Consider the following 57,671-nt stretch of genomic DNA (forward strand, 5'->3'; position numbering starts at 1 on the left):
GTCGCCGTAATACGTCCAGCACCCACAGTAGCCGTTACTTTTAACGTAATTGACGCTTTACCCTCAGTATTTGTAAGCACAGACCCTGAGCTGGGTTCCATGGTTGCAAATTCGTCGCTCTCAAAAACGACTCGACTATTTGCCAGAGGGCTACCATCTTTTGTTAATGTGGCAGTGATTACTAGAGGAGATGAAGATGAAAGTGTATTCGTTGAATTACCACTAGTATCCGCTCCTGAAAGCGTAATGGCATAAGTACCATCGCTACCATCATCACCATTACCATTATCTGTATCTTTTTGGATACTGCCGCCGCCACCGCACGCGGTCAGTAAGAATGCTAGCATCAGTATGCTATAATAGCGCATCAAGGGCATTCACCTATCTCCCTAGCTAAGTTAATTTTATTATTGTTCAATAGTAACTCAATTTTAGCGATAAAATCACAATTTTTTATTAGATTAGGTAGATTTTCTGTCGTGAAATGCTGTTCATCTGCGCCAAGCCTGTTAAGCTTTAGCAGTTTTAAGATACATAGTGTTAGGACAATGTCAGAAAATCAAAAAATGGGCCTAACGGCGCGCATTATGATAGGCATGGTGTTGGGTGTTGTATTAGGCCTCACTCTTCAAGCCATCCTAGGTAAGAATAAAGAAATACTCATTCCTTTAGGTCTCTTTGACCTCCCCATTAAAGGTTTTTTCGTTGACGGTTTATTCCACATAGGTGGGCAAATCTTCATTGCAAGCTTAAAAATGCTTGTTGTTCCTTTAGTGTTTATCTCCCTTGTATGTGGCACATGTAGCCTTAGTGACCCAAAGAAATTAGGTCGCTTGGGTGGTAAATCCATTGGTTTGTATCTCATTACAACAGCAATCGCAATCACGGTTGCAATCACGCTCGCACTACTCATTGCACCGGGCGGTGGCGTTGAAATTCCAAGCAGCGCGTCATTTGATGCAAAGCAAGCGCCGACACTTGTGCAAGTTATAATCAACATGTTCCCGACTAACCCAATTGACGCGATGGCCAACGGTAACATGCTTCAAATCATCGTCTTTGCGCTGCTATTTGGTATTGCTATGGCACTAAGCGGAGATGCCGGTGCTCGCCTAGCATCTGTATTTGAAGATCTCAATACAATAGTGCTTAAGTTAGTGACTTTATTGATGAATGTCGCACCATATGGCGTATTTTGTTTGATGGCTAAGCTGTTTACAACCATCGACATGGGGTTAATCGCCGAGCTCGGCAAATACTTTATGGTGGTGCTGGCAGCACTGCTAATTCATGCATTCATTAACTATTCAATCTTATTTAAGCTGTTAACAGGTTTGAGTCCAATCATCTTCCTGAAGAAGATGAAAGACGCATGTATGTTTGCCTTTAGTACCTCGAGTTCAAGTGCGACTATGCCTGTAACATTAGAGACTGCGACTAAGAAGCTAGGTGCACATAACTCAGTCGCTTCTTTCACAATCCCTCTGGGTGCAACCATTAATATGGATGGCACAGCTATCATGCAAGGTGTTGCAACAGTCTTCATCGCTCAGGTATTTGGCGTAGACCTCACGATCAACGACTATCTCATGGTTATCTTGACTGCTACTCTTGCCTCAGTTGGTACGGCAGGTGTGCCTGGCGTTGGTTTGATCATGCTTGCAATGGTGCTTAACCAAGTTGGATTGCCAGTTGAAGGTATCGCGCTTATCATTGGTGTAGACAGACTACTAGACATGACAAGAACAGCAGTTAATGTCACTGGTGACTGTATGGTAACTTGTGCTGTCGCTAAATCTGAAAACGAATTTGATATTGATGTTTTCAACGACCCTGATGCAGCAAGAGAACTGGAAGAAACCACTTCTAAAGCAAAAGCGTAAATATCAATAACGCAGCTAGTTATAATAGCTGCGTTATTCTCCTCAATAAGCCAACTCAATACCCTTCTATCGACATATCTGCTATCCATACATTTTCTTCATTGCCACTTTTTCCTAGGTACAGAATAAGATTAAGCAGAAGATTCTCCGTGCCTATGCATAGTTATTGCAGGATTTGGACATGGAGTTACCGATAAGCCTCTCCACCTCAAAGCTAGACCACTTAATTAAGCGAATTGGTATAAAAAAAACCGCGCTATAAAGCGCGGCTTTCATCTTAATAAACGTTAACGTATTAGAATTGGTATGCAAACTTCACGTATACTTGACGACCAAGGATACTGTGCGTTTTATTGTCAATTCCCATAGACTCTGAAGGAGCAAGCGGCGCTTCCTCATTAAACAAGTTAGACGCACCCAGTGTTACTGTCAGCTTTTCTACGCCAATATAACTGACGCTTGTATCAACGGTAGTCCATGAATCAATCTCATATTTATTGCCATCACTATCGGCAAGGTCTTTATACGAATCGACATAGTTTACGCTGATATTTGCAAGCCAATCGTTCTTGGCCCAGTCCATGCCTGCGGTCCAACGGAACTGTGGATGCTGGTATTCTCCATTGAGATCTTCTGCAACATTGAATGTGTTACCTTGATCGTCACTTTCAAATGACTGCTCTTCAAAGTTAAGTGCGTAAGTTAAGTTGTAATTGAACTTAAACTCACCCATTTCACGTGTAGTTAATGCGTAGGCTAAGTTGACATCGAAACCGTCAGTTTCACGACCACCAATGTTAACAAAGGTGTCGTTAATAGTCAGAATACGACCAAGTGTGCTACCTTGATTAGGCGCACGTACCACCAAATTAGGATCAGTGCCACAACAATCAACTAACTTTTGTGCACCAATCTTCTTGATAAGATCTTCTTGATCATAGTTCCAGTAATCCACACCGATACTAAAGTCATCAGTCGCTTGCCACACAACACCTAAGTTGTAGTTTTCTGACTCTTCTGGTTGTAGGTTTTTGTTACCAGACACAATCGCGGTGTATTCATATGGGCTACAATCATCATCAGCGCCAGTTTGGCGACAACGCTCGCGGTCTATCACACTGGGGGATTCGTCAGTTCTACCTAGATGTAACTGCACAAGAGAAGGTGCTCTAAATGCAGTTCCCCAAGAGCCTCGAACTACAACACTGTCAATTGGTGTCCAGCGAAATGCCACTTTTGGATCGGTTGTTGTTCCAAAGTCACTATAGTCTTCATAACGTAGCGCTAGTTGTAGCTCTAAATTATCCAGTACTGGCACACTAAACTCAGCGAATAGCGCAGTATTGTCTCTATCACCATTAGCTTGTGTTGCTTCTGTACCAAAGATTTCGCCTCTGATGTATTGACTATCTGGGTTATCTTCGATTTTCTCGTAGCGATGTTCGAAACCAAACGCTGCAGCAACGTAGCCTGCACCCAATTCAAACAGTTCGCCTGAAATGGTACCGTCTAATGATTGCATGGTTGATGCACCATAACGCGTAGTCGTGGTCTCAAAAAACGCCAGACCGGCTTCTGTGTTCGTGCTTGGTTCAAATGGGTTCCAAAGACCCTCATCAATCGCTTGCTGCGCTCTTAGCTTGTTAGGGAAACCATCAAAACCCTTTTCAACTGCACTTGAACGAATAGCAGAATATGCAACTTCCCAAGACCACGCATTCCACTCACCACGAGCACCAAGGACGGCGCGGTAGTATTCAGAATCAACATCTTTTTTACGGTTACCGATATCAACCGTACGACGACGCATTGAAATATCTACACCATGTAAGAAATGGTCTGGATCGTTAAACAATGGGTGATTTGGGTTATCACCATCCATAAATAGCTCTGTAAAGCTTGGACTACCTGCACCTTGAATGAAAGTTGTAGAGTGCTGTGCCGAAATTTCTGCAAAACCTTCAATACCGTCGGTGATTTCTTGTACACCGTTATAGTTAAAGCTAATACGCTCTGTCGATGGAATTGCGGTCATGTGTGGCGCGTAGTCGTAGCGACAAATATCACCAATATCTAAAGCAGGATCGCATTTATCATTACCCCATACGTCCGTAAAGATAGTCTGTCTTACCTGAGTGCCATCGTCTTCAACACGAACTACAGGTAATCTCGCCCACTGCTCGTCTGTTAACATGCTTCTCATCACTTCAACACTACCAGGAACACCAGCAGAACTTAATGAGTTATTACCACCACGAAAACGCTGATCAGCAGATGCCGTATAGTCACGATCTGCATACGTTAAGTGACCACGTTTGAAATAATCGAGTGAGAAATTATGGTGGCCATTTTGTGTTGACGACCCCCAAAGAAGAGTAAAGTTTTGTTCTTCGGCACCACCATCTGCGGTGTCTGAGATTTTACCTGCAACTTCAAAACCGTCGATATCATCACGAAGAATGATGTTAATAACACCCGCTACCGCATCAGAACCATAAGTTGCAGAGGCGCCATCTTTTAGAATATCTATACGTTTAACCGATGACACCGGAATGGTATTTAAGTCCACAAATGATGTTTCGATATCTTTTGCAAATGGGCTAACCGCAACGCGGCGGCCATTGATTAATACAAGCGTCGATGATGCCCCTAACCCTCTTAGAGCAACACTAGAGCCACCATTTGCTGTGTCATCGCTGGAGTTACCTTGCGTACTAAAAGTACCAGTACCCGATACCGGCAGCTTTTGCAACGCGCCAATAAGGTCCGTTGATCCCGTTGAAGCTAGATCAGCAGCTGATAAACTTTGGATTGGTGACGGGCCTTCTAAATCTGTTCTTTTAATGTGAGAACCGGTCACTTCAATACGTTCAACTTGCTTCGTTTCTTCAGCCTTAACTTGTTGATTCATGCCGATTAAAACGGCAATAGAGAGCGCACTGAGTGGTAATTTATAGGTCATCCTGTTTCCCCTTAAGTTGATAATTACACTGTAGTTTTTTTAATAATCCAGCCATTATTAGCATACCGAAGCAACTTTAACAATGCATTTATTTAACATTAAGTTTCCATTTTGGGGGTCTAATGGCAGAAATTCACGACGAATAGATATCGCTGTTTGCCGGTATGAATTATTGTCAAAAGAAGGATTAATAGTGATGAGAGAGGGTTTTATCTGTAAGAAATGCAAGGGTGAAGTAACGTCTAACGAATTTCGTTAGTCTGAATAGCTCCGACTAAAGTCTATAGACGTTACTTTATATAATGATGGGCTAATTATAGTGCCAGCCAAGGTTGCACTGATTTTATATTCACAGAGTCTGCAAAATGTGTATTGTCGTTTGACCACGTCTTCGGGACGCTGATTTGACAGACTTGCGACTCACACTTCATTGTAGCGTCGGTGACGGTTTGACTTCTGCCAAAGGTCACAATAACCCCTTGTTGCTCAGGCAGCAAAAATGACAGCAAGTTTTTAATAAAAAAGCCAGAGAGATCAGCCAGTAGCTCTTCAAATTCCTGTTGCATTTTATAAAGGTCAGCTTTGCTCAAAGATGTCGTGTTAAATAACTCAGCTTCAATCTGCATTTTTAGCTGGCAGTCCGAGTTTGTGCCCTTCGTTTCAATCACTACTTTTGCTTTGTTTTTGTCCAACTCTTTATCAAATGGCAGCAATAGCTGCGCTTCATCAGTGTACGACAATGGAAAACTCGCTTCCTCGGTCACAATATTACCCGTCGTGATTTTACAGGCTTGCATACTTACTGTATCAACAAGGTAAAAACCCACACGTGCAAACTCAAACTCGCCTTTACTTACCACTTTTAGCCTGTCGTAAAAGCTGTCATATGCAAAGGTGACTGCTTTAGCTGAGGCTATCGCACTCCAAAGTGCCATTATCAGGACAAGTACAATCTTACTCTTCATCAAAATACGCTCGGTTATGCCTTATCATATCGTTAAGTTCGTTCACGTAGTCCTCACCACGCTCTGAATAACTCAAAAGACCACTTGTTAATACTGTCGCGTCAATCGGCGCTTTTTGAGCTCGCAGCTCTGCTCGTACCGAACGCAACTCCCTGTATGCATCATTGGTGTTAATATTTCTAAAGTATGACTTGACCGCGGCTCTTACCGACTGAAATGCTCTAACTTCATGATCGGCCGCATCTTCTCGCCGCTTAGGCACCATACCGCAGCCTTTGGTGTAACACCATTGACCAAAAAAATTTAACCCAATTCGTGCAAACCGTGACGTACCCCAGGCTGATTCATTAGCAGCTTGCATCAGCGCCAGCTCTTTAGGAATAATATCCACTCGGCGCAATGCTCTTTTGAGCGAAGATTCATTAATGGCTTCGCCTTTTAAATCATACTTTGTGAAAATCATCGCAATCTTTTCTATTTGTTTGCGTGTTAGCGTTTCATCAAATTGCACCATCATCAGAGCGATTTCAAGCGTTGCCCGTTGCTCTAAGATCTGTTTATTTTCGGCTTCTACGTGCGGTTTAATAAAGTCGAAAAACGCCGTTTTCTTTTCCTTAATGTCACGAATGGCTGAAAAATTGGGTAGCTTTACACTATGGAGTGGCTTTTCCGGCACCTTAGGTACAACCTCAGCACTCGTATCCTCTTGATCTAAAGTAGAATCTTGAGGACTTTTATCTTGGATAAAAGGATAAATTAACGCCCAAATGGTCACTAGGGCAACAATGAGTTTAATCAGTTTAGCTTGCATACTTCTCCTCGCAGTGGCGTTGTTCTGGAAACGGAGTCTCTTTCCCTAAGTCTCTAAGAACTTTTCTCAAGCCCGCTCAATAACAGTTTTATTCTGTTACTATAGTTTGATAGAGCGTTGATAAATTGCGCCAAAATAACAGTATTCAAAAATAGCGGCTGATAATATCAAAAGCCGCAATTAAACGCGAATTTTCGTTCAGTTATCGTACATAGTTTAGACGAGTTTGAGATATAAAGAAAAAGGAACAGAAGTATGACGTCTAACGCTTGGCAGCAGCGTCTGCTATCGCAGCAAAAAAACCGCCCTAACGACAATCGCTCAGCATGGCAAATAGATCGTTCTAGGATCATACATGCCGCGGCTTTTAGGCGCTTGCAAGCCAAAACCCAAATTATGGCAATCGGCGTCAACGACTTTTACCGGACTCGTCTAACACACTCTTTGGAAGTATCGCAAATAGGCAGCGGTCTACTACGCCATTTAAGAAAACAACACCCTGAATTTGAACACTTTCCTTCAACAAGTCTTATTGAAACTTTGTGCCTAGCGCATGATATCGGCCACCCGCCTTTTGGCCATGGTGGAGAAATCGCGCTTAATTACCTTATGCGCGATCACGGAGGGTTTGAAGGAAACGCTCAAACCTTGCGCATTGTCACCAAACTGGAACCATACACTAAAGGTTATGGCATGAACTTAACGCGCCGCACCTTATTAGGTTTTATTAAATACCCTGCATTAATCGACACACTTTGGTATCACCAACCAACGCAAACACAAAGTCGAAAATACATATTGTCCAGTGATTGGCTGCCTGCAAAAGGCATTTATCAATGCGACCAATCGGTATTTGATTGGATCCTCTCGCCATTTTCTCAAAACGACCAAATAAAGCTGCAAGAAACCGAGGTAAAAGACACCTTCCGTCGCAAGACTAAGTTTAAATCGTTAGATTGCGCCATTATGGAATATGCCGATGATATCGCCTATGCAGTTCATGATTTAGAAGATGCGATAGCAACCGAGACCCTTAACGAGGCAGCATGGCATGATTTTGCTCTGCCTGAATTGCAAAAGTTAGACTCACCTTGGTTAAAGCAAAACTTACCGCGCGTGAGCGAGAGTTTATTTTCAGAAGATGAATCTAATCGAAAAGATACCATAGGTGAACTCGTCAACCTGTTTATTGTGCATTGTAAACTCACCGTTCAAGACTCAGATTTTGACTCCGCCCTACTTCATTTTACCGTTGAGATGGCACCCGAATTTCAGGAGATCCTACAAGTATTAAAAGTGTTCGTATATCAAAGATTAATTCGTGAACCTAAAATGCAGCAAATTGAGTTTAGTGGTCAAAACCTGCTTATTGATTTATTTGAAGTTTTTGCTAGTGACCCGATGCGATTATTGCCGTATACAACCCAAACATTATACCAGCATGCAACCGACGAAACGCAGCAAATGCGTGTGTTAGCGGACTATCTTGGTGGCATGTCTGATGAGTATGCAAGAAAAACGCATCGACGCTTATTTACCGGGGAACTGTAAACTCTGTTCGTAAAGGCAAAACTCAATCATGAAAAATTCACATACATTGGCGATTAATTCATTCTTTAATTTTTCTTAAGCCTTTCTTAAGTATTGGCATATATGTTTTCAACGTAGCTTGATATTTTTCAGTTGGAGCATATATGCCAGCCAAAACCGTTGCGGTATTCGTGTTAGTCACTTCAATCACTCCTGCGTTTGCTGGTGACCCATTTAGCATCGACGCCCTTTGCAATAATAAAGCTGAACATAGTAATAAAATGGCTCGACAGACAGATAAAGCGAGCCAAGAGAAAAACATCAAGATTGAGTCTATCGAAATAAACTCAAACCCTATTTTTAATCCGGACGACCCAGAAACGACCTCTTTCCATGACTTAGTAAACTGGCTGCATATAGAAACCCGAGATGCGACTATCGCTTCTCAACTCCCTTTTCAGGCTGGTGACCTAGTCAGCGAGGCCGATATTTTAGAGGCTGAGCGGATCTTGCGCGCTAAAAAATACATCAGAGAGGCGAAAATCAACTACGCCAAGCCATGCAGCAGTGGCGAGCCACAGAAAATATCAGTGCAAACGTGGGACACCTGGAGTTTGCTGCCCAGTGTCAACTTTGGCCGAAGTAGTGGAAACAATAAGTTAAGTTTGGGGTTTAAAGAAGAAAACTTGTTAGGGTATGGCGTTAGGGCATCCGTAAAATACAAATCTGACCATGAACGTTCCGGTTACCATACCGTGTTGCAAATGCCTGCGCCATGGCAACCACATGCCATGATAACAGTGCAAGCAGATGATTATGATGACGGTCAAATATTTATGACTGACATTTATCAACCTTTCTATCAGCGCTCCAGCTCTTTGTTATATAGAGCTTATATTAATGCACAAGACCAAACGACTTCTATCTATCATAACGGTCAAACAGAAAGTCAGTTTCGATATAATGGTACATCTGCGCAGTTTGCTTATGGCCGTTTATGGCAGCAAACCAACACCACCACACTTAGGTGGATAGCTGGTGTCGATTACCAAGATGTCAGCTATGACGAGCCAAACTTAGCCATAAGGGATAACCTTTATGACTTCAAATTGTTAGCGCCTTGGATAAGTCTTCAATATATCGAAGATAATTATATCGTGCTGCAGGACGTAGACTTAATCAATCACAGTGAAGATTTCAACCTCGGATGGTCACTTGCGGCCAAAACAGGTATTGATACCGAAGCGGATGGAGTTGGCTCAATTTGGGAGTTTTCAGCCAATAAAGCATGGCTATTTAATGATGATGTCTTATACCGATTTAAAGCATCAACCAATGCCCAAATCGGTACGCAGCAAGGTGATAGAGTATGGTCTACTCTCGCTGCAAAGGTAAATTATCGCTGGAGCGATAGTTTTGCTTTTTATGCTGATGTCATTGCTGCGTGGCAAAACAAGGAATTTGCCGAGCGTCCTCTTGCACTCGGTGGAGAAGAAGGGATCCGTGGCTTCCCACAAAGCTATCAACAAGGTACGCAAACGGTCAAATCTTCATTCGAGCTCCGTATGTACCCTAACATTAATATTTATCAGCTTGTTGATTTAGGATTCGTTGGCTTTGTTGATATGGGAAAAGCATCCGGGAATATACAACATCCTAATATAAGCAATAAAATGCTAGGTAGTGTAGGGCTCGGAGTTCGTTTATATTCCGCCCGTTCAAGTAATGAAAACGTAGTGCATATAGACTTTACTAAACCATTAAGTAACTACCCTGAAGTTGACAGCTGGGAACTTGGTTTATCAGTGGAAACTCACTTTTAAATAGCGCTTCAAAGGGTCAATGTAAAGGTGATGGTGCTCGCTTCCAACGCAACAGTGAGTTCCGCGTCAATGGCTTCAGCAAAGGCCCTAGCAATAGGCAAGCCCAAGCCAAAGCAATCATTCGCGCTTCTCGATTGGTCGCTTTGCCATAGTGGTTCAAATAATTGTGCTAAATTCACGTTTTCGAGCTCGCCGGAAACCTGATTGCTCACTCGAACATTTATCCCATTTGTCGCCCCCTTTTCAACAACGATAAGTGCTTCAGAACCCAGTACTCGGTGGCGCTTGGCATTTTTCAGTAAGTTACCAATGATGCTCTCGACTGCCATTAAGTTGGTCTGAATTGGACATTCGGAGCAAGTTGTCTGAATCTCAACATTATCAAATGCTATCTCACCAATCGAACGGTTGATGACTTGCAATACATCAACAACATCGTCTTTAGGTAGCTTTATCTGCTCGTATTTATGTAACAACATGACGTTGGTGACGATGTTTTTCATCCGCTGACTTATTCTTAATACTTCTGGCACAAAGTCATCCGCCAGTTCATTGTCTTCCGGGAAGCGTGAAATAACTTCCGCCAAATTAATAAGCTCCGTAATGGGCGTTTTTAATTCATGCGAAATATCTGAGGTTAGGCGCTTTTCTCGCAAGTACAATTGTCTGTTTTCAACAATAAAACGGTTTAGGCTTTGCTCAACGGGTAATAGCTCAGAGACAGGCTTTTCTAATATTATGGTGTCTGAATCTTTAGAGAAATTTAGTTTGGCTATCTGAGCGTTCATGCTATTCAACGGCGCGAGACCAACATCGACCGTTTTGCGCACAAAGACACGAATAAACACCACAACACATACAATAGTCACGATAAAAACGATATCAATGAGCCAAAGAATAAAGTCCAATCCCTCCGACGAGGCCGCATAGGCAATAACAAGTTCGTCGTCAAAAGATTTTTTTTCCCCTTTTAGGGTATGGATCTGCGGAATAAAACGGGTATATATGATCCGTCCCGCACGACCATCTGGCAGGGTTTCATTTACCACTTTACTTTCGCCAAGTGATAACGACAAATAAGGTAACTCGTGTTGCGAAAAAAGATCTAAGCTGTCAGAGCGTGCAAAAACTCGGTCGTTCAACCAGATTTGATAATATTCGGGCTCGATATTGCCAGTAAATTCAGGTAAAAACTCACCGGAAAAGTGCAGTTCAAGATGATCTTCATCTTCAGAGACTAACGTCATCAGCATGCCAACTTTTGTATGCATCGCTTTGTCGAATTGTGAGTCAATCCAAGAGTCAACAGCCAAATCTGTAGCGAGTAAAATGGCGACTACAACACCTGTGATGGTAATTGATAATGTGCTAACTAAGTTCCCTCGGATCGACTTCATAGTAGTTGCTCAACATAATATCCAAACCCGCGTTTAGTTTTAACTGGCAAGCATTGACCCAACGCTTTAACCTTTTTACGTAGCGAAGAAAGGTGAGCTTCGATGGCATTTTTCGATACGCTATCGAAATTGCCGGTAATATAAGTGCTCAATTTTTCTGGTGTAATAATCTTATTTTGATTAGTAAACAAACATTCCAAAATTTTATACTCATTGGGTGTTAAGTCTATTTGCTGCCCTGCAATTAACGCCGACTTTAGCTGCAAGTCAATGGTCAAAAAGCCATGCACGATTTCATCACCATCTTGTTTAAATGCCCCTCTTCTCATTAGCGTTAATAGCCGTGCATGCAGCTCATCAAACGAAAAGGGCTTGGCGAGATAGTCGTCTGCACCACTTAATAAACCCAGCACTCGGTCTTCAGGTTGTGACTTTGCTGACAACACCAACACTCGAGTGTCATTCTTCTGCTGTCTTAGCGCTTTAAGCACACTTATGCCATCCAAACTGGGCAACATAATATCTAAAATAATTACATCATAGTGATCCATCAGCGCCATACTCAAACCGCTAGAACCATCCGCCGTATCATCTACCGTAAAACCCAGTTTAGAGAGCCCTAAGGTTAAGCTGCGACGCAGGGATTCAGAATCTTCAATCAGTAACACATTCATAAATAGACCTTTGGCTAGTGCTTAATATCACATAGCTTAGTTGCTCAAACTTAAGATTCGCTAAAGAGAACTTCAACTTTCACCAATTCCGAAGGATTTCCTAAGCTTTTCTTAAGTTTCGTCGGATAGTCTTGTGATAAATGCAACTATTCTTAACATTCTATGAACAAAGTACACTTTTCAACTCCTTATGCACAACCTTTCATGGTGTTTTTCTTGTCCTTGTTGGTGATTTTGACGCTTAGCCGTTTAGGACTATCAGCTTGGATGTTAGAGAGAATGGCAGGCTCTGATCCTTTAACCTTTGTGATATCAGGCCTACGAGTTGATTTGAGTACTATCGCATATCTCGCGATACCTCTCTTATTGTTAATGGTCACGCACTATTTTATGCCTAAACCATTGAAGCCTTTACTTACTGCACTAGTAACGGTGTATATTGCATTGGGTATTGCATTTGTCCTACTACTCGAAGCTGCAACTCCTGCATTTATTTTGCAATACGACATCAGACCGAACCGTTTATTTATTGAGTATCTAATTTACCCCAAAGAAGTTATTTCAATGTTGTTGAGTGGTCACTTGGGCACAGTGATATTCACCCTACTTTTATGTACTTTGGCTTTAATAACCACCTTGAGATATTTTCCTCGCATTGGCAACGATGTGCCATTAAAGCGGAATATGGCTATCTCTACTTTTTGTAGTCTTATCTGTTTAGCGCTGTTAGCAAGAGGCACTCTGGGTCATAGACCACTTAACCCTGCTACCGTCTATTTCTCACAAGATGCATTGGTTAATTCGCTGACCATCAACTCAGCTTATAGTGTTGCGTTCGCAGCAAAAAATATGGGCAGCGAAAAAAGTGCCAGTGCGCTTTATGGTTCGCTATCCAAAGAAAAGGTTTTTGATACAGTAAGAAAAGCAAGTTACAAACAAGGTTTTATCTCAAATACACTTCCTACCCTAGCCACTAATCCGGCATATCATCAGGGCAAAAAGAAAAACTTAGTAATTATCTTAGAGGAAAGCTTAGGCGCGCGTTTTGTCAGCTCGCTAGGGGGAGCAAATCTAGCCCCAGAGTTAGATAAACTGTATCAAGAAGGCTGGGGACTGGAGAACCTCTACGCAACGGGCACCCGATCGGTTCGCGGAATTGAAGCCGTGATCACCGGCTTTGTACCTTCACCGTCACGCTCCGTCGTTAAGCTTTCAAAGTCTCAGCAACAGTTTTGTACGTTGGCAGATATTTTAGCCAAAGAAAACTATACCACACAGTTTATTTACGGTGGCGAAAGCCACTTCGATAACATGAAAAGCTTCTTCTTAGGAAACGGCTTTCAACGTATCGTTGACTTTGATGATATTGAAAGCCCGGAATTTGTTGCGTCTTGGGGCGCCAGCGACGAAGATCTGTTTAATCAAGCGGATAAAGAATTAACTCAGCTGAGTGAAGAAGAAAAGCCATTTTTTAGTTTGATCTTTACATCTAGCAATCACGACCCGTTTGAAATTCCTGACGGAAAAGTAATGTTACCAACAAATCATAAAAGTGATAAACCTGCGCGAGATCTCGCTATCAAGTACGCCGACTATGCACTCGGAAAGTTTATTGATAAGGCCAAGCAAAGCCGTTATTGGCAAGATACTATCTTTTTAGTCGTTGCAGATCATGATGTCAGGGTGTATGGATCCGAGCCCGTCCCTATTAAGTCTTTTCATATTCCAGCCGTTATTTTGAATTCAGACTTTAATCAGAAACAAGATAAAAGATTGGTCAGTCAAATTGATTTACCTGTCACTTTGCTTTCTTTAATAGGGGTTGAACGCCCAACGCCTATGCTTGGTTTTGACTTAACCAAACAATATCCAGTGCAAAGAGCGATGATGCAATATTACGATAATTTTGCCTACATTGAAGATGACAAAGCCGCCATTTTGATGCCAGGCAACAAAGTGAGTTATTGGCAATATGACACGGCGACTAAGATGCAAAAACCATTGCTGAATACAACGCACACCATTGATTTGAAAGAAAAAGCACTATCTCATGTATTATTTAGTAATTTGGCCTATCAGGAGCAAATTTATCGATTAAAAGAGTAAAGCATAAGGTTCTCTTAAGTATTTCTATAGAAAATAAAGATAACTTAGCTTTTATTTTCTCGTCAGGAGTTGGATATGTTTAAATTTTTAAAACATATCTCCCCATCAGGCTATACCAGCCTGATGGTTCTCGCCACACTTTATTGTACCATTGCTTTTAATAGCCTATTTATTATCAAAGTCTTTAATGTTGCTACAATACAGGAGTGGTCCGATTGGCTATTTTTAGCGTCTGTCCCTATTCTTTTGTTTTTCCTGACACTGTTACTATTTAGTTGGTTTTCTTTAATCACCTTTGTACGGCCTTTTTTATTTATCACCATTGTGCTATCCAGTGTGTTGCTATACGCATCAATAAACTACGGCGTCATATTTGATAAAAGCATGATGCAAAATATTATTGAAACAGACACGGGGGAAGCATTTTCATATTTAAATATAAATCTAGTTCTTTTCGTACTAACTTTGGGTTTAATTCCTGCTTATTTAATGACAAAAAACAAAATCAGGCAGCCACTAAAGCAAAGGCTAAAATCCTTTACACTCATTAATTTTGTTTCAATTACCTTCATCTCTTTGATAGCCTTTAGCTTTTATCAAAACTATGCCTCCGTTGGTAGAAACAATAAAGAAGTCGCAAGCTATATCACGCCATTTTCATTTTATATTGCAGGATATAAATACCTGAGAGATAACTATTTTTATCCTCCATTACCATTTCGATTACTAGATAAAACACCTGCTTTAGCTTCCAAGTCAGGTGCTAATATTACCGTTGTCGTCGTTGGTGAAACTGCACGTGCAAGCAACTTTTCACACGGAGGCTATAAAATAGATACTAACGAATACACTAAACAGGACGGCATCAAATATTTTAGTAAAATGTCATCTTGTGGCACAGCGACAGCAATTTCAGTACCCTGTATGTTTTCACGGCTAGATAGAGCACATTACAATAGCCGTCTTGCTCAGAGCCAAGATAACGTGCTTGATGTGATCCACAGGGCTGGCGCCGATGTGTTTTGGATAGACAATAATAGTAGTTGTAAAGGTGTATGTAATCGGGTTGAGAATTATCGGATTGATACTAACAAGGATAACCCGCTGTGCGACGGTAAGTATTGCTTTGATGAGGTACTAATCCCATCACTTATGAATACCATAAACAACGCGCAAACAAGCAATATTGTTGTTGTCTTACATATGATTGGCTCGCATGGCCCAACTTATTACCGCCGTTACCCTAAAACACAGCAAAAATTCCTCCCAGATTGCCAACGTAGCGATATCCAAAATTGTACGCCTCAAGAATTAGTGAACACCTATGACAATACCATCGCTTACACAGATTTAGTGTTGCACAAAATCATTACACAACTGTCTTCGTTAGACGCAGAAACTGTCAACATGCTCTATGTTTCCGATCATGGCGAATCACTTGGTGAAACCGGATTATATTTACATGGCTTTCCATATCGTCTAGCACCTAAAGAGCAAACTCAGATCCCGATGATTTACTGGAGTAATCGCCTAACAAATAAAAGCTACAGTGATTGCATTGACGCTGTAAAACAGCAACCCCTTTCTCATGACAATATCTACGATACGTTACTTGGCTTAACCCAAGTTAATTCGAAAACCTATCAGTCCAAAAATGACATATTCGCAACCTGTCGAACTCAATTATTCGCAACTAATGGAGAAACTAATGCATTTTGATAACACCAATAAGCCAACTGGAGCAAAACGACTATTGCTGGCGCTTGGACACTCATTTAGAGCGTTTAATTGGCTCACAAAAAATGAATCCGCCTTTCGGCAAGAGCTTATTCTACTGCTGGTTACTATCATTTTGCTGTTTACACTTGAACTTTCACTCTATGAGCGCGTTATGCTGTTTTGTGCAACGCTGTTTGTGATGTTTGCAGAGATAGTAAATACCGCTATTGAAGCAACAATTGATAGAGTCGGTTTAGAAATCCATCCACTGTCGGGGCTTGCCAAGGACTTGGGCTCTGCAGGCGTATTGATCGCACTTATCGTTTTTATCTGCATCTGGGGCAGCTGTTTATATCAAAACCTCTACTAGCAATTAATGGCCCATGATGCTTATGTTTGGATGAGAGAAGCCAAACATAAGCTTTAGCGCTAAGCCATTACTTCCTTTTACGCTTGGTTCTTGTTCCCAAAATACGCTTTTTGTCTCTTTGCTTCTTAGATTTGCCAGAATTACGGCGAGTGTCTTTAGGCTCTTTGGTTAAATCAGGTTCATAGCCTGGCAGCCATTGCGGCGCAAATCGCTCATCTAAGAAAATTTCTATTTCTTCTAGTAGCCACTGTTCATCAATACTCACAAGCGAAATGGCTTGGCCGTTTTGTCCAGCACGACCACTACGGCCGATACGGTGCACATAGTCTTCAGCAACATAGGGTAACTCAGCATTGAAGACATAGTTTAGCGAGTCAATGTCAATGCCACGAGCTGCTACATCCGTTGCGACCAAGACGCGAATTTCACCTGATTTGAATTGAGATAGCGCTTTGTCACGCGCGCCTTGAGACTTATCACCGTGGATCGCTGCGGTTTTAAGGCCATCCTTATTCAATTCTTTTGCGTAGCTATCAGCACTATTTTTTGTGCGAGTAAACACCAGTACCTGATGCCAATTATTTTTGCCAATCAAGTGGGCGATCAATTCACGTTTGCGATCTTCGTCTACCGAATAGAAAGCTTGCGTAACTGTACTTGCGGTGCTGTTCTGGGATTCAACACCTACTCGCTTAGGGTCGTTCAACCAAGGCTTTACTTGGGATAACACAGCATCGTCAACCGTAGCTGAAAATAGCAACGTTTGACGCTTAAGCGGCATAGTGCGCATGATCCGCTTAATTTCCCCCATAAACCCCATATCTAACATGCGATCTGCTTCATCGAAGACCAAGTGTTGAATATTTTTGAGTGTTAATGTGCCTTTGATTAGGTGGTCAAGTAAACGCCCTGGTGTCGCAACCACTACGTCTACACCCGCTCTTAAGCGCTTTTCTTGCGGGCCAATATTTGCACCGCCATATAAGCACACGACATTTAAGTTAGTGTTCACCACTAACTTTTCAGTATGTTCTGCAACCTGCTGTGCCAGCTCACGAGTCGGCGTTAGTATCAATGCCCTAACCGATTTCTCACCTTGCGTGGCGCCTATCAGCATGGAGTGCAAAATCGGCAGCATGAAGGCGGCAGTCTTACCGGTTCCAGTTTGGGCACTTGCAATTAAATCACAACCACTGAGCAGAAGTGGAATACTCTTTTCTTGAATTGGTGTGGGTGACTCAAACCCAAGCTCAGTAATTGCGCTTAGTAGTTTAGGGTGAAGTTGTAACTCGCTAAATGTCATTGGAGATCAGTATCTATTACCAAAATTGCGCGGATTATAGCAAAGAATTATCTAAGCACTGTAATGTTCAATCTAGTTAACCTGAGGTTTGGATAAGAAACGTTCCAACTCATTGTTTCTAAAGAACAACTTAGTTTTTTCCTTGTCTAGCCAGAGAGTTTTAGGGAAAACACCGCTTCCGCGTCCTGCTCTCGCTAAGGTACCTACATCCTGTAGGCAAAGCGAATTTACGCACCAATAGCTGGCTATTGGAAGTGAATTCAACGCAGTTAGCGCTAAAACTGGCTGCTAGAAAGGCATTAATTATCCGCAGCTCAGGTTAGTTACTTTCCACTGATTTTTATTTAGCCAGAACAACTTCTCAGATAAGATTAATCACGCTAACGCACAATGCCCAAAAGTAATAAATAAGGAGATGCACATGTCACAAAAGCAATTGAAACTTTTAGCGGTAAGCCTAGCATTTCTCGCCATTGCGCCTTTATTTGGTTTACTCATTGCTGAGCTTAGTGTTGCAGTACTAGATTGTCGGGTTTCAGAAAGTGGTCATTCTGATTGTGTTATCGGCGGTATTGATATTGGAATGCTACTGGCCATTTTATATACAGGTGGTTGGGTAAGTATGATTTCTATTCCTGTGGCAGGCTTGGCGGCTTTGGTCTGTTACGCCAAATACCGTGATGCAAACCTAAATAACAACCAATAAAAAAGGGGCTAACTGCCCCTCTTCTCTTCACATCAATTTGATTAAATTGCTGCGTTTCTGAATTCTTTAACAAATTGCTTAACTGGCATATCGTTACAACGTAAGTTGCGAACCTGTTGGTTATTCAAACGTAGGTGATTAACGCCGTGACGTACTGCATCTAAGCATAGCTCAGTTGCGGTATCTGTTTTTTCAGCAATTAGCTCAACTTTCTTTTCTTGCTTTTGCGAGCGCTTTGCCGCTTTTGCAAACTCACGGATATCTTCACCATTACAGTGGATGCTTGGTGAGAAGCGAGAAATAAATAGGCCTAGTGATGCAGCTTCTTTACGTGCTGCACTGAAACCTTGCTCTGCTGCAACAGCACATACTTTCGTCGCTGGTGATGCGTCAGCTTGAGTGAACTCAACCTGTGAAGCGAAAGCCGTTGTAGAAACCAAAGAAACAAGACCAAAGAAAGAGAGAGATTTAAGCATAATATACCCCAATTGAACGATTCGGCGCGGATTATAATTACAACGACGAATAAGTAAACAGCTAAATCATGCAATTTTGGTTATTTAATGATCTATTTACACTAAGCTAAAATCCTCGTTATCCTCTCGCTAAACTTGTGCAAAATTTAACAACTGCCAACATGCTTATCAGCTGACTAAAGAAGTAATTTCACCCAAGCGCTGACCCTCTCGTTTTTAAGTGATAAACTTTGCCAAATAACAGCAAGAATCTAAAGAGAGCGCTATGAAAATTGTTTCGTTTAATATAAACGGCCTCAGAGCTAGACTGCATCAATTACAGGCATTGATTGAAAAACACCAACCTGATGTCATTGGACTGCAAGAGATTAAAGTCCATGACGAAGCTTTTCCTATCGACGATGTAGAAGCACTTGGCTACCATGTTTATTTCCATGGTCAAAAGGCGCATTACGGTGTGGCACTACTCTCCAAGAAACCTGCAAAAGCTATCCAAAAAGGCTTCGCAACGGATACTGAAGAATCACAACGCCGCATGATCAGCGGTACGTTTGAAAGTGATTCAGGTAACGAAGTTACCGTTATGAATGGTTACTTCCCTCAAGGTGATAACATCAGCCATGAAACTAAATTTCCGTATAAAAGACAATTTTATGCAGATCTCATGACCCACTTGAATGATTTTGCCGATCCTCACTCTAACCTTGTTGTCATGGGCGATATTAATATTTCTCCACTGGATGCGGATATTGGTATTGGTGAGCAAAACCGCAAGCGTTGGTTAAAGACGGGTAAGTGCTCGTTCCAACCAGAAGAGCGCGAGTGGTTAAAAACACTGCTAGATTGGGGCTTTAAAGATACATTTAGAGTACTGACACCTGATGCAACCGAAAAATATTCGTGGTTTGACTACCGCTCAAAAGGGTTTGATGATAACCGAGGTCTTCGCATAGATGTGGTTTTAGCAACCGCTCCATTAACTGCGAAATGTATCGAAAGTGACATAGATTACGAATTGAGAGGAATTGATAAGCCCTCGGATCACGCACCAATTTGGGCAACTTTCGACATTTAATCGCCCGTTTTTTCCGCCGAGACTGTGAATACAGTGCTCGGCATAGAGCAAAATAACCAAATTTAAAAACTGGATAGAAACGTGACGTTTATCGCTGCCCTTGGGTTATTTTTACTCAGTTTTCATCGCAAAGAATATCAGCAATTACTACAAGTACCAGCTAGACAAACTGGCGTATTAAGTTGTGCGGTTGTCCTCACGTTACTGTGGCAAATAAAAGCAGGCATTTTACCTGAGCTGAACATTCATATTCTTGGAATAACAGCAGTAACGTTAATTTTAGGCTGGCGACTGGGTGCGTTAAGTGCAACTTTGGCATGCCTCGTCCATAGTTACTTTAGTGCTTTTACCTTGGTGGAGTTTGGTAATTTTTGGCTGTTTACTGCACTGATACCTGTCTACTTAAGCTATGGACTCTTTGCCCTTTGCTATCATCATTTACCGCGGCACTTTTTCGTTTATATTTTTGTTTGTGCATTTATTTTCGCAGGTACGGTGGGCTGTTTAAAGATACTTCTAAGCGCATTCTATTATTATGCAATCGATGCCTATACTTGGTATCAGTTGGCAGACAATTATCTCCATTTTGCCGTAATAATGTGGTTCCCTGAAGCCATGTTAAATGGCATGGCCATCACCTTACTCATTACATATCGCCCACATTGGGTAAAAACTTTTTTTGATAGGGAATACTTAGACAAATGATCTCCCACTACCGCTGTCCACTGTGTAAACTGCCTTTATATCAAGGCGGTGCAAGCTACAGCTGCAATAATAATCATCAATTTGATATTGCCAAAGAAGGCTATGTCAACTTACTCCCCGTGCAAAATAAAAAATCAAAACAGCCGGGCGACAACCAAGAAATGGTTGCAGCGCGTCGGGCATTCTTCGAAACCGATCATTATCACTTTCTACGTGATAGGCTTGCACAAATCGTCTCTGAAAAAGTGCCGGCTACCCTGCTGGACTTAGGATGTGGTGAGGGCTTTTACACCCATGAAATCGCAAATCGCTGCGAGAATGCCAAAGTCTACGGGGTCGATATCGCAAAGCCTGCTGTCCGCTATGCCGCTAAACGCTATCCTCAAGTAGAATTTAGCGTAGCCTCCATCAAAGAGGCCCCTTTTGAAAATGAATTTGCAGATGTGATTGTGAGTATTTTTGCGCCAGTGTTCGCCGAAGAACTCGCCCGTCTATGCAAACCATCAGGCAGTTTGTATGTCGTCTCACCCGGTGAACACCATCTATTCGAACTCAAGTCTCTGATTTATGACAATGTAAAGCTACACAAGGCACCAGAAACACCACAAGGGTTTGAGTTGGTTGAACGGACTAAATTACAACAAACACACAGAATGGAATTTGAGTGTGTTGAACACTTAATCATGATGACGCCATTTGCATGGAAATTTAAGCAACAACACATGGACAGATTACAAAAGATGGACCATATCGAAATCACGCTCTCGTTTTTGATAAACGAATATCAGCGCAAGTAACCCAACATCAGATCACTAATTATGAGCAAATCGCTGCCTACTTGCTTGGTAGGCAGGAAAACAGAAACTACAGATTTTCTTGCGTAAACGCTTTGTCCATTTTATCGAACATATCTTTTAGCAACCGCGCTAAATCTCTGTATCTAGGCTTTCTTGAAGACATCGGCGAATCATAGCCATTAGCAACCATCTTTTGATGTAGTTCTGTATACCAAGAATACAAAGCCGGATTTAACGGCGTTTCAGCTCTTTTACCAAGCCATAATAACCCTTGGACAGGAAGCGATAAAAAGAACAAAGCAATCGCAATGGCTTGCGGCAGATATTGAAAACCCAATTGGCTGGTCTGCAAAAACAGGGTAAACACCGCCAGCATAGGCATTGTATTTAAAGCAAGTTCTGTCGCCTTGATCACCCTAAATTCGGGGAACAACGGTGCTAATTCCTTGCGCATAGGCCACTCTTTCGAGTATTGACGTCCAAGTTGCACTTGCGAAATAAGACTTTTTTGCATCATAACTCCTAGGTGCTAACTTTTATATAAAAAATGAGGTAAAATCGACGTCTTTACTGTCAACTATACCTTAGTCTAAATGCGTAGCTTATATGCGCTATAGCTTTAAGCTTAATACGCAATAACTGTTATTGTCAAAACGGAAAGTCATTATGTCATCTCAGCATGTTTTGGTTCTTAATTGTGGAAGCTCCAGTCTTAAGTTTGCAATCATCGATAACGCAACGGGAGAGGAGATATTATCAGGTCTGGCTGAACGCCTAGCTGAACAATCACCACAAATTAAATATAAGTTCCAAGGCAACAAGGAAATCGTGCCCCTAAATAGTGGTGATGCGCACCAAGTTGCGATCACAACGCTTGTAAAACTCATCAAAGATCTCGCGTTAGACGCAAATCTTGTCGCTGTCGGCCACCGCGTTGTACACGGCGGTGAGCGCTTTACACAATCTGTCATTATCGATGACTCCGTTATAAATGCTATCCAAGAAACGGCTAGTCTGGCGCCTTTACATAATCCAGCTAACCTACTTGGGATCCGCGCAGCTCAAGCCGAATTTGCGCATCTACCGCAAATTGCTGTCTTTGATACGGCTTTCCATCAAAGTATGGATCAAACAGCGTACCTTTATGCCCTACCTTATTCACTATATCGTGAACATGGTGTTAGACGTTACGGTTTCCACGGCACCAGCCATGCTTATGTATCGGCGCAGGCCATCGAGATTTTAGGCCTAAAAGGTAAACCATCGCGTATTATTACCGCACACTTAGGCAATGGTTGTTCCGTTACCGCGATTAAAGACGGTAAATCGGTGGACACCAGCATGGGCTTAACACCATTAGAGGGTCTAGTGATGGGCACCCGAAGTGGTGATATTGATCCGGGCTTGTTCTCGTTTTTAGTTAACCACCTGAACTATTCAACACAGCAAATTGACACTTTGTTGAATAAACAAAGTGGCCTTCTAGGTATTAGTGAGCTTTCTAACGATTGCCGAACGATTGAAGAAGCTGCACAGGAAAACCACCCTCAAGCAACACTGGCGCTTGATATTTTCTGTTATCGTTTAGCCAAACAAATTGCTAGCTTCTTGGTACCACTAAACGGTTTAGATGCACTTGTATTTACCGGTGGAATTGGCGAAAACTCTGATGTTATCCGTGAAAAAGTAGTAAACCAGCTTAACTTCCTTGGCATGCATATCAATAAAGAGCGTAACCTCAACGCACGCTTTGGAAATCAAGGTGTGATCACTGATGAGTCTCACTCTCCTGTCGCTATGGTCATCCCAACCAATGAAGAATGGGTGATTGCCAACGACGCAGCTACGCTTGCTAAAGGAGTGTAATGATGGGTCGTCGTATTATGCTTATTCCTATTTCAACGGGCGTTGGTTTGACGTCGGTGTCTGTAGGAATAGTCCGAGCACTGGAACAAAAAGCGGTAAAAGTAAACTTCTTCAAGCCAATCGCACAACCTCGTAAAGATGAAGTCGGCCCTGAGAAGTCAACACTCATCGTTCAGCAAGGTTCAACCATTGCCCCACCCACGCCCTTTGAGCTGAGCTACGCTGAGCAGATGATAGGTGATGGTAAAGGCGATGATTTGTTGGAAGAAATTGTGGAGCGCTTTGAAGGCACAGTACAAGACGATGAAGTTGCCATCATTGAAGGAATGGTACCCACCCGTCGTCAACCTTACGCTGGCCGTGTAAACCGCGAGATTGCGCAAACATTAGGTGCAGATATCGTGTTTGTCTTAACGCCGGGTAATGACTCTATCGACGAGCTTGAAGACCGCTTAGAGATTGCCGCTGGTAATTATGGCGGTGTAAACCACCCTCGCGTATTGGGTTGTATTTTCAATAAAGTGAATGCACCGCTGGATGAAGATGGCAGAGCGCGCGCCGATCTGGTTGATCAATACAAACCAGAAGAGCTTGAAAATGAAATGAATCGTTTAGCATCGCTACCTATTTTCAGAAAACACCCATTTCAACTTTTAGGTGCCATACCATGGGACTTTGACTTAGTAGCGCCGCGAGTTATCGACTTAAGCAATTATTTAAAAGCCGAAATCATCAATGCGGGTGATATGGAGCACCGTCGTCTGCGCCGTGTTACTTTCTGTGCAAGAACAGTATCGAACATTCTTAACCACTTTACGCCAGGTGCCCTGTTGGTTACTCCAGGCGATCGTTCAGATATCCTAGTTGCTGCGTGTTTATCGGCCATGAATGGCACCAAGATTGGCGCTATCTTGTTAACTGGTGGATTCAAACCAGAAGAGAAGATCATGACCTTATGTGAGCAAGCGATGGATACAGGTCTACCTATCCTTGCTACTGAGGCTGATACTTGGCGCACTTCTTTGCTATTACACAATTTCAATATGGAAGTACCCAGCGATGACGAGCAGCGCATCGAGCGCGTAAAGCAGCACAACGCCCGTCACATCGATAGCGAGTGGCTGGAAAGTTTGGCCAAAGGGGTCGCAAAAACTCGCAAACTCTCTCCTCCTGCGTTTCGTTATCTGCTAACTGATTTAGCTAGACGTGCAAGCAAAACCATTGTGCTGCCTGAAGGTAATGAGCCGAGAACGATTAAGGCAGCTGCTATCTGTGGTGCGCGAAATATCGCTAAAACCGTACTACTTGGAGACAGAGAAGAGATTGAACGTATCGCCCAGCAACAAGGTGTTGAGCTTAATGAAAACGTGACTATCTTATCTCCTGAAGAAGAGCTGCAAAAGTACATTGCGCCTATGGTTGAGCTACGTAAAAACAAAGGCCTAACCGCGGTCGTTGCAGCAGAGCAACTGCAAGATAACGTCGTGCTCGGCACCATGATGTTAGCCGAAGGCCAAGTTGATGGCTTAGTATCTGGTGCAGTAAATACCACCGCCAATACTATTCGCCCACCACTACAGTTAATCAAAACGGCACCAGGCGCGTCGTTGGTAAGTTCAGTATTTTTCATGCTGCTACCGGACCAAGTGCTAGTATACGGCGACTGTGCAATTAACCCTGATCCAACGGCAGAGCAGTTAGCCGATATTGCAATTCAATCTGCAGATTCCGCTGCAGCATTCGGCATTGAGCCTCGCGTTGCCATGATCAGTTACAGCACAGGAACATCTGGACAAGGTGCAGATGTAGAAAAAGTGCGTGAAGCCACAGAGATCGCACAAAAGAAACGCCCTGATCTCGATATTGACGGGCCGCTGCAATACGATGCTGCCATTATGGAAAATGTCGCACGTAAAAAAGCGCCAAACAGCAAAGTCGCTGGTAAAGCAACGGTATTTGTCTTCCCAGATTTAAATACAGGTAACACCACATACAAGGCGGTGCAGCGAAGTGCTGAACTTGTTAGCATCGGACCTATGTTACAAGGTATGCGTAAGCCGGTTAACGACCTAAGCCGCGGGGCTTTGGTTGATGACATCGTGTACACCATTGCCTTGACTGCTATTCAGGCAACACAAATCGAAGAATAATCTTTATACCAAGGGCTCAATGCATGAGCCCTTTTCGTTTTCATCTCACTAATCCTTTCTTTTGCCTAGAATTCGGGCGAACGCTCTGGTCTTTAAATTGACTTCGCTATACTATGAATTATACCAATTGGTATTTTTCCAAAAACAAGGGTTGGTAATGTCAAAGCAAACGCTGCAATTGCTCAAACAAGAATTTACGATACATAGCTTGGATTGCGATGACGCTGTTCCACAAGCTGTGTTAAACAGTGAAATCTTTTTTATTGCCAAAACTGAGGATGAACTCTCTATCGTTTGCGCGTCAGATATCGCAGTCAGTAGCCTCGCGGCTGAAAGTCATTGGAGAGCATTGGAAGTCGTTGGCCCGCTGGGGTTTTCGCTGACGGGTATTATGGCTAATATTTCTGGTGTGCTAGCAAAGTCCAACGTCTCTATTTTTACCTTATCAACATACGATACCGATTATATTCTGGTAAAAGAAAGCCAAATCCAGCAAGCGATGCAAGCGCTCAAAAAAGATGGATATTTATTACTTTGATTGAACTCTCACCACCAATCCAATATCGGCCAATCTCCCAAATCGCAAACCCGATTGCGCACATTCCAAGTCCTTTTTCTGGCAAAGTCTTACCGCTAAGTACATATACAAACGCGGCGATTGCGTCTGGTATGTTAGGGATTGGCGTGTGCGTACAAATGCGCGTGCCTTTGTTGCTATCTCCTTGTAACGGAAAACTAATCCAGATCAGAAAAAATAACTGCGAATACATTTTACACGCCAATAACGGCTTAAAAATGTTACTTAGCTTAGAAATCGGCAATGAGTTTGCCAAACCCGAATATCTCAAAGCAAACAGCTTTGGCAAAACCACGATAAAGCTTGGAGAGCCGCTATGCTTTTTTGATATTCCACTCAGTGAAGCAAAAACCATGGCCGCCATTGTGCTACTCAATGCACAAAAGCTTGGTGCGTGTTATTATCCTTTAAAACAAGTATCTGCGGCCAAAGAGCCGATAATCACAATTGCAAGGGCGTGTGCTTTATGACAATCACCATGTATGGGATCAGCAACTGCGATACCATTAAAAAAGCCAAAAAATATCTTCAAGACAACAATATCGAATTCACTTTTCACGACTATCGCAAAGATGGATTAGACGAAGCTCTACTCACTGCTTTTATTGACCAACTTGGCTGGGAAAACGTGTTAAACAAACGCGGAACCACATACCGAGCGCTTAGCGAAGAACAAAAACAAAATCTCGATGCGCAGTCAGCGAAACAACACCTTTTGGCGGCACCAGCCATGATAAAACGCCCTATTTTGCAGTACCAAGGTCAATATCACTTGGGTTTTAAAGCTGCACAGTATGATGAGATTTTTGCCTAATGAGCGAAGTAGTTAAGCTCGCTCAAGCTCTGATCCAAAGGGCTTCTGTTACACCTGATGATGCTGGTTGCCAACAATTAATGAATGAACGTTTGGCAAAGCTTGGCTTTACCATCGAAGAACACTTCTTTGTTGATACGCTCAACACGTGGGCACGAAAAGGCGACAGCGGACCACATTTTTGCTTTGCTGGACACACAGATGTAGTACCGGTTGGTGACGAGAGTCAATGGCAGCACCCGCCATTTGCCGCTGTGATTGAAAATGACATGTTACATGGCCGCGGAGCTGCTGACATGAAAGGCTCACTTGCAGCTATGATCGTGGCAACGGAGAGGTTTATCAAAAAACACCCTAATCACAAAGGGTCATTGTCTTTTCTGATAACCTCTGATGAGGAAGGCCCTTTCGTGAATGGCACTACTCGAGTTGTAGATTTATTAGAAGCCCGAAACGAAAAAATTGATATGTGCTTGGTTGGTGAACCTTCATCACGCCATGAGCTTGGCGACGTCGTAAAAAATGGTCGTCGCGGTTCACTCACCGGACACCTAAAAGTGATTGGAAAACAAGGTCACGTAGCTTACCCTCATCTCGCTAAAAACCCCATTCACTTGTCTGCAGCGGCGATTGCTGAACTCAGTCAGACCGAGTGGGATCAAGGGAATGCATTTTTCCCCGCGACAAGCTTCCAAGTTTCCAATATTAATGGCGGAACTGGGGCTGGCAATGTGATACCGGGCTCTTTGCAAGTACAGTTTAACTTTCGCTTTAGCACCGAAGTTACAGCCGGTGAGCTCAAACAACGTGTTATTGCAATTTTAGACAAGCATCAACTTGATTATGAGCTGAATTGGATACTGAATGGCTTACCGTTTTTAACAGAGCCAGGTCCATTGCTCGATGTGACGATTGCAGCCATCAAAGAAGTAACGGGAAGACAAACCACACCGGAAACTTCAGGTGGCACATCAGATGGCCGATTTATTGCCCAAACGGGATGTAAAGTAATTGAACTTGGCCCAATTAATGCCACTATCCATCAAGTCGATGAATGCGTGAGTTGCAAAGACCTAGATCAATTAGCCTTAGTCTATGAAAAGATCTTGGAGAAGCTACTTGCCTAGCCGCTATATGCTTACCAGCGCTGAATGCAGCGCTTGTGGCGTCAACGAATCACATCTAGCTTTTTACCATGGTCGCCATGTGCATAGCACGATAGTTTCCGATCTCAGCGCCCTCTCACAAGCTGCAAAAAAGGCAGGTTTTGAATTCTACATGGCGTCCGCATATCGAGGATTTGAAAGGCAAAAAGCGATTTGGAATAGCAAGTTTGCAATGCGCCGTCCTGTTTTTGATATCACTAACCGAGAGATAGAACTGAGTAATCTCTCAGACATCGACAAAGTAAAAGCAATTATGCTGTTCTCCGCCCTACCTGGTGCTAGTCGCCACCATTTGGGCACTGATCTGGATGTGTTTGCCAAAAACCTCGTACCGACAGGACAATCACTTCAACTAGAACCATGGGAATACCAGCAAAATGGGCATCAGCACGAATTTTCGCTGTGGCTTGATGCGCATTTAGCAACTTTTGGTTTCTACCGGCCTTATGATTGCTATCGAGGGGGAGTTGCTGCGGAGCCTTGGCATATTAGCCACCAGCTAACGGCATCAAAGCTTGCCACACTGCAGTCCGTTGATGCAATTGATGCCGTGCTGAAACGCAGCGATATCAAAGGTAAAGACGCAATATTGGCGAATCTCAGCGCACTACATCAGCAATTTATCACCAATGTAGCGCAGCCATAACGACTGATCCGAGCTTAAGTTACTTAGACTAGAAACGAAAGGTTATTTGTTTTTGTCGTGGATAGCATCAAGTCTTGCCAGTAGACTTGAGGTATCAAAACGGTTGCCGCCAAGCGCTTGAACATCTGCATAATATTGGTCCACTAAAGCTGTAAGCGCCAAATTTGCGCCGTTACTTCTTGACTCGTCTAGAGCAATGCCTAAATCTTTTCTCATCCAATCGACTGCAAAACCAAAGTCATATTCGCCCGCTAACATGGTTTTATAACGATTCTCCATTTGCCAAGAACCAGCGGCACCCTTAGCAATCGTTTCAATTACCTTTTCACCATCAAGACCCGCTTTTTTAGCAAAGTGTAAGCCTTCTGCAAGTCCCTGCACCACACCCGCGATACAAATCTGATTAACCATTTTACAAAGCTGCCCTGCACCCACTTCTCCAATTAATTGGCTAAAACGAGCAAACGCGGCCATGATTGGCTGCGCTTTAACAAACGTACTTTCGTCTCCTCCAACCATCACCGTCAACACGCCATTTTCTGCGCCAGCCTGACCACCAGATACCGGGGCATCTAAGAATTCAACTTGTAATTTCTTGGCTTCTTGCGCTATTTCACGGGCAACTTTTGCAGATGTTGTAGTATGGTCAACTATCACAGCTCCCGGCTTTACTCCCGCTAATACACCACTTTCGCCATATACGACTGAGCGTAAATCGTCATCATTGCCAACACACATAAATACAAAATCACAGTCAGTCGCTGCGTCTTTAGGTGTAACTGCAAAGTTGCCAGCATACTCAGCTGCCCATTTTTCGGCTTTGCTGGTGGTACGATTGTATACTGTGACTTGGTAACCCGCTTTTTGCAAATGCCCAGCCATTGGATACCCCATGACACCTAATCCTATAAATGCGACTTTCACTGACATATTTCTGTCCTATTTCGTTGTTATCTTAATAAGAATGGAGTTTTTATACCCGAGCACCTCTGTCATAGCAAATGAAAAAACCGCTTTGATACCGAATAACATGAATAAATCACACGGAGCCTGAAAGGATGGAGAATATTTATCGTTTTAGTGCACAACTTATTGATGGCCAAGTTTTGCCATTACAGTCTCTGGCGGGAAGACCGCTATTGATCGTTAACATTGCGAGCAAATGTAGCTTTGCTCCGCAACTGTCTGCACTTGAAAAGCTATACAGCAAATACAAACCTTTTGGATTTGAGGTACTGGCCTTTCCTTGTAACCAGTTCGGTCGCAATGAACCACTTGAAGATGAAATGCTTAAAGAGTTTTACAATACACATTTCAATTTAAGCTTTAAGATCTGTACTAAAACACAAGTCAACGGACCTGATGCACACCCATTATTTAGCTATTTAAAATCTCACACTCGTGGTATCGCGCAAAACCGCGCAATTAAATGGAATTTTACCAAGTTTCTAATAAACTCTGAAGGCATGCTAGTATCAAGATATGCCCCAAGAACAAAACCAGAAACGCTTAAGTCAGTGATAGAGAGCCACATTAATCATGAGAATCGCCCTATTCAGTTCGCAAAACTATGAAGTGCCGTTTTTTGAGCAAGCCGTAAATTCCTACTCTGAACTTGAAATAAGTTTTATTAGTGAGTCACTCAATGAAAAAACGGTTTCGCTGTGCCAGCACTATGACGCGGTTTGTGTATTTGTAAACGATACTGTAAATGCGCAAGTGATTGATAAACTGGCTGACTATGGCGTTAAAACCATCGCCCTACGCTGCGCAGGTTTCAATAACGTTGATATTCAACAGGCAAAACAGCGTGACATAAAGGTTGTCCGTGTTCCAGCCTACAGCCCAGAAGCGGTTGCAGAACACTGTATCGCGTTGATGCTAACGCTCAGCCGCAAGACACATAAGGCCTACAATCGAGTTCGGGAAGATAATTTTGATCTCAACGGCTTACTCGGTTTTAATATTTATAATAAAACGGTTGGTATCATCGGCTGTGGCAAAATTGGCCAAGCCTTAGTCAGTATCTTAAACGGCTTTGGTGCCAATGTGCTGGTTTATGACCCAAACATTGGAGAAGGCCCCTATACTTTGGTCTCTCTAGATATCTTACTAGCACAATCGGATATTATTAGCCTGCACTGTCCGCTGAATGAACATACCCATCATATTATTGACGATGCTGCGTTTGCCAAAATGAAAGCGGGTGTAATGCTTATTAACACCAGTAGAGGCGCGCTGTTAGATAGCAAAGCCTGTATCGCCGCGCTCAAGTCTAAACGCCTCGGTTACCTCGGCTTAGATGTGTATGAGCAAGAGTCAGAGCTATTTTTTAAAAACCACAGTGAAGAAATAATTCAAGACGATGTTTTCTCGCGTTTAGTTAGCTTCCCCAATGTACTAGTTACAGGACATCAAGGCTTCTTTACCAAAGAAGCACTAAAACAAATTGCAACAATAACCTGTGAAAATCTCGACGCAGCAAGATTGGAAAAGCCGTTGATAAACCAAGTAGTCTGATTTCAGAACCAAAAAAAAGAGCATATCAATCATGATGTGCTCTTTTGGTTACTTCAAAGTCGGGGGAAGTAATTTGATTTATGCTTTACTCTTCAATTCAGCCGTAACCTGAGCTAAACCTACTTCTGAAATTCTCATCGTGATCTCTTTTTGCTTAGCACTCAATAAAGAAATACCTTCAGCAACCATGTCATACACTTTCCAGTCTCCATCTTTGCTTTGACGAAACTTAAAATGCATATCTATATCTGGTTTTGATTGCTCTCTTATTACCACCTTAACCGTCGCAAAATCAGCACCATCAGAAACCGGTAACTCTTCAAACAATACGTCTTGGCCTTTGTACTGTAAAAGTGCATTAGCGTAGGTAGATACAAGATAATTATCAACCGCACTAATAAACTCGATGGCTTCGTCTCTTTTTAACCCTTTAATATGTTTACCAAGCAATTTAAAAGATACAAACTTCACATCGATGTGTGGCATCAAGCGACTACGTACTATGCCCTTCATCTGAGTTTCAGTTGCCTTGCCATCTTGATTAACCGTTTTTATATCAGCAAATAGCTTATCGCCAACTTGGTTAATTAATTCATAAGGTGTGTCATTCGCAAACGCGACACCTGAGAAGATGAGAAAACTGAAAATAACAAGTAACTTTTTCATTGTTTAATCCTTATTAAACTGATGACACTAGTCTATCCAATTTGACGAGTGCAAATAAACATATCAATTCGCACCAAATTGATGCCCCTCCGACATCAATTAACGCATTGTAAAATTTCGCCTTACGATGACAATGACTCTTTATGAAGTCGTAAAGGAAAGGCGTATTCCCTTCATGGCGAGGCCTGCAGGGAAGTATACGGTGTTCAAACGATGAAAAATGTCAGAAATTGTATCAATTTATTTGGAAGCTGAGCCTAGCGAATGAAGCCAAACTCAGTATTGTTGCGTGAAGAGGATAAATTATCGTTGCAGATGGGGACTATAGTTTCATATCTGCCGCAAAAAATGTGATGTTATCGCTGCTTTCTAGCTTTTTCAGCGTTTCAATTATCGCATCATGCTGCGGTGAAATTGATTCAAGTTGCTGCAAAGTAATTTCATTTTTTTCAAGCTTTTCTGCAAGAGCGTTTCCAATAAATGCCATTCTTTGCTGCGCACAAACGCTATTAGAGAGCCAACTACCACATAAAGAAACAATTCCTATGTTCGGCGCTTTCTTCATTAATATATGCTGTTCAATGGCTGGCAACCCAGCTAGGCAGCTTACTCGGCCACAAAATGTCAAATGAGAAATCAATTGTTGGGTATGTGTACCTGTTAAATCTAGTGCGCCTTGCACCTCTGTTGCACCAAAATGAAGCTGTAGGGCATCGGATAGGCCGGTGAAGTCAGGCTGGGTATACACGAGATCCGCACCAAGCTTTTCAAGCAGCTTTTTATGTTTGAGCTCGGAACGTGCCGCTACCCCAAGCCCCAGCTGTTTCGCAAATTGTATTGCCATTTGACCAACAGGGTGATGAGCCGACTCGATTAAGACCGTATCCCCTGCATTTAATTGCAGCTTGAATAGCCCTATTAATGCACACATTGCCGGTGCAATTGAAGCGGCAGCCAACTTTCCATCAACATTTTTTGGCAATACAGTAAGCGCGTGACTTGGCACCAAAGCAAATTCGCTCATCGTGCCTTGCTCTCGAATGTCACCGTGCCAAAAAACCCGCGTACCCGGTTCAGGAAAACCCGTTTTACATGCTTTTTCCACGACCCCCACGGCATCCACACCAAACACTCTGTTTGGTGTCTCATCACAGGGGCAATTAGCCACTTTGGTATCGATAAAGCTTAAACCAACGTATTCAACTTTGACCAAGACTTGATCATCGGTTGCCTCAGGTAAGTTAATTTCTCCCTGCTCGAAGGTAAGTCCATTTGTGTGATTGAATCGGACTGCTTTCATCATATGCCTTTGCGTTATGTTAAAAATAAAGTAGTGAGACTAAATTCATTAAACCATTGTTAGCATTTTGCCACAACTTTATTAGTGTAAATATGCCCCTCGCAATTCCAATTGTTTAGTGTCACAATGGCATCAGTCTTAGTGAACTTTCTCGCATTATGGATATTAGCAGCAGATTATTAATCTTTTTAGACGTTGTGGAACGTGGTTCCTTTGCCAGTGCCGCACAACTGAGAAATATCGATCGCTCTGTCATTTCTAAGCAGATGACCAAGCTGGAAGAAGAACTCGGTGTAAGATTAATGAATCGTACAACTCGTTCCTTCTCGCTCACCTCTGCAGGTTCCGAGATGGTAAAAAAAGCAGAAGAGCTAAGGCTGCTACTAAACGATACTCAGCGTATCGCACAGAATTATCACACCGAGCCTAAAGGATTGCTTAAAATCGCCAGCTCTACTGTGGTAGGTCGACGCTATGTACAACCTGTTATCAATGACTTTCAAAAACGTTTTCCTCATGTTGAAGTTGAGCTTAGGCTTGAAGATAGGCTCGTGGACTTAGTGGGTGAAGGTTTTGATTTAGCTTTTCGTGTCGGCGAGCCGAAAGATTCATCGCTTATCGCCCGCAGAATTGCGCGCAATCGATTGCTCATATTAGCAAGCCCAACGTTCTTAAAAACCCATGGCACGCCAAACTCGCTCGAGGAGCTCAGCGAATTACCTGCAGCAACCTACGCCAGTGATGCATTAAGATTTACCAGTATCACCTATCAAGACGAGCAAGGTTTCGAACAACAAATGCCAGTGAAGAGTATCTTCAGAACCAACGACGGAGATACATTAATGGAAAGTGTCCTATCCGGTACTTGTTATATTGTTGCACCAGCCTTTTTAGTCGGCAAAGAAATTACTGAAGGCAAATTACAACCGATTTTAACTAATACAAAACTGGTCGATTTTGCTGCGATGTATGCGCTCTACCCCCACCGCGACTTGCCTGTTAGAACAAGACTCTTTTTAGATGCATTCCGGGCATATATTGGTGAAGAGACCCCAATATGGGAAACTGAAATCCCAGGGTTTGAACAAATGTACGGCTTTGTCCCACCTAAACCCATGCTAACTTTCTAATCGACTGCAATTTATTCGTATATCTGGGTATCAAGCTTTTTGCAGAGGGAGGGTATTGACCTCAACCGTCTAACCTTTTCATCGCCCCTCTCACCATGTTCTGGGAATTAATCCACTTTACGCATTCGCTTAGCGAGAGTGGTTCACATATCTGAAAGCCCTGAATATAAGGACAGTCTAAGCTATATAAATACTGCAAGCAGGCATCGCTTTCAACACCCTCAGCAACAATACTGCAATTCAATTTACGCGCTAAAAACATACTGGTTTCTACTATGGCTTGATCTTTTTCACTTTCATGACTTAGCCTTACAAACGAACCATCTATTTTAATCTGCGAAATTGGTAACTCTTTTAGAATAGAAAATGAAGAAAAACCAGTCCCAAAATCATCAATACTCACTGCAAATCCCATGTCTATTAATGTTTCAATTAAGCTTCTCGCTTTTTCCACTTCTTCCATTACGGTGCTTTCTGTAAGCTCAAATACTATATGAGTTGGGTCTACTCGATGAGTATCCAGTAGCATGGCAAGGGTATTAATTAGATTCTGTTCAGCAAAATCTTGGCAGGAAAGATTGATATGCACAACCAACTTGTCATCTATTTCAATCAATATTGCGAGGTCTTGGAATACACGGTTAATCACAAACGCACTCAATTGCCTGATCAAATTATTGCGCTCCGCTAACTCAATAAACTGATCTGGCATTATCATTGTGCCGTCGGACTGAGGCCACCTTAATAGCGCTTCTACTCCATGAATATCACCGCTTTGAGAACACACTATCGGTTGATAATAGAGCGTCAGTTCACCTCGGGCGAGCGCAACTTTGAGGTTAGCCAACAGTTGGAATTCAGCCTCAATTCCCTCATGGAGCTCTTCATCGAAGATGACGATGCTTTGACGGCTATGTTTGGCCGAATACATGGCAATATCGGCTTGCTTCAAAAGGTCAAACACATCAAGTTGGCGCGATTTAGTCCATAAGCTTGCTCCTGCACTATACGTCACGTCCAGCTGCAACTCTTCAATTTCTATACCTGACTTTAATTCGCTCAGCAGTGCATTATTTTGCGAGTAAATACAATTTACGTCAGTCACGTCCATCAGAATGATAAATTCATCGCCGCCCATGCGATATAACTTGCTACGAGGAAGCAATGCTGCGCGCATTTTGTGGGCAAGTTCCACCAGTAATTTATCACCAAAGAAGTGCCCTTTTGCATCATTGATCTGTTTGAAATTATTCAAATCAACCAAGATAACACTAAAGTCGAGCTGCTGATGTTTACGTTCATTAATGGCATCAATGCAGCGCTGACGATTCTCCAAATCCGTTAAAAAATCATGTTCAGCGTTATATTTGGCCTGCGTTGCAATTTCATTTAATTCTTGCAGGCTAGTTAGACTTAGACAATTCACCACAAAAACAAAAATGGAGCCAAGAAACAGGATTAAACTTAAGCCTTGCTCAATAAAACTAGCGCTATTGTGATCGTACAGGAAGTAGGCAAAGCTCAAGTATCCGAGTTCAAACAGAGCCATAAGAATTAACAACACTCGCCACCCGACCGAAGAGGTTAATCGACATATCTTAAAGGCCGGAGAAAAAGCTAATCCCATGATAAAGCTGCCAGCTAATACTAATATAAGTGCAATCAAAGGAATCGTCGTGGATGGAATACAATGGTTAGAGTATAGATTATAAATCTGCCCTTGCTCGGGACAGGCTAAATTATTCAACAATTGGTGGAGAATATAGCAGCGGACTTGGCAGCCCGCTCACATCGGCCGGTTGGCCTTGATTAACAGTTAATCTGCACTTTTTAGAATTCGGTAAAGTTGATCTTTTAACCACAGCCTCTTTTTCTTCAGTGATTCAAGATACTCATCACTTGAGTGCTCTACACCGTCTTCAATTCGAATAACTTCATTGTCTACTTCATGGTAATCTTTAAATAACTTTGAGAAATGTCCATCAGACAGTTTCAAGTCGTGAATTTTATCTTTAAATTCTGGGAGTTCTTTAGCTAGGCTGTGGCGTTCAATATTCATCGTTTTATTCCCATAATTAGCTAGGTAATCTGAGTTTAGGTTCAAACCTCAGGTTAAGGCTGAAAATGCATTTGAGTTTTGGGTAGACCCAATCAATGCGCCGTTAGTGACAGTGATTTCGAATACATTTTTTGAAGTTACTGTCTGATTGGGTCTGTATTCATAGTACGCTGCTACCTTCCTTGAATATTGATCTAACGCAAATCACATTCAGTTATAAACAATCAAAGTTTTTGTCGTTTCTTTATACTGTTCGAGATACAAAATCGAGGACCTTTGACCACATTCTTAGGGTTTCTCGCAAAGTCGCTAGCCGCCTAGATGCAATTGTTGTAAAATGTCGGCGTTTCTAAGCAAATCTATCTAGCAACTTTTGAGGAAAACCTGTGAGCGAACAAAAACAGTCTCTTAGTTATAAAGACGCTGGCGTTGACATCGATGCGGGCAACGCATTGGTCGAAAGAATTAAAGGCGTAGTGAAAAAAACTCGTCGCCCAGAAGTAATGGGTGGCATTGGTGGTTTTGGTGCACTATGCGAACTTCCAACTGGATATAAAGAGCCTGTTTTGGTTGCTGGCACTGACGGTGTTGGTACTAAGCTACGCTTAGCTATCGATTTGAAAAAGCACGACACAGTAGGTATTGACCTAGTTGCTATGTGTGTTAACGATCTTATTGTCCAAGGCGCTGAACCCCTATTTTTCTTGGACTACTATGCTACAGGCAAGTTAGACGTTGATGTTGCGGCGGACGTAGTATCTGGTATTGGTAAAGGCTGTGAACTATCTGGTTGTGCGCTTATCGGTGGTGAAACGGCTGAAATGCCAGGCATGTACGAAGGCGATGACTACGATATGGCTGGCTTTTGTACTGGCGTGGTAGAAAAGTCTAAAATCATAGATGGAACTAAAGTTGCGGCTGGCGATCAGCTGATTGCGTTGGGTTCAAGCGGTCCGCACTCAAACGGCTACTCTCTAATCCGTAAAGTACTAGAAGTATCTGGCGCAGATACTAACGCAGAGTTCGAAGGCAAAACTCTAGGCGAGCACCTGCTAGAGCCAACGCGTATCTACGTGAAGCAAATCTTAGCGCTATTAAAAGAAGTTGATGTTCACGCACTTTCTCACATCACTGGCGGTGGCTTCTGGGAAAACATCCCTCGCGTGCTACCTGAATCTGCAAAAGCGGTGATCAAAGGTGATAGTTGGCAATGGCCTGCAATCTTCAACTGGTTACAAGAGAACGGTAACATTGCAACTCACGAGATGTACCGCACATTCAACTGTGGTGTTGGCATGATCTTAGTTGTTCCTGCTGACAAGCTTGAGCAAAGCCTTGACATCCTGAAAGCACAAGGCGAGAACGCTTGGCATATTGGTGAAATTCAAGACGCTCAGGCTGGTGAAGAGCAAGTTGAGATCTTAGGTGGTGCCGAGTAATGGCACCCACTCGCCTTGTTGTTCTGATTTCTGGTAGTGGTTCAAATTTGCAAGCAATCATTGATGCTTGCAAAGCTGGCTATATTCAAGGTGAAATTGCTGCCGTTATTAGTAATAAAGCGGACGCATACGGCCTAACCAGAGCGCAAGAGGCTGGTATAGCAACATCTGTTTTAGACCATAAGCAATATGCTTCTCGTGAAGAGTATGACGTTGCGCTTGGTCAACTAATTGATAGCTTTACACCAGATTTGGTTGTATTAGCTGGATTTATGCGTATTCTAACTCCAAACTTGGTGCAAAAATTTAGAGGAAAAATGTTGAACATTCATCCTTCTTTGTTGCCTAAGTATCAAGGGCTGAACACCCACCAAAGAGCAATCGATGCAAACGATGCAGAACATGGTGCTAGCGTTCACTTTGTCACAGAGGAGTTAGATGGTGGTCCTGTGGTCTGTCAGGCCAAGGTCGCTGTTCTTCCAGATGATACGGCAGAGTCACTGGCGCAACGTGTGCATAAGCAAGAACACATTCTTTATCCTTTGGTGGTCAAATGGTTCAGCGAACAAAGACTAACAATGGAAGCAGACTATGCTGTTTTTGATAACAAAACCTTACCAGTTCAAGGTGCGCCGTACCCAGAAAAATAAAAAATGGAGCGCTGTGCTAATTGGTATTAGCGCTCTACTTTCCACTTCAACATTCGCAAACTCACTCACTGAATATCACGCCGAATACCAAGTTTCACGCAAGGGTAAGGTTCATGGTAGTGCCACGCGAGACCTCACAAAAATAGCGGATGCAACATACGCTGTACGTTACAAAAGCGATATCGAATGGATGATTTTTTCAGACGTAAGAACTGAAGAATCATTGTTTAAAGTCGCTGAACATACCGTCAGCCCACTACATTACAGTATGACTCGTGAAGGGACTGGCCCAGATAAAAGCTACAAAATTAAGTTTGATCACCAAAACCAAGCAATCACCTCCAGTGAAGAAAAGTATCCACTGAAAGTGAAATGGCTTGAGAATCAGCAAGATTTAATTAGTTATCAGGTACAGCTGCGAGAGGATTTAAAAGCGGGAAAGACCAAGTTTAGCTATCCTATCATAGACAAAAAAGGCGACCAGCGAAGCTATGATTTTGAGGTGGCCGGCGAGGAAATGATCACTCTGCCTTTTGGCAACGTCAAAACCATCAAAGTTAAACGCGTTTATGATGATAGCGATCGTCAGGCCATTGCTTGGTTTGCACCAAGTTATGATCATATGCTGGTGAAAATGTACAAAGGTAAAGATGGTATGGAGCAATTTCAGATAGAGCTTAAAACCTACCAACCCAAATCAGAGAGTTGATAGCAACATCGTTAATTCATCAAGGCGGTTCAACTAAGCCGCCTTTGCTTACAAAAACTCAGAACTACACCTTCTCACCTAATTTGAATAAAGCAAACTCACCGGGCTCAAGCTTCTGCCACTGTTCATCGTTGGTCAGCGGTCGCGTTGCAATAACAGTGACAACATCATCTGGTGTGGTTTCTTTTTGAAAATCCACCACCATATCCGCATCAATTAAGGTAGCCTTTCCAAATGGGGCTCTACGGGTTATCCAATGTAGGTTATTAGTGCAATACGCCAACACATAAATACCATCGGTTATCAACATGTTGAATACCCCTTTGTCTCTCAATGTGTGCGCTAGCTTTGCGATATACCTGAAAACTGAGACCATGTTTGACGGGCGGCTTGGGTATTTTTCTCTTACTTTGTCCAAAATCCAGCAAAAGGCAAGTTCACTGTCTGTATTCCCAACAGGTCGATAGAAGTCAGTTTTTAAATCTTTATAGTCCGAAAGCTGGCCATTGTGAGCATAAGTGATCTCCCGACCCCATAATTCTCGAGTAAATGGGTGGGTATTTTCAAGACAAGTCCGCCCCCTATTTCCCTGTCGAATATGACTTATTACAGACACGCTTTTAATCGGATATGCTTTGACTAGTTTAGCAATTTCAGACTGACAGCTAGGCTCTGGATCTTTAAAGGTTCGACATCCTTTCCCCTCGTAAAAGGTGATACCCCAGCCATCTTTGTGAGGACCTGTATTACCACCGCGCTCCAACAAACCAGAAAAGCTAAAACAAATATCCGTCGGTACGTTCGCCGACATCCCCAAAAGCTCACACATAAATCACTTAAACCCTAAATATCATAAAGTTATGATTAAAATACAAATCACAAATATCAAAAGGTCACACGTTTGGTCACACTTATGACTAGTAGCTCGATTATCGTAGATAGTCATACTACTGAATTATTGGCGGTAAGTTTATCATGTATCTCTGTGTCTTTACCTTTTAAATTCAACTACCTTGAGAGCGGTATTAATACGATTATTTTGAATGACTGTCGGGCTGTTCTCATCTAGAAAGCACTTTATTGGTTGAGAACCTTAATGACCACCCCAAGTTGACTCATAGATGGATCACATAGGCATAAGGTCGATTACGAACTGACGGTTACTTCGCAATATCTAACCAAGTGCCACCCGTAAGCGTATCTAGATCATGCGCTTTTAACTCAAAAACCGAGTTGGGCGTGCCTGCAGCAGCCCAAATACGATCGTATTGCTTTAAATCTTTATCAATTATCGTCAACACGGAGTCAGTGTGCGCCACAGGAGGCACACCGCCAATGGCAAACCCGGTTTTTCCCGCACAAAGTTTGCGTTCGCTTTTTCGAGCTTTACATTAATTGCAGCTTCCACTTTTTTCACGGACACTTGGTTGCTACCAGAAGCAATAATCAAGACTGCTTTTTCTGTATTACTATCTTTAAATATCAGAGACTTGGCGATTTGAGACTCAGTGCAACCAATCGCATTTGCAGCATCTTTCGCCGTACGAGTAGAGTCTGCAAGCTCTGTAACTGTGAAATTGCGCCCATGACTGGCTAGAAACTCTTGAACACGTATTGATGAGGGTTTTAACGGCTGTGACATTCAATAGCTCTTCAATGCTGCGATAGCTAAAACCAATCTAACAGCGACTGAGCAAATTTTAAACATCCAGTATGTTTTATCCTATTTGTGTTATGAAGTAACCCTATCGCGGGATAGCATTGAAAAATATCCGAGTATCCCATTAATTGGAACTCGGATCATGGCTGTATATAAACACTCAAGATATTAAGTTCAGTAAAGTCTATATTGTTACCACATGCCATTGGTACGCAAGGCTAGCGCCAGCCAATGAGCATGCTAATAAAAAGTTCTTTACCTCTTTTGAGCTAAGTGAACGAGACTCCCGAGAAAAATGCTTAGCATGTAATCTCATACCGAGTGGTTGCAATTCTTTTTCATGTTTTGGCAAGGCTATCAATCCAGCAAGTAGCATGACTAAACAAAGCATATAACTACCTTGCACGATAAAGAATAGAGTAAGTGAAAATGCGGTGACAGAAAAAATCCAAGAAATGAATTTGAACATAGCAGCTCCGTTTGCTATCAGTGTTACCAGTTCGATTTTACAATCATCAAGCTGGCTAGTTTCTAATTTTAATACGGAGTTTAGAGTTATTAGTTTAAAAGCACAAGCAGACTAAAGTATTAGCCCTTATTTTCGAACAATGCCTTCATAAATTCATAGAATGCCTCTGCCTTGCGTGTCTTCAGCGAGTGCTGAGGCCTGACAAACCAAATAGGTGCGTCTCCACTTTCGAGACAACCAGGAATTATAGGCACTAACTCACCTCTTTTTAGGTTATCTCTGATGGCGATGTGAGATTTAACTGCAATGCCATGCCCAGCCAAGGCGGCAGAAGTCATGTTGTCTGAGTTTGAAATCGTAAAGCGGGTGTTTGCGTTAAAGTGTACAGTTCTACCGTTTGGTTCTTTTAACTTAAATTCTCGTTGCCAAGGTAAGCATACAAAAAAGTGATTTTGTAATTCGCTGATATTTTCAGGCATGCCATAGCGGTCAATATAGCTCGGCGCTGCACATAATATCCGGTGGTTATCGCATAGTTTTCTTGCCAACAACCCAGAATCAGCCAATTGTCCAACGCGTATCGCTGCATCTTGAGCACCTTCAACTATGTTTACAAACTGGTCGTTGATCAGGAAATCAAGTGCTAACTGCGGGTGCGCTTGCTCAAATTGACTTAGGTTTGGCATCACAAATTGTGAAAACACCCAAGGCGGCATAGTGACACGAAGTAACCCGCTCACCGCTGAGCCCCTTGCACCTATTTCGTGCTCAGCATCGTATAGCGCCTCTAATATATGCTCCACCCTCTCTCTAAAAGTACTTCCGGCTGGGGACAATGTTAGCGTACGACTATCTCTAAACAGCAAAGTTGTGCCTAAATGTTGCTCTAACTTATTAAGACGATGACTAACTGTCGCGGGTGAGAGTCTCAATTGCTTCGCAGCATTAACCACTCCTTGATGTTTAATAATAGCTAAGAATGTTTCGAGTTCAGCGATTGAATACATGTTGATTTAATTTTTTCGAATCTTACTTTCGAATATGCGCGCTTTGTTTAAATTTATCAAATAAATATACTGCTTCTCATCGCAACTAAATTGGAATTATCAATGAAACGCATCTTAATTAGTCTATACGTTATGTTAGGAGGTCTAATGCCGAATATTAGCCAAGCCAACTCAAAGGTTGAACGCCCGGAAGTTATTTTCTTCGATGTCAATGAAACCTTGCTTGATTTAGAGTCAATGAATAAACCGGTTAGCCAAGTTTTGGGTGGCGATGAGTCCCTATTACCTCTATGGTTTTCCACTATGCTACATCACTCGTTAGTGACTACGGTAAGTGGTGATTATCAAGATTTTGGCAAGATAGGCGTTGCCGCGCTACAAATGGTTGCAAAAAACAAAGGCCTGACGATAACTGACGCACAAGCTAAACAAGCAATTGTGCCCGCTCTGCTCTCTTTGCCCCCACATAAAGACGTCATTCCGGCACTAAAACGGCTCAAGCAAGCAGGCTTTAAACTCGTGAGTTTAACCAATTCATCGAATGCGGGGGTCAAAGCGCAATTTGAAAGTGCTGGTCTAATTACCTATTTTGACCAACGCTTGAGTATTGAAGACATTAAAGTGTATAAGCCCGACCGTAGAGCCTATGAATGGGCGTTACAGCAATTAAATATTCGTCCAGATCAAGCGCTAATGGTAGCGGCTCACGGCTGGGATGTTGCCGGCGCTAAAGCCGCGGGCATGCAAACAGCATTTATTGCAAGACCACAAAAGCAACTCTATCCTCTAGCAAAGACACCAGATTATGTGTTACCTGACTTAACAAGTTTGGCTGACGAGCTCACCTCTTCTGGAAACGAGTAACATTGGAAATGTATCAGCTGGATTGGAAATGTATCAGCTGGCACCTTGATACCAGCTGATAAAAATGCTCAGCATGCTTTATCTACATAATAAATGTACTAGATTTAAGGAGGTGAATCGAAGGAATAGCCTCCATGAATATAAATAAAAACACCCACTTTGTGATCTGGATAATTATAGGTGTTAGCTTAACTATCCACGGCGCATCCCTTTTACTGAGCAATACGCTTCTTAATAATGTAACTTGGCCGTTGATAGAAGCGCATGCAGTAGTTGAAACCTTCGGCTCCGCTGTCGCCCTTTTCATTGCGTTAGCGTTGTTATTTTTTGAAAAGTACAACACCGGGACAAGTTTTAATATCGAAATCGCCACGGCGCTGCTGGTAATGGGGATCTTAGATGGATTCCATGCCGCCGTAAATGTTGGCCAAACCTTCGTTTGGCTTCACAGTATCGCGACTTTCTTTGGTGGTCTCACTTTTATCACCCTGCTTGCTCACAACCGATTTACTTGGTTTAAAAATCGCTATTGGCTGATCAGCGCATGCACAGCCGCTATCATCATCGGCACCATGAGCCTAGCTTACCCTACGGATTTACCACACATGGTTGAGCAAGGTCACTTTACTGGTACAGCGATGGCACTCAACGTCATTGGCGGTACTATGTTTTTTGTCGCCGCAGTTAAAATTCTCCTTGTATATCGCGACTCTCATAATGTGAGCGATTTGCTCTTTTGCTTACATTGTTTCCTATTTGGCGCAGCCGCTATTATGTTCGAGCAATCCAAGTTGTGGGATACCGCTTGGTGGGGCTGGCATATTTTAAGGTTAATGGCCTATATCGTCGCTTTAGGGTTTTTACTAGTTGAAGGAATGCAAATCTTACAAGAGTTAAAACAACATAAAGAGCAGTTAGAAGAGTTAGTGAGTGAGCGCACTCGCTCACTAGTCGAGACCAATCAAAAGCTAGAAGAAACCGTCGCCTATCTCAACCGTACTCATACGCAATTACTTGAACGAGAGAAAATGGCATCGCTTGGCGATTTGGTTGCGGGTGTTGCACACGAAATCAACACCCCCATCGGGATTGGCATCACTTCCACCACTTATCTACAGCAGCACTTAGACGACCTCACCATGAAGTACCAAACCAAAGTGCTCTCTACCGGAGTATTGGAGGACTTTATTTCAGATTCAACTGGCGCTTGCAAACTGCTATTAAAGAACCTCCAACGCACCGCTAATTTAATTAATAGCTTTAAACAAGTCGCTGTCGATCAATCTTGCGAGCAAGTGAGGGCCTTTAATGTTCATGATTATGTTCAAGAGATCATCGCGGCGCTCAGTCCTGAGATTAAAAAGCATGACCATAAAATCAAGTTTCATTGCGATCCCGGCCTTATCGCCACGACCTATCCCGGTGTTATTTTTCAGATCATTTCGAATTTAGTCGCAAATTCCATTGCACATGGCTTTAAAGAGTCGGAACAAGGTGAGATCACCATTGGATTCTTTAAACATGATGAACACATTGAGCTTATTTATAAAGACAATGGTAAAGGCATGTCGGAGCTTGAATTAAGTAAGTTATTCGAGCCATTTTACACCACCAAAAGAGGAAGTGGCGGTATGGGACTTGGCGCTTATATTATCTATAACTTGGTGACTCAAGGGCTAGATGGAGATGTACACACCGTCAGCGAGCCCGGCAAAGGACTCGAATATAAGATAGCATTTGCTAATAAGCAGGCGACGCCATTAAAAGTCGTTTCTTAACCGGATGACTGATTGAGTACTGCCACAATGGTCAGTACTCAATACTTCTATAATAATTAAATTAGAAAAACCCTAAAGGACTGGTGCTATAGCTCACCAAGAGGTTCTTGGTTTGTTGGTAATGGTCCAGCGCCTTTTTGTGAGTTTCTCTGCCAATACCTGATTTTTTATAACCACCAAATGCCGCGTGTGCAGGATACATATGATAACAGTTAGTCCACACGCGACCCGCTTCGATTTGGCGACCAAATTGATATGCGCGATTCATATCTCTAGTCCACACCCCAGCACCTAAACCAAACTCAGAGCTATTCGCCAATTCCAACGCCTCCGCTTCATCTTTAAAAGTACATAAAGAGATCACCGGACCAAATATTTCCTCTTGGAATACCCGCATTTGGTTATGCCCTTTTAACAGCGTGGGTTGAATATAAAAGCCTTTGTGATAACCCTCGCCAAGCTCCGCGACTTCGCCACCGATTAACACTTCAGCTCCTTCCTTCTTGCCAATATCAATATAGCTAAGAATTTTATCAAATTGGGCTTGTGAGGCTTGTGCACCAACCATGGTCTCTGTATCAAGCGGATTGCCGCGTTTAATCGCCTTGGTGCGTTCGATGACTTTGGCTATAAAGTCATCGTATATATCTTCTTGCACGAGCAATCGCGATGGGCAAGTACATACTTCGCCTTGGTTAAAGTAGGCCAGCACCGCGCCTTCAATACACTTACTTAGGTAATCATCGTCAGCTTGCATCACATCACTAAAGTAGATATTGGGCGACTTACCCCCTAGCTCCACCGTTGAGGGAATGATATTTTCAGCCGCGCATTTTAGAATGTGAGAACCCACTGGAGTCGAGCCTGTAAACGCAATTTTTGCGATACGTGTACTCGTAGCAAGCGCTTCACCTGCCTCTTTCCCGAAACCATTTACAATATTAACCACGCCATTTGGTAATAAATCAGCGATAAGTTCCATCAACAACAAAATAGACACAGGCGTTTGCTCCGCAGGCTTTAGCACTACGCAGTTTCCAGCAGCGAGAGCGGGTGCCAGTTTCCAAGCGGCCATAAGTAATGGGAAGTTCCATGGGATGATCTGTCCCACAACGCCCAGAGGTTCATGAAAATGATAGGCCACGGTTGACTCATCAATTTCACCAATGGCTCCTTCTTGAGCACGAATACAACCTGCAAAATAGCGGAAGTGATCAGCAGCAAGGGGAACATCAGCGGCTAGCGTTTCACGTACAGCTTTACCATTATCCCATGTTTCGGCTACCGCTAGGTATTCAAGGTTTGCTTCTATTCGGTCTGCGATTTTGAGTAATATATTGCTTCGTTCAGTGACCGAAGTTTTACCCCACGCCGCCTTTGCAGCATGGGCGGCGTCAAGTGCCAGTTCAATGTCTGCATCATTTGAACGCGGGATCTGACAAAACACTTCGCCATTAACAGGACTAATATTGTCGAAGTACTGACCGTTAACGGGTGGCGTCCATTCACCGCCAATAAAGTTTTGATATTGCGACTTAAAGCTGACGATCGCACCTTCAGTATTTGGATTTGCGTATATCATTTTTACCTCTGCAACTTGTGTTATTTATTTGGGCTTCATTCGTCCCAGTTTTGTTTTTACTAATATTTGACATTAGCCAAATTCACCTTTAAAAACTTAACTTAGGGTCTCGGAATGTATACGCACAGTCCAAAAGTAACCGAGAAGGAGTGCATTGTTTGCAGATCTCTAAACATCGCAGTCGTGTCGAACGCTTAGTTGAAAACAAAATAAGTTTTGCCGCTAATCACGTAGAACTGAGCGTCTATGACACTTACAAAAGTACCAATAGAGTCAAACTCGCCTCTAATGAAGTGTTGTTTTGTGCGATGATCACTGGCAAAAAAGTGATGCACGTAGACAGTTGCGACTATCATCAGCCCTTTTTACCTCATCAAAGCTTCGTATTGGCACCTGAACAAACCGTATTTATAGACTTTCCCGACGCCAGCTTATCCGCTCCCACCACCTGTTTAGCAATCGAGATCAGTCGAGAGAAAATTAATACCGTGAGCGAGAAGTTAGCGCTTTCGCTTCCTAGTGATTTTAATTATCAAAAGCAGCTGGTGCACACTGAGCATAACTGGCAAACCCAGCACTGCTTGGGGCGATTGCTCCATCTATTCAGTGAGAATGAGGCTGAGCGGGGGTACTTTATCGATTTGGCAATGGACGAACTAATTGCAAGACTACTACAGCAACAAAGCCGAGATCTGCTGTTAGGCGCAGTAAAACAAGCACCAGATCATAATGGTTTGTATCAAGCGGTGCATTATTTGGAGACTCATTTAGACGAGCCATTAGATGTAGAGAAACTTTGTAAACTTAGCTGCATGAGTAGAAGTCGCTTTTTCACTCAATTTAAAAAATCATTCGCGACGACGCCACAGCAGTGGCTCCAAGCACGGAGACTAACTGAAGCAAAGGCAAAACTAAAAGCAGGAATTCAGATCACCGCAATTAGTTTTGCACTCGGCTTTAAGCATCCAAGTCAATTCAGTCGAGCGTTTAAACAAGCTTTTAATATCACGCCGAAGGACTATCAACTTCAGGCACTAAAAGCCGATAAAAACGACTGGTTACTCCGTTAGTCCAGCCAAAACCCTGTTGCACCACGTATTCTCCGCCACTTGCCTGTTTATCCGGTTCAACCACATTATACTTCTCAAGCAAACAGCCGGTTTGCTCAAAACCGGTTTCAACAGCATAAAGCCATGCTTGCATAATCTTATTCGCCAGTTGATTTTGACCATATGCCCTTAAACCTGACACCGCAAACCACTGCAGTGGTGCCCAGCCATTAGGACTGTCCCACTGCTGTGAAGTAGTGACTAAGGTACTAACCAATCCACCTTGCTGCAAAAACTCTGCCTCAAGTTTTTTGCCAATATGCTCTGCCTGCTCAGGTGTAACCAGCTCAGCAAACATAGGCACAACACCCGCTAGAGATTCAACGGAGGTACGCGCATAATCATTAAGATCCACATCGAAAAACCAGCCTTTTTTATCGCACCAACAATATTTCTGTATCAGTGCACTGCGATTTGACGCTAAATTGGCATAGTACTGAGCTTGCGTTAGCTCGTTTAATTTCTCAAAACACCGTGCGATTTGCGACTCAAGCAATACTAGTAGTGCATTTAAATCCACAGGGATAATGTCTGTTGTACGAATGCTTGCTAAATCGTCAGCGTTTGCTAACCAACGGCTACTAAAGTCCCACCCCGACTCACAAGCCGCACGAATGTGCTGATAAAAGGTTTCGCTGTCCGTAACCGCTGCGGCTAATTCTATATCCTCAATAAAAGACTCTGGGCGCGGTGCTGCAAGCGGATCCCAGTAGCGATTCAGTGTGCCCCCACATGGCATGTTGACGACTCGGTACTGCGCTTTTTTATCCGTGTAACTCAAATCCTCTCCGGTCTGCCAAAACTGATGTTCTTTCAGTAATGTCTGAGTGACTCGCGACAGCCACTGCTTATCATGAGATTTTTCCTGCCACAGTAAATCAACCATTAATGCCGTTACAGGTGGCTGGGAGCGACTTTGGTAATAATCTCGATTGCCATTAGGTACATGTCCAATACGATCAATAAGACTCACAAAGTTATCTAACATTCCCGCAACGAGATCGCTTCTGTTCGCATCCAAAAGCCCGAGTGCCGTAAAGTAGCTATCCCAGTAATAAATCTCATTAAAACGTCCACCCGGTACAACATACGGATGGGGTAAAGGTAGCAAGGAGCCTTTAGCAACGGTGCTCGGCTTTCTAGATAAACGCGACCACAGCGCACTGATATACTGCTGCGCACTAGTAAAGTCTGGTAAGGCATCTAACTCTTTGTTGGCAACAAAGTCAAAATGCGCATGCACAAATCTAAGTAACGCCTCTCCCGTCGGCTTTTGCATCACATACTGGTTTTCTATCTCTGCGAGCGGAATTTTTGCGATGGCATCTGCAAAAACTTTACTGTCTGAAAACAAACTAGCGCTTTGCACCGCCTTAAAAATCTCTGTGGAATAAAAGTTTGATTGGTACTGCATGTAAAACCTCAGCTCACCTTTTGTTGACTTGGCGTGTGAGCATGATTTGATTGGTTAGACTCACTCATTGATTTAAAGAAATATAAACACACAGCAATCACCAGCATGGGAATAAGTGCCCCATAAAACGCTTGTTGACCACCAAAATGTTGAAATACTAAACCTGTGATCATTGAACCCGTGCTACCACCCAGCGCTGAAAATACAACGATTAGCCCTGTCATCGACGCGTGCTGTGTAGTGGGTAAACTACTTAGCATTACCGAATTAATCACTGGATAAATAGGCGCCATAAAAAGACCGATCAGCGGCATGAGAAAAGCCACAAGGGGTGCATCAAATAACGAAGAAATAAGCGTTTTCTCAATACCCTCAGTCATCGGTAACGTTAAAATCACTAATCCTGCCATTGCGGCAAGGCAAACATTTAACACCACATACCAATGTACTTTGGTGAGCACAACGCCGGCACCGAGTCGACCGAGTGCTAAGCAAGCAGCAAAAACACTGGTAATTTGCACGCTAATGTTCACCGGTAATGACAAGATCTCATTATTAAAAGTAGGCAGCCAAGTGCCTATACTCTGCTCTATCAATACGTATAAAAATGCGGAAATCACAAATACCAGCACAAGCGGCTTAGCCACAAGCTTTAACATCGCTATAAATGCAGAGACACTAGACTCGGTGGCTTGCGTTGGCTCTGGCTTTGCAATTGGGGAGATCCAAACAATAAATGCGGTGAAAGCGCTCAGCACCGCTAACACGAAATAGACGTTTAACCAGCCAAGAGAGTTATCGCCGCTGTCAATAAACGCCGCAAAAATCCAATAACCGCCGAGGACCCCTAACATAAACACGCCCTCAATAAAATTAAGCAGGCTTGAATGTTGGTTGCTTCCTTCAGTGACTTGGCCAACGAGCGCATAAACCGACACTTTAACCACCGCAAATGCCGCCCCCACACAAGCAAACACTAATTTCAGAATCCAAAACTCAGCGACCATAGGAGTGATACTGCAAATCAATGCTACGCCCGCGAGCACTGCGGTCAAAGCAATTTTAAATCCGACCCTGGGGATAACCGACGCAACCAGGAATGAAACGATGGCGATGGGAAGATCTTTAAATGCCTCTAAGGTAGCGGCCTGCGCTTTTGTAATGCCAAAGCTATGAATAGACTGCAAGATGACCGTCCCTACGCTATTGAGCAAAATAGCAAATAGGAAGTAACTAACGGCCATGGCAAGTATGATACGTGCTCGATTCATTGTTATTCTCGTTAAAACACTGTGATTCCTTTTTAGTCTAGACAGACTTTTTTATTTTTGCAATCGTTTGCATTTCAAATCACATCAAAACAATTTAAGCTAATGATTGTTATCGCATATTGTGCTGCTTTAACTAGATTGTCTGATCACTAATAATGACGGCACCTCTTGAGAAGCACATGTCTCACCACTTAGCTGAGAGAGCAGCTTTTCCACCAATAACTGTGCCGCCGCATTGGTGTCTTGTTTAATCGTAGATAGCGCAGGGAAGCTGATCTGTGCCATGGCAATATCGTCAAATCCGACTATTCGTACGTCATTTGGTACGCTAACGTAACGCTCTTTTAGGGCTTTTAATGCTCCAAGCGCGACCATATCACTACATGCAAAGATCCCATCAAAGGTTAATCCTTGTGCTCGCAACAAAGCGTTTATACTCGCGTAGGCAGCCTCTGAAGTAATGTCGATTTTAATCATTTGCGCTTCTACCTTGGCTTTTTCCACCGCATGGCAAAATCCGCGATAGCGCTCACCAAGTTCGGCATGACCCGGATCGCCCAAAAATAGAAGTTTAGACGCTCCCCTGGCAATTAAGTGCTCCGTTGCGTTAAGGCCACCAATAAAATTGTCACTCCCAACGATAGGATAATTTGCAGAAGTTTTAGGGTCGCCCCATACCACGATCGGCGTGCCAGCTCTTGCAGCACGCTCAATTCGTGCTTGCTCCTTGCCTTGGCCGACGACAATAACTCCATCGGCTCGACGGCCAGAAATAAAATAACCATGCCAGTCTTCCCCCGCCATATAAGAATTGGAGAGCAATAACTCGTAGCCTTTTCGGTTCACTGCACGATTAATATCGCTCACTACTTTAAGTAAAAATGGGTCGTCGACGGATTGTTTGGTTTCGGCTTCGAGATTGATAATAACGGCAATGACTTTGGTTTTTTGCATCCGTAAGCGACTAGCCGCCGCGTTAACACTAAAGTGATGCTCTTTTGCAAGCGCCTGAATGCGCTCTCGAGTTTCCTTTTTTATCAGAGGGTTATCATTGAGTGCACGGGAAGCTGTGGAGGTAGAGACGCCAGCTAGCCTTGCTAGATCCGATAGCTTTAATTGTGTTGTTCCCATCGTAAACCCCTTCTTAGCACACGTTATTACATCGCTATTCTTACAATTTTTTGGTACTTAAACCATAACTAATTGAATCTCCTACCCTAACCAAGCAGAAAAGATAAGCAATCACTGTAAATTTGTAACGCCTTACATCATTTTATGACAAATTTTTAAACAACATCATTGCAAACGTTTGCATTAAGATCTATTTTAAAAAATAGACAGTCGTTAAATACCAGTCTATGACAACAACAAGAGGGCTTTAGCCGTGATAAAAACTAACTCCTTAAGCTTGATCGCTACTGCTATAACGCTTGCGTTAAGTGCGTCAGCTCAGGCTGAACAACAACCGAACAATAACAAAGAAAAAGTAGAAACCATCATTGTCTCAGGTACACCTGGTGGCGCAGGGATCAGAAAAATTGATGCAAGCTTTGCTGTGACTAATATCGATGCCGTGCAAATTGATAAGCTCGCCCCCAAAAGTACCGCTGACTTGCTTAAAGCGGTGCCTGGGATCTGGGTTGAAAGTTCAGGAGGTGAATCCGGTGCCAACGTTTTTGTTCGCGGCTTTCCTGGCGGTGGTGATGCACCATTCTTAACGGTTAGTTTGCAAGGTAGCCCTATCTATCCCGCGCCAACGCTCTCATTTTTAGAAAACACCTCGATTTTCAGACTCGATGAAACCATCAGTATGATGGAAGGCCTGCGTGGTGGACCAAACCCCGTGGTGTCTAATGGTCAGCCGGGCTTAACAACTAACTTTCAACTTAAACGTGGCCAAGCTGACACCGAAGGGACGTTTAAATACACCACCACAGACTATGGTCTAAACCGCATTGACGGCGTGTTAAGTGGTGAGATTTCCAATGACCTTTACTACATGGTTGGCGGTTATATCAAACGCTCTTCTGGGGTCCGTGATGCGGGCTTTACCTCAGAAAAAGGTCATCAATTCACCATAAACCTAACCAAAGAGTTTGCTGACGGTGAGTTTAACCTTTATACCCGTCAAACTGATGACAGAGGCGCATGGTATCTGCCAACCCCACTTAATGTGGAGGGTGTGGATGCAGGCTTTACTCAGCTGGGAACGAATAATCGCAAGGCGATTATTTATGTCGGTGATGAAAATGCACCGATGAGCGTAGATATGGGTGATGGTCGTGGCTGGAAAGGCCATGTTTCTGGAGGTAGCTTAAAAGTAGAATTCAAAAACGGCTGGCAATTAAATGACCGCTTTAGCTTAACGCAAGGCGATGCAAATACACTAGGCCTTGTGCCTGCTGGCAGTGCGATGCGTTTAAGTGAAGTGGCGGACAATGGTGAAACCGCAACAGGTAGCGTCACGGGCGATGAATACGCGGGCGATACTATGGTACAACAATATGGTCGCTGGGTTGTATTAAAAGATATCGAAGCTTTCACCAATGACTTAGCCTTAAGCAAAACCTTTGGTGATTGGTCAAGTGCCTTTGGTATTTATACAGCAACGACCTCAGCAAAAGATTGGTGGAGCTTAGGTAATACCGCCTACCATGTGTTGGAGCAAGGTGGCGAAGCATTGAATGGTATCGCGTGTAATAGCGATGTTGCGGGTTGTGCCTTCAACTACGACATTAACAGTTCTGGTGATGCGACAACGTGGGCCATCTACACCACCCAAAGTTACCAAGCAACGGAAGCCCTTAAGTTAGATTTAGGCTTACGTAGCGAGCAACACGAGGTTGAGTATTCGGTCGACGAAGGTTTAGATGGGGCTATCACCAAAGCGGTTGACTATGATGAGCGCAAGACTTCATGGACCTTAGGTGCTGACTATAGTTTGAGCTTAGATTCAGGTGTTTTTGTGCGTATGAACAAAGGCTACAAAATGCCTTATTTCGACGACTTTAGAGACAATTATAGCACCTATGAATCGGGCGAGTCGCTGATTAAAGCAGTCACACAAGCTGAGCTTGGCTATAAATATATGGGTGAAACCGGCGACCTGTTTGTTACTTTATTTACCAACGAAGTAAAAGGCGACACGTTTGTAAGACGTCCAGGAGTACCTGCGGAAATTCTAACCAACGAAGCAACTGGTGTAGAACTTGATTACAGTTACAACCATGAGTCGGGCCTATCGGTAAACTTGAATGCCACATGGCAAGACACTGAAATTACTGAAAGCCCGACCAATGAAGGGAATAAAGCGCAGCGCCAGCCTGACTGGATGCTCCGTATTACACCGAGCTATGACTTTGAAATGTCGGGTATGTACGCCACCTTGTATGGCACCCTTTCGGCTGTAGATGACCGTTTTGGGGATAATGAAAATACTGTCGTGTTAGAGGGCTACGAAAAGCTTGATATTGGCCTTATCGTAGAGCCAACAGAGGGCGTAAAATTACAACTAGCGGTAGATAACCTTACTGACAAACAAGGGATCACCGAGGGGGATCCTCGTAACCCAGATTCGCCCAATGGCCGCTATATCATGCCAAGAAGTGTAAAGTTTAGTGTTGCGTATACGTTCTAGTTGCTGTAACTAAGCGTTTAACATAGCGCTGCCTGCTTATATCAAATGCCTGAGGCTGGTAGCGCTAAAAAGACCTAACACGTTTATTGCTGGGCAACTTCTTGCAAATGCACTTCAGAGTGCCCTCTGCTACCCTAAACCTTCGTTATTGTGCCAAGAGAAACCGCCACCAACTTTTCTTCGTCACCGCTTTTCGCATATACCTTACATTCGCATGTCGCCTGACGTTTACCCGAATACAACACGGTTGACTTTGCGATTAGCTTATCGCCAATAGCGGGTCTAACATAATTCACTTTATACTCTGAGGTAACACAGCTACCAAGCACAGATGCACCAGCAAAAGTAATACAATTATCAGCTAGATAGCTAACCACGCCACCATGTGCAAAGCCATAGTTTTGTTTAAGATCATCTCGAATAACGAGGCTTAACTCCGCAACGCCAACCTCAAACACCTCCAACTCAGCACCTAACAATAAACTAAAAGACTGCTGTGCTAGGATCTCCTTTCCTTCCTCTAACATAGTATTGCTCAACTTTCTCTCCTTAGTAATATTTACGCTCAAATAGACTCTACGTCGCGAATGGTGTCCACGTTTATAGGTAAAGAACATGATTCACTAAAACCACGATATGATTAGTTAAACACGACTAAAACAAAATTACAGCTTAAAACGGCAGACATTGCTACTAGGTTATACTTTCTAAATTGGATATAGGTCTTAACTTTATTGTCGGATACCGTCGAGAAAAAAACCTGTTTTAAGCGATTCACTCACGGTAGCATTTAACAGTGACCATTGCGATGTGCCAAGGGTGTGCTTTGTTAGTTTATGCCACTCTTCTGGATACAATCTTGCCAAGTGTTTACACAAATTCTTATACATTTTAATTTGTATGAACAGCAGTATGGTAATCAAGGTAATGGGGATAAGTTCTTCCATGTGCTAAAGACCTTTTAAAAGTGCAAAAACAGCTCTGTCTAAATATACGATTCAAAACTGGAATCGAGATATTGCCTATCACTAGACTCCCATAGGTTAACCACAATGTAAACAAGCAGTTATATCTATGCTTTTCGTTATGCTGAATGAGTTTCAATATAATTTAGGACGAGAGACTTAAAACAAAAAAAGCCGCCTAGCAAGAAACTAAGCGGCTTTTCTATATTCAAACTAGAGCTGGATTAATCTAACCAGAACTCTTTTTTGAACTTAATACCAAACTCACTGCGGTCATTGCTACGCATGACACCAACAAAGCCACTTTGCTGTAGACGACCTACATCATATACTTCGTTTAGCACGTTTTCACCGTATAGCGTTACTTCCATATCACCTTCAGCGTTGGTGTATGAGATGTTAAAGCCTAACAGTTCGCGAGAATCAATATGCTCGCTTGCACGTGTTACAGACTGACCTTGCATGTCTGAGCGGTACGAGTAGCTTGCGTTAACTGCAATCGTTGCACCATGCTCTAAGTCATGGAAGTAAGATGGTGCCACCATCACAGTCCATCGAGGTGTGAGTGCTGGCGCATCGCCTTTACCAATACCAATAACACCTTCATCAACATGGGTAATTTCTGAGTCTAGGTAACCGATTGAGCTGCGTACTGAGAAATCATCAGTAATTGCGATTGTCGTTTCAAGTTCAATACCTTGTGCTTTCGACTCACCTGCATTTTCCACGATAGTGACGAAACCACCGCCAGCAGTCGGGTCGTTGAAAGGTAACGCCAGATCAGTGTAATCCGTTACAAATGCAGCAACCATCATAGATACGTTTTCATGCACTTGGCCTTTGAAACCGATTTCGTAGTTAATCGCTTTAGTTTCATCAAACGCAGCGAATTGATCTGGGCCACCAAATGGACGTGGTGGGAAGCCGCCACTTTGGTATCCTTTTTGGACCTGCGCGTAAACATTGATGTCACGAGTTAACTGGTATGACGCGTTCACGTCCCACGTCACTTCGTCAAAGTCTGCGCTTACGTATTTACGAGCACCAAAGCTTGGGAAGAGTGCGTTTGCCTCTTTTTTGTCTTCAGAGTAACGTAAACCACCACCAATGCTGAACAGCTCAGTCACGTCAAAGCTTGCATTGATGTAAACCGCATAGGCATCAGTTTCTTGGTTGATATCAAAGTAACCGTAGCCACCAAAAGAAGCAGTCTGACCATCGTTTAATAAGCCATTTGGCGTGTTCCACGGGCTAAATACGAACGGACCAGAGCTGGTAAAACCGTCTTCGTTAAAGTAATAAAGACCCGATACAAAATCCCAAGAGTCATAAGTACCGTTTAGTTGTAGTTCAAATGAGTACTGATCTGCACCGCCCTCTTCTGGGAATTCAGATAGATTAAGTGCTACCGCATCGTCATCTAGGCCGCCGGTATACTCAGAGCTACGCTTGCTTGCGATAAATTTAACCGAGTAAACATCACTTGCTTGCCAATCAGCAGTCACTGAGCCGCCCCAACCAGAGTAGTCTGTGCTTTCAATGCCTGCAACCGTTGTTGCCAAGTCATCAGGATTGTTTGGCAGCATTGACTCATCTAGCAATGGGAAGTCACCATTGAAAGGGTCATTTGAGTCAAGTGGATCTGTTAACTCGATAGTATACGGTGATTGACCAGACTCGTTCTCAACGCCATCAAATGCAGCAGTGACAACTAAATCATTCGTTGCTTGCCATCTAATTGCTAAGCGACCACTAAACTCTTGCTCTTCGCCGATTTCTTTTTCAGGATTTGCTAAGTTGATTGCTTTACCTACACCATCACGCTCTTTATAAGAAGCACTTGCAGAAAAGCTTAGTGTGTCTGTTAACGTTTGGCTGGTATAAAGATCAGTCGCTAAACGACCGCGAGAACCTATTTTAGCTTCAACGCGTGCAACTTCTTCAGCGCCAGGTTGTTTAGTGATCACATTTACCGCACCGCCTAATGTGTTACGGCCGTACAGTGTACCTTGTGGACCACGTAGTACTTCTACGCGTTCAACATTGGGCAGTGAAAGGTTAGAACCCATCTGACGGCCAAGGTATACACCATCAACATAAACACCAACACCAGGATCTGTTGTGATCACATGGTCTTGTAGACCAATACCACGGATAAACACAGAAGCATGTGCAGCGTTACCTACACCATAACGAGTAATATTTAAGTTTGGAACGAACTTACCAATATCGTCTAGATTGCTGATATTGGCTTTATCAATATCACTAGCACCGATAGAAGTAATCGCAGTAGGCGTTTCGAACAAACTTTCAGTACGTTTACGAGCAGTCACTTCTATTTTTTCAAACACTTGTTTTTCTTGCTCTACATTAGCTTGCTCAGCCAATGCTGTACTAGGAAGGGCTACGGCTGCTAACACTGCAGCTGAAATCGCAGATAAACCAAGGCGAGGTAAAACTGTAATCATATAATCTCCAAAGGAATCACCGTGTGTGTACTAGTTGCGAGAGGTCGCAAACTAGAGAAGTAACAAGCTCAGTGTTATTACTTCTAGCCCTGTAATCCGTAAAATCTAAATAGATTTGGACACTACAAATTTTGGGCATAAAAAAAGATGCACTAGGGGCATCTCTTTCCTCTGGAGGGGTATTATAGTCACAACGGGGATAAATTGAAATAATTATTTAATAAAAATTACTTTTTGGGTTTTTGTAACCATAATAAAACCAATATTAGGAAATTAATTTTTATAAAAAAGCGTTATAGAACAAATGATTATACTGAATAGCAGGATGATATGTTACTAAAGTGAAACTTCTGCCTAGGTTTTTGCTGTGGTGCTAGGTTCATTTGAAATTTGAGGCGAGAAAATCTTGTCGATAACACTGCTACCGCCGAGGTACCTACATCCATTTAGGCA

Annotated in this window: 52 protein-coding genes (1 of these 52 only partly in view); 27 read left to right on the forward strand and 25 right to left on the reverse strand. The window is 42.9% G+C overall.

Translation table 11 applies throughout. The features are described from left to right. On the reverse strand, window positions 1-347 hold the start of the coding sequence (locus tag GSF04_RS15510) for a hypothetical protein (RefSeq protein WP_249122389.1). 2,617 nt of this gene lie to the left of the window's left edge; 347 of the gene's 2,964 nt are visible here — the first part of the coding sequence; it begins with the start codon at window positions 345-347; its stop codon lies beyond the left edge, outside the window. 201 nt (window positions 348-548) lie between these two features. Between GSF04_RS15510 and GSF04_RS15515 the strand changes: the two genes are divergently transcribed. Then, window positions 549-1,883: a dicarboxylate/amino acid:cation symporter gene (locus GSF04_RS15515; protein ID WP_211857778.1), complete on the forward strand. Its 1,335-nt coding sequence runs from the start codon at window positions 549-551 to the stop codon at window positions 1,881-1,883. Between the two features lie 295 nt (window positions 1,884-2,178). Here GSF04_RS15515 and GSF04_RS15520 read toward each other — a convergent pair whose 3' ends face one another. From GSF04_RS15520 to GSF04_RS15530, 3 genes are all read right to left on the reverse strand, one after another. Next, entirely contained in the window at window positions 2,179-4,845 is a 2,667-nt protein-coding gene (locus GSF04_RS15520; protein ID WP_211857779.1) for a TonB-dependent receptor, read from the reverse strand. A gap of 314 nt (window positions 4,846-5,159) precedes the next feature. Beyond that, the gene (locus tag GSF04_RS15525; RefSeq protein WP_211857781.1) at window positions 5,160-5,810 is read right to left on the reverse strand and encodes a DUF2987 domain-containing protein; all 651 of its coding nucleotides are present in this window, start codon (window positions 5,808-5,810) and stop codon (window positions 5,160-5,162) included. Next, window positions 5,800-6,621, reverse strand: a complete 822-nt coding sequence (locus GSF04_RS15530) for a glucosaminidase domain-containing protein (protein ID WP_130126151.1) — start codon at window positions 6,619-6,621, stop codon at window positions 5,800-5,802. The genes GSF04_RS15525 and GSF04_RS15530 overlap by 11 nt, the downstream gene beginning before the upstream one ends. A 255-nt stretch (window positions 6,622-6,876) precedes the next feature. On the opposite strand from GSF04_RS15530, the gene GSF04_RS15535 reads away from it, so the two are divergent. Together GSF04_RS15535 and GSF04_RS15540 are read left to right on the forward strand one after the other, a co-directional pair. Continuing rightward, complete coding sequence (locus GSF04_RS15535; protein ID WP_211857783.1) at window positions 6,877-8,172, forward strand: anti-phage deoxyguanosine triphosphatase; 1,296 nt, start codon at window positions 6,877-6,879, stop codon at window positions 8,170-8,172. Window positions 8,173-8,315: 143 nt separating this feature from the next. Further along, window positions 8,316-9,974: a hypothetical protein gene (locus GSF04_RS15540; RefSeq protein ID WP_211857785.1), complete on the forward strand. Its 1,659-nt coding sequence runs from the start codon at window positions 8,316-8,318 to the stop codon at window positions 9,972-9,974. Window positions 9,975-9,982: 8 nt separating this feature from the next. On the opposite strand, the gene GSF04_RS15545 is transcribed toward GSF04_RS15540, so the two are convergent. Together GSF04_RS15545 and GSF04_RS15550 are read right to left on the reverse strand one after the other, a co-directional pair. Then, a complete protein-coding gene (locus tag GSF04_RS15545; RefSeq protein ID WP_211857787.1) occupies window positions 9,983-11,371 on the reverse strand; it encodes a HAMP domain-containing sensor histidine kinase in 1,389 nt (462 codons plus the stop codon). Next, entirely contained in the window at window positions 11,368-12,045 is a 678-nt protein-coding gene (locus GSF04_RS15550; RefSeq protein ID WP_102056982.1) for a response regulator transcription factor, read from the reverse strand. Before GSF04_RS15550 ends, GSF04_RS15545 begins: the two co-directional genes overlap by 4 nt. Window positions 12,046-12,207: 162 nt before the next feature. Here GSF04_RS15550 and GSF04_RS15555 point away from each other — a divergent pair, with 162 nt between their 5' ends. The 3 genes from GSF04_RS15555 to GSF04_RS15565 all read left to right on the forward strand — a co-directional run bounded on the left by GSF04_RS15555 (window position 12,208) and on the right by GSF04_RS15565 (window position 16,240). Further along, window positions 12,208-14,151 (forward strand): LTA synthase family protein, encoded by a 1,944-nt coding sequence (locus tag GSF04_RS15555; protein ID WP_249122390.1) that lies wholly within the window; start codon window positions 12,208-12,210, stop codon window positions 14,149-14,151. 75 nt (window positions 14,152-14,226) lie between these two features. Continuing rightward, window positions 14,227-15,870 (forward strand): phosphoethanolamine--lipid A transferase, encoded by a 1,644-nt coding sequence (locus tag GSF04_RS15560; protein ID WP_211857789.1) that lies wholly within the window; start codon window positions 14,227-14,229, stop codon window positions 15,868-15,870. Beyond that, a complete protein-coding gene (locus tag GSF04_RS15565; protein ID WP_010605037.1) occupies window positions 15,860-16,240 on the forward strand; it encodes a diacylglycerol kinase in 381 nt (126 codons plus the stop codon). Before GSF04_RS15560 ends, GSF04_RS15565 begins: the two co-directional genes overlap by 11 nt. Window positions 16,241-16,307: 67 nt before the next feature. Here GSF04_RS15565 and GSF04_RS15570 read toward each other — a convergent pair whose 3' ends face one another. Then, window positions 16,308-17,543, reverse strand: coding sequence for a DEAD/DEAH box helicase (locus GSF04_RS15570; protein WP_211857791.1), 1,236 nt, complete (start codon window positions 17,541-17,543; stop codon window positions 16,308-16,310). 421 nt (window positions 17,544-17,964) lie between these two features. On the opposite strand from GSF04_RS15570, the gene GSF04_RS15575 reads away from it, so the two are divergent. Further along, window positions 17,965-18,249 carry a hypothetical protein gene (locus tag GSF04_RS15575; RefSeq protein ID WP_211857793.1) on the forward strand — a complete coding sequence of 95 codons (285 nt, stop codon included), beginning with the start codon at window positions 17,965-17,967 and terminating at the stop codon, window positions 18,247-18,249. 41 nt (window positions 18,250-18,290) lie between these two features. Here the strand turns inward: GSF04_RS15575 and GSF04_RS15580 are convergent, their stop codons facing one another. Further along, window positions 18,291-18,725 carry a hypothetical protein gene (locus GSF04_RS15580; RefSeq protein ID WP_010373924.1) on the reverse strand — a complete coding sequence of 145 codons (435 nt, stop codon included), beginning with the start codon at window positions 18,723-18,725 and terminating at the stop codon, window positions 18,291-18,293. Window positions 18,726-18,990: 265 nt separating this feature from the next. On the opposite strand from GSF04_RS15580, the gene xthA reads away from it, so the two are divergent. The 3 genes from xthA (at window position 18,991) to rlmA (ending at window position 21,302) form a co-directional block, all read left to right on the forward strand. Then, window positions 18,991-19,800 carry an exodeoxyribonuclease III gene (xthA, locus tag GSF04_RS15585; protein ID WP_211857794.1) on the forward strand — a complete coding sequence of 270 codons (810 nt, stop codon included), beginning with the start codon at window positions 18,991-18,993 and terminating at the stop codon, window positions 19,798-19,800. An 81-nt stretch (window positions 19,801-19,881) separates the two neighbouring features. Continuing rightward, complete coding sequence (locus GSF04_RS15590; RefSeq protein WP_045989339.1) at window positions 19,882-20,505, forward strand: energy-coupling factor ABC transporter permease; 624 nt, start codon at window positions 19,882-19,884, stop codon at window positions 20,503-20,505. Beyond that, window positions 20,502-21,302: a 23S rRNA (guanine(745)-N(1))-methyltransferase gene (gene rlmA, locus GSF04_RS15595; protein ID WP_039497436.1), complete on the forward strand. Its 801-nt coding sequence runs from the start codon at window positions 20,502-20,504 to the stop codon at window positions 21,300-21,302. The genes GSF04_RS15590 and rlmA overlap by 4 nt, the downstream gene beginning before the upstream one ends. A 67-nt stretch (window positions 21,303-21,369) precedes the next feature. Here rlmA and yfbV read toward each other — a convergent pair whose 3' ends face one another. Continuing rightward, the gene (gene yfbV / locus GSF04_RS15600) at window positions 21,370-21,816 is read right to left on the reverse strand and encodes a terminus macrodomain insulation protein YfbV (protein ID WP_017219085.1); all 447 of its coding nucleotides are present in this window, start codon (window positions 21,814-21,816) and stop codon (window positions 21,370-21,372) included. A 152-nt stretch (window positions 21,817-21,968) separates the two neighbouring features. Between yfbV and GSF04_RS15605 the strand changes: the two genes are divergently transcribed. From GSF04_RS15605 to GSF04_RS15635, 7 genes are all read left to right on the forward strand, one after another. Continuing rightward, window positions 21,969-23,168, forward strand: coding sequence for an acetate kinase (locus GSF04_RS15605; RefSeq protein ID WP_211857795.1), 1,200 nt, complete (start codon window positions 21,969-21,971; stop codon window positions 23,166-23,168). A gap of 2 nt (window positions 23,169-23,170) precedes the next feature. Then, window positions 23,171-25,318: a phosphate acetyltransferase gene (pta, locus tag GSF04_RS15610; protein WP_211860019.1), complete on the forward strand. Its 2,148-nt coding sequence runs from the start codon at window positions 23,171-23,173 to the stop codon at window positions 25,316-25,318. A gap of 157 nt (window positions 25,319-25,475) precedes the next feature. Next, the gene (locus GSF04_RS15615; protein ID WP_010605048.1) at window positions 25,476-25,856 is read left to right on the forward strand and encodes an ACT domain-containing protein; all 381 of its coding nucleotides are present in this window, start codon (window positions 25,476-25,478) and stop codon (window positions 25,854-25,856) included. Beyond that, complete coding sequence (locus GSF04_RS15620; protein WP_211857796.1) at window positions 25,853-26,365, forward strand: PTS glucose transporter subunit IIA; 513 nt, start codon at window positions 25,853-25,855, stop codon at window positions 26,363-26,365. Before GSF04_RS15615 ends, GSF04_RS15620 begins: the two co-directional genes overlap by 4 nt. Next, window positions 26,362-26,709: an ArsC family reductase gene (locus GSF04_RS15625; RefSeq protein ID WP_039497426.1), complete on the forward strand. Its 348-nt coding sequence runs from the start codon at window positions 26,362-26,364 to the stop codon at window positions 26,707-26,709. The genes GSF04_RS15620 and GSF04_RS15625 overlap by 4 nt, the downstream gene beginning before the upstream one ends. Then, the gene (dapE, locus tag GSF04_RS15630) at window positions 26,709-27,836 is read left to right on the forward strand and encodes a succinyl-diaminopimelate desuccinylase (RefSeq protein ID WP_211857797.1); all 1,128 of its coding nucleotides are present in this window, start codon (window positions 26,709-26,711) and stop codon (window positions 27,834-27,836) included. Before GSF04_RS15625 ends, dapE begins: the two co-directional genes overlap by 1 nt. Next, a complete protein-coding gene (locus tag GSF04_RS15635; protein WP_249122391.1) occupies window positions 27,805-28,521 on the forward strand; it encodes a M15 family metallopeptidase in 717 nt (238 codons plus the stop codon). The genes dapE and GSF04_RS15635 overlap by 32 nt, the downstream gene beginning before the upstream one ends. 42 nt (window positions 28,522-28,563) lie before the next feature. Here GSF04_RS15635 and GSF04_RS15640 read toward each other — a convergent pair whose 3' ends face one another. Next, window positions 28,564-29,451, reverse strand: a complete 888-nt coding sequence (locus tag GSF04_RS15640; protein WP_039497421.1) for an NAD(P)-dependent oxidoreductase — start codon at window positions 29,449-29,451, stop codon at window positions 28,564-28,566. Between the two features lie 128 nt (window positions 29,452-29,579). Here GSF04_RS15640 and GSF04_RS15645 point away from each other — a divergent pair, with 128 nt between their 5' ends. Continuing rightward, window positions 29,580-30,095 (forward strand): glutathione peroxidase, encoded by a 516-nt coding sequence (locus tag GSF04_RS15645; RefSeq protein WP_010373899.1) that lies wholly within the window; start codon window positions 29,580-29,582, stop codon window positions 30,093-30,095. Further along, complete coding sequence (locus GSF04_RS15650) at window positions 30,061-31,041, forward strand: 2-hydroxyacid dehydrogenase (RefSeq protein WP_211857798.1); 981 nt, start codon at window positions 30,061-30,063, stop codon at window positions 31,039-31,041. Before GSF04_RS15645 ends, GSF04_RS15650 begins: the two co-directional genes overlap by 35 nt. Window positions 31,042-31,119: 78 nt before the next feature. Here the strand turns inward: GSF04_RS15650 and GSF04_RS15655 are convergent, their stop codons facing one another. Both GSF04_RS15655 and GSF04_RS15660 read right to left on the reverse strand, forming a co-directional pair. Further along, window positions 31,120-31,707, reverse strand: a complete 588-nt coding sequence (locus GSF04_RS15655; RefSeq protein WP_039497416.1) for an ABC transporter substrate-binding protein — start codon at window positions 31,705-31,707, stop codon at window positions 31,120-31,122. A gap of 322 nt (window positions 31,708-32,029) precedes the next feature. Further along, window positions 32,030-33,010: a zinc-binding dehydrogenase gene (locus GSF04_RS15660; protein ID WP_249122392.1), complete on the reverse strand. Its 981-nt coding sequence runs from the start codon at window positions 33,008-33,010 to the stop codon at window positions 32,030-32,032. Window positions 33,011-33,165: 155 nt separating this feature from the next. On the opposite strand from GSF04_RS15660, the gene GSF04_RS15665 reads away from it, so the two are divergent. Next, window positions 33,166-34,137 (forward strand): LysR substrate-binding domain-containing protein, encoded by a 972-nt coding sequence (locus tag GSF04_RS15665; RefSeq protein ID WP_211857799.1) that lies wholly within the window; start codon window positions 33,166-33,168, stop codon window positions 34,135-34,137. 61 nt (window positions 34,138-34,198) lie between these two features. Here the strand turns inward: GSF04_RS15665 and GSF04_RS15670 are convergent, their stop codons facing one another. Both GSF04_RS15670 and GSF04_RS15675 read right to left on the reverse strand, forming a co-directional pair. Next, window positions 34,199-35,701: a bifunctional diguanylate cyclase/phosphodiesterase gene (locus GSF04_RS15670; protein ID WP_239359244.1), complete on the reverse strand. Its 1,503-nt coding sequence runs from the start codon at window positions 35,699-35,701 to the stop codon at window positions 34,199-34,201. A 252-nt stretch (window positions 35,702-35,953) separates the two neighbouring features. Beyond that, entirely contained in the window at window positions 35,954-36,196 is a 243-nt protein-coding gene (locus tag GSF04_RS15675) for a DUF465 domain-containing protein (RefSeq protein WP_039497408.1), read from the reverse strand. A gap of 386 nt (window positions 36,197-36,582) precedes the next feature. On the opposite strand from GSF04_RS15675, the gene purM reads away from it, so the two are divergent. The 3 genes from purM to GSF04_RS15690 are packed head-to-tail and all read left to right on the forward strand — an operon-like array spanning window position 36,583 to window position 38,994. Then, complete coding sequence (gene purM / locus GSF04_RS15680) at window positions 36,583-37,635, forward strand: phosphoribosylformylglycinamidine cyclo-ligase (RefSeq protein WP_039497406.1); 1,053 nt, start codon at window positions 36,583-36,585, stop codon at window positions 37,633-37,635. After that, the gene (gene purN, locus GSF04_RS15685) at window positions 37,635-38,285 is read left to right on the forward strand and encodes a phosphoribosylglycinamide formyltransferase (protein ID WP_010605061.1); all 651 of its coding nucleotides are present in this window, start codon (window positions 37,635-37,637) and stop codon (window positions 38,283-38,285) included. The genes purM and purN overlap by 1 nt, the downstream gene beginning before the upstream one ends. A 13-nt stretch (window positions 38,286-38,298) precedes the next feature. After that, entirely contained in the window at window positions 38,299-38,994 is a 696-nt protein-coding gene (locus tag GSF04_RS15690; protein WP_019647394.1) for a DUF3108 domain-containing protein, read from the forward strand. A gap of 64 nt (window positions 38,995-39,058) precedes the next feature. On the opposite strand, the gene GSF04_RS15695 is transcribed toward GSF04_RS15690, so the two are convergent. The 5 genes from GSF04_RS15695 to GSF04_RS15710 form a co-directional block, all read right to left on the reverse strand. Then, the gene (locus GSF04_RS15695) at window positions 39,059-39,823 is read right to left on the reverse strand and encodes a class II glutamine amidotransferase (RefSeq protein ID WP_010605063.1); all 765 of its coding nucleotides are present in this window, start codon (window positions 39,821-39,823) and stop codon (window positions 39,059-39,061) included. 331 nt (window positions 39,824-40,154) lie between these two features. Further along, window positions 40,155-40,295: a hypothetical protein gene (locus GSF04_RS23390; protein WP_249122393.1), complete on the reverse strand. Its 141-nt coding sequence runs from the start codon at window positions 40,293-40,295 to the stop codon at window positions 40,155-40,157. Next, window positions 40,289-40,636, reverse strand: a complete 348-nt coding sequence (locus GSF04_RS15700) for a YbaK/EbsC family protein (protein ID WP_249122394.1) — start codon at window positions 40,634-40,636, stop codon at window positions 40,289-40,291. Before GSF04_RS15700 ends, GSF04_RS23390 begins: the two co-directional genes overlap by 7 nt. Before the next feature lie 202 nt (window positions 40,637-40,838). Continuing rightward, window positions 40,839-41,123: a hypothetical protein gene (locus GSF04_RS15705; protein WP_211857801.1), complete on the reverse strand. Its 285-nt coding sequence runs from the start codon at window positions 41,121-41,123 to the stop codon at window positions 40,839-40,841. A 119-nt stretch (window positions 41,124-41,242) separates the two neighbouring features. Continuing rightward, window positions 41,243-42,130 (reverse strand): LysR family transcriptional regulator, encoded by an 888-nt coding sequence (locus tag GSF04_RS15710; protein WP_211857803.1) that lies wholly within the window; start codon window positions 42,128-42,130, stop codon window positions 41,243-41,245. A gap of 147 nt (window positions 42,131-42,277) precedes the next feature. Here GSF04_RS15710 and GSF04_RS15715 point away from each other — a divergent pair, with 147 nt between their 5' ends. Together GSF04_RS15715 and GSF04_RS15720 are read left to right on the forward strand one after the other, a co-directional pair. Beyond that, window positions 42,278-42,994, forward strand: coding sequence for a haloacid dehalogenase type II (locus tag GSF04_RS15715; protein WP_249122395.1), 717 nt, complete (start codon window positions 42,278-42,280; stop codon window positions 42,992-42,994). 134 nt (window positions 42,995-43,128) lie between these two features. Next, a complete protein-coding gene (locus GSF04_RS15720) occupies window positions 43,129-44,772 on the forward strand; it encodes a HAMP domain-containing sensor histidine kinase (RefSeq protein WP_211857805.1) in 1,644 nt (547 codons plus the stop codon). Between the two features lie 61 nt (window positions 44,773-44,833). Here GSF04_RS15720 and GSF04_RS15725 read toward each other — a convergent pair whose 3' ends face one another. Beyond that, the gene (locus tag GSF04_RS15725; protein ID WP_211857806.1) at window positions 44,834-46,354 is read right to left on the reverse strand and encodes an aldehyde dehydrogenase family protein; all 1,521 of its coding nucleotides are present in this window, start codon (window positions 46,352-46,354) and stop codon (window positions 44,834-44,836) included. A 158-nt stretch (window positions 46,355-46,512) separates the two neighbouring features. Between GSF04_RS15725 and GSF04_RS15730 the strand changes: the two genes are divergently transcribed. After that, window positions 46,513-47,424 (forward strand): AraC family transcriptional regulator, encoded by a 912-nt coding sequence (locus tag GSF04_RS15730; RefSeq protein WP_211857807.1) that lies wholly within the window; start codon window positions 46,513-46,515, stop codon window positions 47,422-47,424. On the opposite strand, the gene GSF04_RS15735 is transcribed toward GSF04_RS15730, so the two are convergent. From GSF04_RS15735 to GSF04_RS15745, 3 genes are all read right to left on the reverse strand, one after another. Then, entirely contained in the window at window positions 47,360-48,877 is a 1,518-nt protein-coding gene (locus GSF04_RS15735) for a trehalase family glycosidase (protein WP_211857808.1), read from the reverse strand. The genes GSF04_RS15730 and GSF04_RS15735 overlap by 65 nt on opposite strands. Before the next feature lie 8 nt (window positions 48,878-48,885). Then, on the reverse strand, window positions 48,886-50,148 hold the full coding sequence (locus GSF04_RS15740) for an MFS transporter (protein ID WP_211857809.1): 1,263 nt from the start codon (window positions 50,146-50,148) through the stop codon (window positions 48,886-48,888). Window positions 50,149-50,277: 129 nt separating this feature from the next. Then, entirely contained in the window at window positions 50,278-51,279 is a 1,002-nt protein-coding gene (locus GSF04_RS15745) for a substrate-binding domain-containing protein (protein WP_017215948.1), read from the reverse strand. 253 nt (window positions 51,280-51,532) lie between these two features. Here GSF04_RS15745 and GSF04_RS15750 point away from each other — a divergent pair, with 253 nt between their 5' ends. Then, window positions 51,533-53,785: a TonB-dependent receptor gene (locus GSF04_RS15750; RefSeq protein ID WP_211857810.1), complete on the forward strand. Its 2,253-nt coding sequence runs from the start codon at window positions 51,533-51,535 to the stop codon at window positions 53,783-53,785. Between the two features lie 134 nt (window positions 53,786-53,919). On the opposite strand, the gene GSF04_RS15755 is transcribed toward GSF04_RS15750, so the two are convergent. Continuing rightward, on the reverse strand, window positions 53,920-54,324 hold the full coding sequence (locus GSF04_RS15755; protein WP_249122396.1) for a PaaI family thioesterase: 405 nt from the start codon (window positions 54,322-54,324) through the stop codon (window positions 53,920-53,922). 650 nt (window positions 54,325-54,974) lie between these two features. After that, window positions 54,975-57,218: a TonB-dependent receptor gene (locus GSF04_RS15760; protein WP_211857812.1), complete on the reverse strand. Its 2,244-nt coding sequence runs from the start codon at window positions 57,216-57,218 to the stop codon at window positions 54,975-54,977. Between the last annotated feature and the right edge of the window lie 453 nt (window positions 57,219-57,671).

It is taken from the genome of Pseudoalteromonas sp. A22, assembly GCF_018141345.1.
GTDB lineage: Bacteria > Pseudomonadota > Gammaproteobacteria > Enterobacterales > Alteromonadaceae > Pseudoalteromonas > Pseudoalteromonas maricaloris.

Bases quoted from the DNA above. Each gene is read 5' to 3' on its own strand.
- GSF04_RS15700 (WP_249122394.1), bottom strand. From the start codon at position 40,636: ATGTCACAGCCGTTAAAACCCTCATCAATACGTGTTCAAGAGTTTCTA.
- GSF04_RS15550 (WP_102056982.1), bottom strand. From the start codon at position 12,045: ATGAATGTGTTACTGATTGAAGATTCTGAATCCCTGCGTCGCAGCTTA.
- GSF04_RS15665 (WP_211857799.1), top strand. From the start codon at position 33,166: ATGGATATTAGCAGCAGATTATTAATCTTTTTAGACGTTGTGGAACGT.
- GSF04_RS15570 (WP_211857791.1), bottom strand. From the start codon at position 17,543: ATGACATTTAGCGAGTTACAACTTCACCCTAAACTACTAAGCGCAATT.
- GSF04_RS15625 (WP_039497426.1), top strand. From the start codon at position 26,362: ATGACAATCACCATGTATGGGATCAGCAACTGCGATACCATTAAAAAA.
- pta (WP_211860019.1), top strand. From the start codon at position 23,171: ATGGGTCGTCGTATTATGCTTATTCCTATTTCAACGGGCGTTGGTTTG.
- GSF04_RS15650 (WP_211857798.1), top strand. From the start codon at position 30,061: ATGAGAATCGCCCTATTCAGTTCGCAAAACTATGAAGTGCCGTTTTTT.
- GSF04_RS15715 (WP_249122395.1), top strand. From the start codon at position 42,278: ATGCCGAATATTAGCCAAGCCAACTCAAAGGTTGAACGCCCGGAAGTT.
- GSF04_RS15740 (WP_211857809.1), bottom strand. From the start codon at position 50,148: ATGAATCGAGCACGTATCATACTTGCCATGGCCGTTAGTTACTTCCTA.
- GSF04_RS15555 (WP_249122390.1), top strand. From the start codon at position 12,208: ATGAACAAAGTACACTTTTCAACTCCTTATGCACAACCTTTCATGGTG.
- GSF04_RS15725 (WP_211857806.1), bottom strand. From the start codon at position 46,354: ATGATATACGCAAATCCAAATACTGAAGGTGCGATCGTCAGCTTTAAG.
- GSF04_RS15560 (WP_211857789.1), top strand. From the start codon at position 14,227: ATGTTTAAATTTTTAAAACATATCTCCCCATCAGGCTATACCAGCCTG.
- GSF04_RS15575 (WP_211857793.1), top strand. From the start codon at position 17,965: ATGTCACAAAAGCAATTGAAACTTTTAGCGGTAAGCCTAGCATTTCTC.
- GSF04_RS15515 (WP_211857778.1), top strand. From the start codon at position 549: ATGTCAGAAAATCAAAAAATGGGCCTAACGGCGCGCATTATGATAGGC.
- GSF04_RS15735 (WP_211857808.1), bottom strand. From the start codon at position 48,877: ATGCAGTACCAATCAAACTTTTATTCCACAGAGATTTTTAAGGCGGTG.
- GSF04_RS15540 (WP_211857785.1), top strand. From the start codon at position 8,316: ATGCCAGCCAAAACCGTTGCGGTATTCGTGTTAGTCACTTCAATCACT.
- GSF04_RS15525 (WP_211857781.1), bottom strand. From the start codon at position 5,810: ATGAAGAGTAAGATTGTACTTGTCCTGATAATGGCACTTTGGAGTGCG.
- GSF04_RS15545 (WP_211857787.1), bottom strand. From the start codon at position 11,371: ATGAAGTCGATCCGAGGGAACTTAGTTAGCACATTATCAATTACCATC.
- GSF04_RS15520 (WP_211857779.1), bottom strand. From the start codon at position 4,845: ATGACCTATAAATTACCACTCAGTGCGCTCTCTATTGCCGTTTTAATC.
- GSF04_RS15580 (WP_010373924.1), bottom strand. From the start codon at position 18,725: ATGCTTAAATCTCTCTCTTTCTTTGGTCTTGTTTCTTTGGTTTCTACA.
- GSF04_RS15565 (WP_010605037.1), top strand. From the start codon at position 15,860: ATGCATTTTGATAACACCAATAAGCCAACTGGAGCAAAACGACTATTG.
- GSF04_RS15660 (WP_249122392.1), bottom strand. From the start codon at position 33,010: ATGATGAAAGCAGTCCGATTCAATCACACAAATGGACTTACCTTCGAG.
- GSF04_RS15645 (WP_010373899.1), top strand. From the start codon at position 29,580: ATGGAGAATATTTATCGTTTTAGTGCACAACTTATTGATGGCCAAGTT.
- GSF04_RS15705 (WP_211857801.1), bottom strand. From the start codon at position 41,123: ATGTTCAAATTCATTTCTTGGATTTTTTCTGTCACCGCATTTTCACTT.
- GSF04_RS15635 (WP_249122391.1), top strand. From the start codon at position 27,805: ATGAAAAGATCTTGGAGAAGCTACTTGCCTAGCCGCTATATGCTTACC.
- GSF04_RS15655 (WP_039497416.1), bottom strand. From the start codon at position 31,707: ATGAAAAAGTTACTTGTTATTTTCAGTTTTCTCATCTTCTCAGGTGTC.
- GSF04_RS15530 (WP_130126151.1), bottom strand. From the start codon at position 6,621: ATGCAAGCTAAACTGATTAAACTCATTGTTGCCCTAGTGACCATTTGG.
- purN (WP_010605061.1), top strand. From the start codon at position 37,635: ATGGCACCCACTCGCCTTGTTGTTCTGATTTCTGGTAGTGGTTCAAAT.
- rlmA (WP_039497436.1), top strand. From the start codon at position 20,502: ATGATCTCCCACTACCGCTGTCCACTGTGTAAACTGCCTTTATATCAA.
- GSF04_RS15615 (WP_010605048.1), top strand. From the start codon at position 25,476: ATGTCAAAGCAAACGCTGCAATTGCTCAAACAAGAATTTACGATACAT.
- GSF04_RS15710 (WP_211857803.1), bottom strand. From the start codon at position 42,130: ATGTATTCAATCGCTGAACTCGAAACATTCTTAGCTATTATTAAACAT.
- dapE (WP_211857797.1), top strand. From the start codon at position 26,709: ATGAGCGAAGTAGTTAAGCTCGCTCAAGCTCTGATCCAAAGGGCTTCT.
- GSF04_RS15535 (WP_211857783.1), top strand. From the start codon at position 6,877: ATGACGTCTAACGCTTGGCAGCAGCGTCTGCTATCGCAGCAAAAAAAC.
- GSF04_RS15695 (WP_010605063.1), bottom strand. From the start codon at position 39,823: ATGTGTGAGCTTTTGGGGATGTCGGCGAACGTACCGACGGATATTTGT.
- GSF04_RS15745 (WP_017215948.1), bottom strand. From the start codon at position 51,279: ATGGGAACAACACAATTAAAGCTATCGGATCTAGCAAGGCTAGCTGGC.
- yfbV (WP_017219085.1), bottom strand. From the start codon at position 21,816: ATGCAAAAAAGTCTTATTTCGCAAGTGCAACTTGGACGTCAATACTCG.
- GSF04_RS15605 (WP_211857795.1), top strand. From the start codon at position 21,969: ATGTCATCTCAGCATGTTTTGGTTCTTAATTGTGGAAGCTCCAGTCTT.
- GSF04_RS15760 (WP_211857812.1), bottom strand. From the start codon at position 57,218: ATGATTACAGTTTTACCTCGCCTTGGTTTATCTGCGATTTCAGCTGCA.
- GSF04_RS15675 (WP_039497408.1), bottom strand. From the start codon at position 36,196: ATGAATATTGAACGCCACAGCCTAGCTAAAGAACTCCCAGAATTTAAA.
- GSF04_RS15720 (WP_211857805.1), top strand. From the start codon at position 43,129: ATGAATATAAATAAAAACACCCACTTTGTGATCTGGATAATTATAGGT.
- xthA (WP_211857794.1), top strand. From the start codon at position 18,991: ATGAAAATTGTTTCGTTTAATATAAACGGCCTCAGAGCTAGACTGCAT.
- GSF04_RS15640 (WP_039497421.1), bottom strand. From the start codon at position 29,451: ATGTCAGTGAAAGTCGCATTTATAGGATTAGGTGTCATGGGGTATCCA.